Source organism: Streptomyces sp. NPDC056160, from assembly GCF_042268205.1.
Classification (GTDB): Bacteria; Actinomycetota; Actinomycetes; order Streptomycetales; family Streptomycetaceae; genus Streptomyces.
Map to the genome: position 1 here is coordinate 1 of NZ_JBHJUW010000044.1, position 54,070 is coordinate 54,070.

Genomic DNA, 54,070 nt, shown 5'->3' on the forward strand with positions numbered 1-54,070 from the left:
CTCTCGCCGCACCGGCCGAAAGCCCGAGTACGTCCAGTACGAGGACTTCCGGCCGGCACACCGAGAGCACGCACCGGACGCCGCTCCTTGACGGGCGAACGTTGCCTGCCGCGGCACTAGATCCTTCCCGGGTCCCCTTTCCCAGGCCCCTCCCGGGGGCTTGTCCCAGGCCCTTTCGGGGCCCCCTGTCCCGGGCCCTCCCCGGGGGCGGCCGACCGCTCGGGGCCGGTACGCACTACGCTGGAACGGGAGTGACACACCTGATCACTGTGAGTGTGCGCGTTGGAGTGACGAGGATGAGCCCGGTCTATCCGTTCGACGAGGCCGCCACGGCGCGGGCCGTCGTCGACGAGCACGGCGTCCTCGTCGAATGGAACGAGGGCGCGCGCCGGCTGCTCGGCTGGGCGCCGGAGGAGGTGCTGGCCAGGCCTGCCGCGCACCTGCTCGCGGACGGCACGCCGGTCTCCCTGCCCGAGGGACACCGCTGGAACGGCACTCTCACCCTGCGTCACCGTGACGGCCACGCCGTGTCCGTCTGGGTGCTCGCACACCACCGGCACGCGCGGGACGGCGGGGACTGGCTGGTGGTCACCCCGCTGGAGGGCCGCGACCGCGACGCCCCGGACGACGTGCTGTCCCGGGCCGGACTCGTCCAGTCCCCCTGTGCCGTCGCGATCTACGACGACCGGCTGCGACTGCGGGCCGTCAACGACGCCATGGCCGAGGTGCTCGGCGTCTCCGGGAAGCGGCTGCGCGGCCTGCGCCTGCCCGAGATCGGCGGCGGGCCGCAGAGCGCGGACATCGAGCGGCACATGCTCCGCGTCCTCGACACCGGCCGGGGACACGACGTGCGGACGTACGTGCCGATCGGCGGCGACGGGCGGATGAACGCCTGGATGGCCCGGATGTCCCCGATCACCGACCCCGCCGGCCGGGTGCGCGGGGTCTGTGTCGCCGCCCACGACTTCACCGAGCAACACCGGGCGCGCGAGCGGCTGCAACTGGTGAACGAGGCCAGCGTGCGCATCGGCACCACGCTGGACGTCAGCCGGACCGCACAGGAACTCGCCGACGTCTGCGTCCCCGCCCTCGCCGACTTCGTCAGCGTCGACCTGGTGGACCCGCCCGCGCACGGCGGTGAACTGCCCATCGGCCCGCTGAGCGTGCCGGCCGCGCTGCGACGCGTCGCCCACCGCTCCGTCACCCCGGGAGATCCCGAGGCGGTGACCGCCGTCGGGCACAGCGAGATCTACCCGGCGGTCTCGCCGCAGGGCGCCTCCCTGCTGTCGGGGCACGCGATCGTGGTGTCCGAGGGCTCGGGCGACCTGGAGAAGTGGCTGGCCTGGAACCCGGTGCGCAGCCGGCGCGTCGGCCCGCTCGGCGTCCACTCCACGATGTCGGTGCCGATCCGGGCCCGGGGCATGACGCTCGGCGTCGCCGTCTTCACGCGCTTCGCCCAGCCCGCCCGGTTCCTGCCCGACGACGTGCTGCTGGCCGAGGAGGTCACCGCCCGCGCCGCCGTCTGCATCGACAACGCCCGCCGCTACTCCCGCGAGCGCGAGACGGCCCTCGCCCTCCAGCGCAGCCTCCTGCCGCGCACCCTGGCACGCACGGCCGCCGTCGCGGCGGCCTCCCGCTACCTCCCGGCGGCACGGGCCGGGGTGGGCGGCGACTGGTTCGACGTGATCCCCCTGTCCGGGATGCGGGTCGCCCTGGTCGTCGGGGACGTCATCGGCCACGGGGTGGAGGCGTCGGCCACCATGGGCCGGCTGCGCACCGCCGTACGCACCCTCGCCGACATCGACCTCGCCCCCGACGAACTGCTCACCCACCTCGACGACGTGGTCGCCCGGATGTCCGCCGAGGCCGGCGACGAGGACGGGGGACGCCCCGGCGAGGTCGGCGCGACCTGCCTGTACGCGGTGTACGACCCGGTCTCGCGGCGCTGCACGCTGGCCCGTGCGGGACACCCCGCCCCGGTCCTGGTCCCGCCCGGCGGCCGGCCCCACCGGGTCGAGCTGCCGCCCGGCCCTCCGCTCGGCCTGGGCGGGCTGCCGTTCGAGTCGGCCGAGCTGGATCTGGACGAGGGCAGCGTCCTCGCGTTCTACACCGACGGGCTGGTCGACAGCCGTGAGCGGGACGTCGAAGCCGCGCAGCGGCTGCTGCGAGAGACGCTGGCCGAGCCCGGCGACTGCCTGGAGGAGGCGTGCGACCGGGTGCTGCACGCGCTGCTGCCCGCGGGCAGCCCGGCCGACGACGTCGCCCTGCTGCTCGCCCGCACCCGGGGCCTGCCCCCGTCCCAGGTGGCCACCTGGGACGTCCCGGCCGACCCGTCGCTGGTGGCGCCGGTGCGCAAGCAGGTCGTCGACCAGCTGGAGACCTGGGGGCTGAGTCTGGTCTCGTTCACGGCGGAGCTGGTGGTGAGCGAGCTGGTCACCAACGCCATCCGGTACGGCACCCCGCCGATCAGGCTGCGCCTCATCCACGACGACACCCACCTGATCTGCGAGGTCTCCGACACCAGCAGCACCGCGCCGCACCTGCGCCGGGCCAAGACCTGGGACGAGGGCGGGCGCGGACTGCTGCTGGTCGCACAGCTCACCCAGCGGTGGGGCAGCAGGCACACCACCGAGGGCAAGACCATCTGGGCGGAGCTGGGCCTGGCCGACGACGAGTGAACCGGAAGGGCGCAGCGCCGGGCGAGCCCGGCGGCCCTCCGGTTCGCGTTCAGGACGCGTCCGGCAGGCCGAGGTTCGGGCGTGTCCGCCGGTTTCAGGTTCGGGGCGCGTCCGGTTCGGGCGCGTCCGCCGGTTTCAGAATTCAGGGCGCGTCCGTCGGGTCCGGTGTCAGGACGCGTCCGTCAGCCAGGGCCTGACGTGGCGGCGCGCCGCGTGCAGCCGCGACTTCAGCGTGCCGAGCGGGATCCCGGCCCGCTCGGCGGCCTCGGCGTACTCCAGCCGGCAGATGTCCCGGTACACCAGGGGCGCCACCAGGTGCGGGTGCTCGCGCTCCAGCCGCTCCAGCGCCTCCAGCAGGTCCACGCGGGAGCCCGCGATGACGCTGGTGGTGCGCGGGTCGACGTGCTGGGCCGGTTCGATGGCGGCGGGCTGCTCGGCGGCACGGCGCTTGAGTTCGCGGTACTTCTGCCGGCAGCAGTTGGCGACCACCGTGCAGAGCCACGTGCTGAACCGGCTGCGGCCCTCGAAGGTGGTGATCCGCCGGGCGAGCTGGAGCAGCACGTCCTGCGCGGCCTCCTCCGCGTCCTCGCGGCAGGGCAGGAACCGCCCGCAGCGCCGCACCACCTCGGGACGGATCTCCCTCAGCAGCGCCTCCAGCGCGCCGCCGTCGCCGGCCGCGGCCCGCCGGGCCAGCTCTTCGGTCGGCTCCGCGTCGTCGGTCACGACGGGCCTCCTTGGAGTCGATCTCGCAGCAGGCATGATAGTGCCATGCACTCCGTCGGACGGATCGGCCGCTACCGGCTCGAACGGCGCCTGGGGACCGGCGCCTTCGGCACGGTGTGGCTGGCCCACGACGACGAACTGGACGCTCCGGTGGCCGTCAAGGTCCTCGCCGAGAACTGGTCGCACCGCCTGGACGTGCGGGAACGGTTCCTGTCCGAGGCGCGGCTGCTGCGCAAGGCCGCCTCGCCCCGCGTGGTGCAGGTCCACGACATCGGTGAACTGCCCGACGGCAGACCGTACTTCGTCATGGAGTACGCCGACGCCGGCACCCTGGCCGACCTGCTGGACGACGGTCCGCTCCCGGTGGCCGAGGCGCTGCGGCTGACCGCGCTGGCCGCCCGGAGCGCGCAGGCGCTGCACGAGGCGGGCATCGTGCACCGGGACATCAAACCGAGCAACGTCCTGCTGCGCACCGCGCCGGACGGCACCCGGCGGGTGCTCCTGGCCGACCTGGGGCTCGCCAAGAGCCTGGCCGAGGCCTCGGGGCTGACCCTGGCCGCCGGGTCGGCCGGGTACCGGCCGCCCGAGCAGGCCGAGCCGGGCGCGGGCATCGACGCGCGGGCCGACGTCTACAGCCTGGGCGCGGTCGGCTACCAGCTGGCCACGGGCACGGTCCCGGGCGCGCCGGGCCGGATCGTGCCGCCGCGTCGGCTGCGTCCGGGCCTGGACCCCGGCGTGGCGCGCACGCTCCTGCGGGCCCTGGAACCGGACCGCGAGCGGCGCTGGCCCACCGCCGAGGCGTTCGCCCGGGAACTGGAGCGGGCGGCCACTACGGACACGGACGGGTCGGACGGGTCGGACGGGTCTGACGCGGCAGGCGCAGCAGGCGGGGCGGGCCCGCCGGACGCCCGGCCGCGCGTGCGGCGTGGGCGGCTCGGGCGGCGCGGGACCGTGGCGCTGACGGCCGCCGTCGCGGCCGTCGCGGGCGCGGGCGTCGCCCTGGCGCTGACGCTGCGGCCGTCGGCGCCGCCCGGCGTGCGGGTGGCGGACGCCACCGGCCGGATCGAGCTGCGGGTGCCCGACGGCTGGGGGCGGCAGCTGCGGGACTCCGGCTGGGACCCGCGGACGCTGGGGCTGCCCGCCGGGCACGAGCCGGGGCTGGCGGTCGCCGACGACCTGGGGCGGTGGCAGGACCTGGGAGCCGGGGTGCGCGGTGTGTTCGCCGGACTCAGCGAGCACGGTGACGTCACCGCCCGGGTGAACGCCGTCGACCATCCCGGCTGCCACTACGACGGGAGCCGCGCCTACACGGGCGACCGGTGGCGGGGCCGGGTGCGCGCCTGGACCCGGTGCCCCGGCGAAGGCCGCCTCACGGAGGCCGCGCTGGTCCCCGCGGGTGCCGCCCCGGGGCCCCAGGTGTACGTGCAGATCCGCCAGCGCGACGGCGCCGACGCGACCGACGGCATACTCCGCTCGCTGCGGGTCACCTGACCCCGTACGGGTGAACGTCCCGCGGGCCGGGACCGGGAAGAACACTTCGGGAGGATTTCCCGAGAACCGCGAACTTTCCGGCCGGTCCGCGCATCGGACCTCTTGTCGGCGCACGAGGCGCCGGACGCACGCCCAAGGCGCGTGCGACGAACCACCAGGAGCGTGGAACATGGCGCACACGTCCTCTTCCCCCCGCCGCAGGGCGCTGCTCGCGAGTTCGGTGGCCGTACTGGGTCTGCTGACCGCCTGCGGCAGCGCCGACGGCACGTCGGCCGGCCCGCAGAAGGTGCCGGGCACCGCGGCGCCCGCGACCGGCGGCAGCACGAGCGGTGCCGCGCCCGCCACGAGCGACGCGCCCGGCTCCGCCACCACCGCCCCGGGCGGCACCGCCACCCGGCCGGGCTCCTCCCCCGCCGCCCCGGGCACGAGCAAGGGCACCAGCACAAGCGCAGGCAACGGGAACGGGAACGGGAACGGGAACGGGACCAGCATGGCGGCGCGGAGCACCCGCTGCCACACCTCGGAGCTGAGGGCGACGGTGGGCCGCAACGACCCCGGAGCCGGACAGGAGAACTTCCCCCTCGTCCTCACCAACACCTCCGGCCGCACCTGCACGGTCCGCGGCTATCCGGGCGCCGCCTTCGTGGACGCCTCCGGCAGGCAGCTGGGCCCGGACCCGAAGCGCGAGTCGGGTACACCCGCCACCGTGACGCTGCGCCCCGGCCACAGCGCCTGGGCGGGCCTGACCTTCTCCAACCCCGAGGTGAGCGAGGCGAGGACCGCGAGGCCGGCGACGCTGCTCGTCACCCCGCCCGACGAGCGTGATCACCTCACGGTGAGGTGGACGGCCGGCCAGGTCCCCGTCGGCGGGAACTCCTCCTCGGTCTTCCTCACGGTCCTCAGCCCCGGCACCGCCCCCTGAGGCGGCGCCGGGACCGGCGCATCCGTGTCCCCGCACGTGCGGGCGGAACCCCGACGGGCGTTTGCTTTGATGTGCGGGCACCGTCGACCGCGCCCGGAGGACCGAGCCCTGAACACCCCGTTCGCAGAGACACTCTCCGTCGTCCTGCTCGTCGCCGTCCTCGCCTGGGCCGTCGTCCGGCCCTTCGGCTGGCCCGAGGCGGCCCTGGCCGTTCCCGCCGCCTGCGTCGCCGTCGCCACCGGGGCGATCTCGCTCGGCCACGCGCGCGCCGAGGCGCAGCAACTGGGACCGGTGGTCGGATTCCTGGCCGCGGTGCTGGTCCTCGCCCACTTCTGCGACGTGGAGGGGCTGTTCCAGGCGTGCGGGGCGTGGATGGCCCGCCGGGCGGGGGGCCGGCCGGTGCGGCTGCTGACGGCGGTGTTCGCGCTGGCGTCGGCGATCACGGCCGTGCTCAGCCTGGACGCCACGATCGTGCTGCTCACCCCGGTCGTGTTCGCCACCGCGGCCCGGACGGGCGTACGGCCCAAACCGCACGTGTACGCCTGCACCCACCTGTCCAACACGGCGTCGCTGCTCCTGCCGGTCTCCAACCTCACCAACCTGCTGGCTTTCGCGGCGAGCGGCCTGAGCTTCACCCGGTTCGCCGCGCTGATGGCGCTGCCGTGGCTGGTGGCCATCACCGCCGAGTACGTGGTCTTCCGCCGCTTCTTCGCACGCGACCTGGCGGCGTCGGCGCCCGCGCCGGACACCGGCGAGGCTCCCGATTTCCCCGTGTTCGCGCTGGTCACCGTGGGCTGCACGCTGGCGGGGTTCGTCGTGACGTCCACGTTCGGCGTCGAACCGGCGTGGGCGGCGCTCGCGGGGGCGCTGGTGCTGGCCGGGCGTGCGCTGGTGCGGCGCCGGGCCACCCCGCTGACCGTGGTGCGGGCGGCGGCGCCGGCCTTCCTGGCGTTCGTCCTGGCGCTCGGGATCGTGGTCCGGGCGGTGGTCGACAACGGGCTCGCCGACGCGCTCGGGCACCTGCTGCCCGGCGGCACCGCACTGCCCGCGCTGCTCGGTGTCGCCGCGCTCGCCGCCGTCCTGGCGAACCTGATCAACAACCTCCCGGCGGTCCTGGTCCTGCTGCCGCTGACCGCCCCCGCCGGGCCGGGCGCGGTCCTCGCGGTGCTCCTCGGGGTCAACATCGGCCCCAACCTGACGTACGCAGGATCGCTGGCGACCCTGCTGTGGCGGCGGATCGTGCACCAGCACGAACACGGCGTGGACCTCAAGGAGTTCACCCGCCTGGGTCTGCTGGCCGTGCCGGCCGCGCTGGTGCCCGCGGTGGTGGCACTGTGGGGGTCGCTGCAGGTCCTGTGAGATGCCCGAACGACTGACGGAGGTCGTCGTATGCGTGTGATCGCCTGGCTCGTCGAGGGCACCTGGCCCGCCTGCGTGGACGCCGTGCGCGCCCACGCGCCGGACACCTCCGAGGTGGTGCTGCTGCACGTCAGCGGCGCCGAGGTGCCGGCCGTGGCGCACGGGGCGTTCGCCGGGCTGCTCGGCCGGGGACACCGCGAGCGGGATCCGGGCGCCCGGCTGACCGACCTCGGCGGCACCTCGGCCGCCGAGCTGCTGGAGGCGGCGGCGGCCCGGCTCGGGCGGCCGTGCGCCCGGCTGGAGCGGGCGGGGCGGGCCGAACGCGAGGTGGTGGCCGCCGCCGAGGACGCCGACCTGCTGGTGCTGGCCCGCGACGGCGACCGCGACCGGCTCGGGCCGCGCAGCCTGGGGCCCGCCGTGCGGTTCGCCGTGGACCACGCTCCGTGCCCGGTGCTGCTGGTGTGGCCGGAGGCGGCGCCGGACCTCACGACGCTGCCACCGCCACCGCCGCCGCACACCGGCCCGGGCCACGGCGGGCAGCCGCACCCCGGGCCCCCGCGCACGCCCTGACGGCGCCGGTGGTCAGTGGCCGCTGACCTCGTGCGGCGTGTAGGGGCGGGCCAGCTCCTCGATCTCCTTGTCGCTCAGTTCGAGTTCGACGGCGGCGACCGCGTCGTCGAGGTGCCCGGGCCGGGAGGCGCCGACGATCGGTGCCGTCACCGTGTCCTGGTGGAGCAGCCAGGCGAGGGCCACCTGGGCGCGCGGGACGCCGCGCTCGCCGGCGATGCGGGTGACGGCCTCGACGATGGCGCGGTCGCCCTCCGGGTAGAGGGTGCTGCCGAAGTTGTCGGTGGCACTGCGCCCGGTCTCGGTACCCCAGTCGCGGGTGAGACGGCCGCGGGCGAGCGGGCTCCAGGGCAGGACGCCCACGCCCTGGTCCGCGCAGAGCGGCAGCATCTCGCGCTCCTCCTCGCGGTAGAGGAGGTTGTAGTGGTTCTGCATGGAGACGAAGCGGGTCCACCCGTGCGCCCGGGCGGTGTACTGCGCCTTGGAGAACTGCCAGGCGTACATCGAACTCGCCCCGATGTAACGTGCCTTGCCGGCCTTGACGACGTCGTGCAGCGCCTCCATCGTCTCCTCGATCGGCGTGTACGGGTCCCAGCGGTGGATCTGGTAGAGGTCGACGTAGTCGGTGCCCAGGCGGCGCAGGCTGTGGTCGATCTCGGTCATGATGGCCTTGCGGGACAGTCCGGCGCCGTTGGGACCCGGCCGCATCCGGCCGTGCACCTTCGTGGCGAGCACGATGTCGTCGCGGCGGGCGAAGTCCCGCAGGGCGCGGCCGACGATCTCCTCGCTGGTGCCGTCGGAGTAGACGTTGGCCGTGTCGAAGAAGGTGATCCCGGCCTCCAGCGCCTGCCGGACGAGCGGCCGGGACGCCTCTTCGTCGAGGGTCCACTCGTGCGCGCCGCGCTCGGGTTCGCCGTAGGTCATGCAGCCCAGACAGATCCGCGACACGTCCAGGCCCGTCGAACCGAGCTTCACATACTGCATCGTTGCTGCTCCTGTCTTCGGGGTGGTTGCCGGGCAGAGCGTAGGCCGCTTCGGATCACGACGGCCGGCCGTACCGGATGCCGGACGCGTGGCTGCCTCAGGCGCGGGACGGGAGGTCGGGCCGGTGGCGGGCCGGGCCGAGGAGGCCGAGCGCCGCTCCCCGACGGACTCCGAGCGCGTGCCGTCCTGAGGGTGTGCGCCGGCGCGCGCCCGGATGTCCTCGATGTCGAAGAAGCCGCCCGTCGCGACCGGCGTGGCGATCACGCCCACCTCTCAGCCGCGGTCCCCCGGCGGCGGCGACCAGGGTGCCGCCTCCGGAAGCCCTGCCGACGCCGCGGACGACGACGTGGAAGAACGGTCTCCCGCGGCCTGCCCGGTCGGTTCGGTCGCCCGCGGCAACTTCACCGCCGCTGCGCCGACCGGGCCGGCCCGTGGTCGCCCTCAGTCCCTCGTCGCCGCCGCCGGCGCCGCTCCCGGCGTTCCCTTCACCCCGCCGTCCCGGCCGCGGCGTCCTTCTCCGTCACCGTGATCGCCCCGACGGGGCAGGCCCGCGCGGCCTCGCGGACCATGGGGTCGCCGCCGCCGTCCTCCCGGCCGGGGATCAGGCTGCTGAAGCCGTCGTCGTCCTGGGTGAAGACACCCGGGGCGGCCAGGGCGCACTGGCCGGCGCCGATACAGCGGTCCTTGTCGATGTCGATGCGCATGGGAGCAGCCTCTTACCAGGTCACGGGGAGTTCCAGCATTCCTTGGAGCGTGTCGCCGGGTTTGAAGGGGATCTCCTGCGGCGGTGCGGCCAACCGGAGGCCGGGCAGCCGGGCGAAGAGGGAGCCCAGGGCGATCTCCATCTCGGTGCGGGCGAGGTTCTGGCCGAGGCACTGGTGGATGCCGAAGCCGAAGGCGACGTGGTGGCGGGTGGGCCGGTGGAAGTCGAGCACGTCCGGGGTGTCGTAGAGGCTCTGGTCGCGGTTGATGACGGAGGTGGAGAAGACCACGCCGTCCCCGGCCCGGATGGTGGTGCCCGCCACCTCGATGTCCTGGTCGGCCTGGCGCAGCAGTCCGTCCGCGATGGACAGCATCCGCATCAGTTCCTCGACCGCGACGGGCAGCAGCGCGGGGTCGGCGCGCAGTTCGGCCAGCCGCTCGGGGTGCTGCAGGAGGGTGTACGTGCCCAGCGAGATCATGTTGGCGGTGGTCTCGTGGCCGGCGACGAGCAGGATGATCGCGAGGGCGACGACCTCCGCACGGTCCAGTTCGCCCTCGCGCAGCCGTTCCTGGACCAGGTCGTCCAGGACTCCGTCGCCCGGTTCCTTCTGCTTGCGGTCGACCAGGTCGCCCAGGTACGTCTCCAGCCGGCCGCGCGCGTCCAGCACGTCGGCGACGTCCGGGCCGCGCAGCAGCCGGCGGGACTGCTCCTCGAAGAACTCGTGGTCGGCGTAGGGAACGCCGAGCAGTTCGCAGATCACCATGGAGGGCACGGGGAGGGCGAAGTCCCGGACCAGTTCGGCGGGCGGCCCCAGGGCGGTCATCCGGTCGATCAGGCCGTCGACGATCCCCTGGATACGGGGCCGCAGGGCGGTGGCGCGTTTGAGGGTGAAGCTGGGGATCAGCATGCGCCGCTGCGTGCGGTGATCGGGGTCGTCGACCCCGAGGAGCGCGGTCTTGCGGTCGCGCACCGCCGCGAGACGGGCGGTGGTCACCGGGAACCCGAGACGGGTGCGGTCACTGGACAGGCGCGGGTCGGCGAGCAGTTCGCGGGCGAGGGCGTGCCCGGTGACGACCCAGGCCGGGCGGCCGTCGTAGAGGGTGATGCGGGCGAGCGGCCGGGACTCGCGCAGGGGATCGTAGCCGGTAGGCGGGTGGTACGGGCAGGAGCGGTCCTGCGGGAAGGCCACGGGGTGGGGGGTTTCGACGGTCGGGTCCGGCATGGAAGACCTCGCAGACGAGCGGACGAGCAGACGAAGTGTGCGTCGTGCCGATCTTCATTAGATGCCTGAGGCATCTATGGTGCGACGCGAAGTTCGGCCACTTCGACGATCCACCGGATCTGGCCGGGAAGCACCTCTTCCGTTCCGTGGTTCGTTCCGTGGTTCGTTTCGTGATCCGGCTTCGCAATTCGATTGTCCTCGCCGGGCCGGGCATGCACGATCCGGCCGTGTCCTCGGCCGTCGTACCGCCGCTGCCGCCGTCCGCCGCCTCCGGGACGGGGCGCCGGCAGCGGCCCGGCCGTCCGCGAAGGCCCGGTACGCCCCGGTCCTGACGGCCGTGTCCGTGGCCGGACTCGTCGCGGGCCTCGGCATCGCGGTACCCGTCGGCGCCGTGGGGACGTGCATGGTCCCGCTCGCCGCCCGTACCTCCTTGCGGGCCGGTGCCTGCGCCGCGCAAGCCGCCGGGGCCCCGCACCGGGGCACGTTCGTCCTCGCCGCCTTCCCCGCCGCCGCGAGCCGGCAGCCGCTGCCCGTCTGCGACGGCGCGCTGCTCGGCAGGGATCCGGCCAGCCCGGGGGGCCGCCTGCGGTGCGGACGTCGCTGCCGTCCGGAAGCACCCCCCTGGGTACGGCGCTCGGCGGACACGGTGGACGGACCCGTCCGGACACGGACGTGGCGCGATACGGGCGCCGGTGGCCGCACTCTGCTGCCGGATCTCGCCATGAGTGGCGGCGCCCGCGGAAGATGACCGTCCCAGGCGTGACCGGAGGGGAACGCGGTAGGGATGAAACGTCCGGGCAACGGTGTTGTACCGCAGCGCGTGACCGGAGACCGACCGAGCGAGGAGAGGACCGACCACATGCCTCTTGAAGGCGAGTACGAGCCCAGCCCCACCCAGTGGGTACGCGAACAGGTGGAGCTGTACGAGAGCTCCGGGGGCACCGAGGGGACCACGCTGAGGGAGACGGGGCTGCCCGTCATCCTGCTGACCACGCGCGGCGCACGCAGCGGCCGGCTCCGCAAGACCCCGCTGATGCGGGTGGAGCACTCGGGGCGTTATGCCGTGGTGGCCTCGCAGGGCGGCGCGCCCAAGCACCCGTTCTGGTACTTCAACCTGCTGGCCGACCCCCGGGTCGAACTCCAGGACGGGCCCGTCAAGCGGGACATGACGGCCCGTGAGGTCACCGGAGCGGAGAAGGCCGAGTGGTGGGAGCGGGCCGTCGCCGCGTTCCCGCCGTACGCCGAGTACCAGGAGAAGACCTCGCGGGAGATCCCGGTCTTCGTCCTGGAGGCGGCGCCCGACGGGCACTGAGCCCCGGCGGCGGCAGGGCCCGGGCTCCGGGTGCGTCCGTTGCGGGCGGATCCCGGCCGTGAGGCATGGACCGGCCGTGGAGCGGGCACCCGTCTGTCAGGCCCCGCCGCGCTCCCCCGTCGCGGCGGGGCTCTGCCGTGCCTCCTCCCCGGCGGGGCGGTCGGTCACATCGAGGAAGATCTGGTCCGCGGCGGGGACGGTGCGGGCGATCGACCGCTTGATGCGCACGGCGACCTCCTCCACCCGTTCGCTGTCCATGCCGGGTGCCAGGTCGACCCTGGCCGCCACCAGCACGGAGTCGAGGCCCAGCTTCATGGTGAGCAGCGCCTCCACACTGTCGATCTCGGGCTGCGCCCGCAGCAGACTGCGGATCCGGCCGCTGAGTTCCGGGTCCGCGGCCTCCCCGATCAGCTGGTCGCGTGCGTCGCGGCCCAGGCGGTAGGCGACGTAGACGAGCAGCGCGCCGATCGCCAGCGAGGCCGAGGCCTCCCACACGACCTGCCCGGTGGCCATGTGCAGTGCCATGCCGGCGATGGCGAGCGTGACACCTAGCACCGCGGTGCCGTCCTCGGCGACCACCGTGCGCAGCGCGGGGTCGCGCAGCCCGGCCGCGCCGCCCTGGGCGCGCACCTGGTGCACCGCCCGCAGCAGCGAGGTGCCCTCGGCCAGCAGGGCGACCCCGAGCACGATCAGGCCGATGACGTACCCGGACAGGTCCTCGTGGGCGCCCTCGCGCAGGGCCTGGACGCCCTGGAAGAAGGAGAAGCAGCCGCCCATGACGAAGATGCCGACGGCCGCGAGGAGCGACCAGAAGAACCGCTCCTTGCCGTAACCGAAGGGGTGCCGTCGGTCGGCGGGGCGGCGGCTGCGGCGCAGCGCGGCCAGCAGGAAGACCTCGTTGAGGCTGTCGGCGACGGAGTGGGCCGCCTCGGACAGCAGGGCCGGCGAGTGCGCGACGAGGCCGCCCACGGCCTTGGCGACCGCGATGACCAGGTTCGCCGCGAGCGCCACCAGCACGGTGACCCGCGTCTTCCGGTCGGCGGTGGGCCCCGGCCCCGTCTCGGCTCTCTCGGCTCTCTCGGCTCCGTCTGCTGAATCGGCCGTGGGGGCGCTACCGGTCGCCCCGGCGGTTGCGGTGTGCCCGGTCGTTCCTGTTCTCCCGGCTGTTCGCGTCGTCTCTTCGGCTGTCTCGTCGGATGTCCCGTCCACGTTCGCCGACTGCCCCCCGTCCGCGCGGATCACACCGTGCCGTCGGCGGATTTCGGGGAACGTGTTCACCAGTGCACCTCGATCGGTGCACCTCGATCGGTGCGCGGCGACCGCAGGGAGGACCGGCATGAGCGACGGGGACGACGGGAACGGCGGCAACCGCTCCTACGGCCACAAGGCCTTCAAACGCTCGAAGAGCCACTTCGCCGACCGGATCACCGCGGACGGGCGGGACGGCTGGCCGGTGGCCGCCGGGCGTTACCGGCTGGTGGTGAGCCGGGCGTGTCCCTGGGCGAGCCGGGCGCTCGTGTCGCGGCGGCTGCTCGGCCTGGAGGACGCCTTGTCGCTGGCCGTGGTCGATCCGATCCAGGACGACCGGAGCTGGCGTTTCACGCTGGACCCCGGCGACCGGGACCCGGTGCTCGGCATCCGTCACCTCAGCGAGGCCTACGACCGGAGGGAGAGCGGCTACCCCGGCGGGGTGAGTGTGCCCGCGGTCGTGGACGTGCCCAGCGGTGAGCTGGTCACCAACGACTACCAGCGGATCACCCTCGACCTCGCCACCGAGTGGAAGGACCTGCACCGGCCCGGGGCGCCCGACCTGTACCCGCGGGCGCTGCGCGACGAGATCGACACGGTGACGGCCGAGGTGTACGAGGACGTCAACAACGGCGTCTACCGGGCGGGTTTCGCGACCGGCCAGCAGGAGTACGAGGCCGCGTGCGAGGGCGTGTTCCGCCGGCTGGACCTGCTCACGGAGCGGCTGGCCCGGCAGCGCTACCTCGTCGGCGACACGATCACCGAGGCGGACATCCGGCTGTTCACGACGCTGGTGCGGTTCGACGCCGTCTACCACGGACACTTCAAGTGCAACCGCTGGAAGCTGGCGGAGAACCCGGTGCTGTGGGCGTACGCCCGTGACCTCTACCAGACGCCGGGCTTCGGCGACACGGTCGACTTCGACCACATCAAGCGGCACTACTACCAGGTGCACACCGGCATCAACCCGACCGGCATCGTGCCCCTCGGGCCCGACCTGTCCGGCTGGCTTACGCCGCACGGGCGCGAGGAGCTGGGCGGCCGGCCCTTCGGCGAGGGGACACCGCCGGGCCCCGTGCGCGAGGCCGAACGGATCCCGCCCCGGGGCCGGCCCTGACCCGGCGCCGTACGCGCCCTACCCGTGAAGGAACGAAGGAGACACAGGTGGCCAAGAAGAAGAACAAGCTCCCGCTCGCCTACCAGCCCGTCGGTTTCGTGCTGGGGTGGGTCGGCGGGGCCCTCGCCGGGAAGGCGTTCCGCACCACGTGGAAGGCGTTCCGCAAGGAGGACGACGCCCCCGACGCCCTCGACGAGGACCGCCGCTGGGGCGAGATCCTGCTCGCGGCGGCCGTGCAGGGCGCGCTGTTCGCCGTGGTGCGCAGCGCGGTGGACCGCGCGGGCGCCACGGCCATCGCCCGCTCGACGGGGGTGTGGCCGGCGAAGAGCGCCGAGGGCCGCGACTGAAGCCGCACCGCCGGGGCCGCGGGAGGCCCGCGGCCGCGCGGCGGTCGACGACCTCGGCGCAGCCGGGGCGCTCGCGGACCTGGTGGTGCTGGACCGTGACCCGTTCGCCGGTCCGCCGGAGGCGATCGCTCGGACGAAGGTGCGGGAGACGTACGTGGGGGGGAGGGTGTTGGGTGTTCGCCGCCGAGTGAGGCGGCGTCCCTCCGCCAGGCCAACGGCAATTCACAGACATATGTCAATCGAACATGCTGGAATTCACTCCATCGAGGGTAACTTGCAGAGCGGGGGCCCACGGTGCGCTCCCTGAGCGCACCCCCGTCGCAACGGAAGAACCGGTTGGAGGCGAAGTCGTCGTGGCGAACGCACCCGCGCCACTCACCCGGAACCTGCGCGTCCGCCGGCACCGCGGGCACACCGTCCTGGAGTTCCACGGAGAGATCGACATCGCCGCCGCGGTACGGGTCCTGCCGCGCCTGGACCGGGTCACGGCCCGGCCCGAGTCCCGGGTGGTGATCGACCTGAGCGGGGTGGAGTTCTTCGACTGCTCCGGGCTGCGCCTGCTCCACCGGGTCCGCAACCGCGTCCTCGGCCAGGGCGGCGACGTGCTGCTGGTGTGCACGCACCCGCTGACCCTGCGCGTCCTCGCCGTCACCGGGCTGTCCCGGCTGGTGCCCCCGCGGCCGACCCTGGACGCCGCCCTGGCGTGGTCCGGGGCCGGGTCCGCCCGGTCTATTCGTCCCGCGGCGCGTCGAAGAGCGCGCTGACGGACTCCCCGTTGTGGATGCGGCGCACCGCCTCGGCGAGCGCGGGCGCGATGGACAGCACCCGCACCTTGTCCTGGTGGGCCCGGTACTCCTCGTGGTCGGGCACCGGGACCGTGTTGGTGCACACGATCTCCAGTACGTCGCTCTGCTCCGTGAGCCGTTTGAGGGCGCCCGCCGCGAACAGGCCGTGCGTGCAGGCGATCCGGATGGAGCGCGGCCCCGACTCGCGCAGCCGCTGAAGGAGTTCCAGCACGGTGCTGCCCTTGGCGATCTCGTCGTCCAGGACGATCACGTCCCGCCCGGCCACGTCACCGATGACCGAGCTGATCGTGACCCGGTCGTCGGCGTAGCGCTGCTTGGCGCCCGCGGCCACCTGGGCGCCGATCATCCGGGCGAAGGCGACGGCCTCCTTGGCGTTGCCGAGGTCGGGCGAGACGACCGTGGTGCGCGTCAGGTCGTACTGCCTGAAGTGCGCGGCCAGTTCGCGCAGTGCGTGCAGGTGGTCGACGGGCACCGAGAAGAACCCGTGCACCTGCGGGGCGTGCAGCGTCATCGCCAGGACCCGGCTCGCGCCCGCCGCCACCAGCAGATCGGCCACGAGCCGCCCGCCGAGGGAGATGCGCGGGGCGTCCTTCTTGTCGGAACGGGCGTAGGAGTAGTGCGGCATGACGACGGTGATGCGCCCGGCGGAGGCGCCACGCGCCGCGTCGCACATCAGCAGCAGTTCCACCAGGTGCTCCTGCACCGGCTTGACCAGCGGCTGGATGAGGAACACGTCGCGTTCGCGGCAGTTGGCCTGCAACTGCACCTCCAGGCAGTCGTTGGCGAACCGGCTGACCCGGGTGGGGCTGAGCGGCACGCCCAGGTGCGCGCAGACCTCGGCCGCCAGGTCGGGATGGGCACTGCCGCTGAACACCGCGATGTCTCGCACGATCCGCTCCTCGCATGATCATTCCGGACTGCCGCGCTCATGCTACTGATCCGCCCAGACCGCCCCTCACCCCAGAATGCCGGGCAGGGCCAGCGCACCGAGCAGCGCGGCGCCCACCAGCAGCCAGGCCACGTAGTCGCCGACGTGCCCGGACTGCAGGCGTCTGAGCGGCAGGGCCCAGCCCGGCGCGGCCAGCAGCCCGGGGCGGCCCACGGCCGCACCCGCGAGTCCCACCGCCAGCAGGGCCGACAGCAGGTCGAGCAGGACGCCGGCGGTGGTCCAGCGCACGGAGGAGAACACCCCCCACGTCCCCGCCTCGTCGACGGCGTGCCCCACCACGTCGGCGAAGCCGGGGACCGCGCCGACGGCGAGCGCCGCGACGAGCAGCACGGCCGGGACCGTCCGCATGGTGTTGGGAACCCTGCCCAGCCGCTGCCTGGTCTCGGGTTCCTCGCCGGTTCCGGACGTCTCGTCCTCGTCGCGCTCCTTGCCGTCGCGCTCCCCGGGCCGGGGGCCGAGTCCGAGGAAGACCCGGGCGGCGACCCGCAGGACCGCTCCCCCGGTGAGCGCGGAGGCGGCGACGTACAGGACGGTCAGCGGTCCGCCGACGGCCTCCTCGCTGACCGCCTTGCCGAGGCCCGTGCCGAAGGGCGGCAGCCCGGCCAGGGCCAGCGCGCCCACGGCGAACATGATCCCGACGCCGCGCAGGCTCCGGGCGCGGCCGTGCAGGTAGAACTCGTCGACGCTGCCGTAGCGGTCGAGCAGGATGCCGGCGCAGGCGAACAGGGCGGCCTTCACACCCGCGTGGGCGAGGATGTACAGCGCGGTCCCGTCGTCCGCCTCGGCCTTCAGTACGCCGATGCCGACCAGGAAGAGGCCGGTGTGGGCGATGGTGGAGAACGCGAGCAGCCGCTTGATGTGCCGCTGGTACCAGCACATGACCGAGCCGACGGCCGCGGTCAGCACGCCGAGCGCCACCAGTGCCCGCGTCGCGTCGGCCGCCGGGACGCCGCCCGGCCCGGAGAAGACGGTGCCGTACACGCGCCAGACGCCGTAGACGCCGAGTTCCACCATCACGCCCGACAGCAGCATGCACACGGGGGTGGGGGCGACGGCGTGCGCGTCCGGCAGCCAGAACTGGAAGGGCACGGCGGCTGCCTTCACCAGCAGCCCGGTCAGGAACAGCACGAATCCGGCCAGGGCGAGCGCGTCGGGACCGTGGTGGCCGGCGGCGGCGTCCAGGCCCCGGCCGATCTTCGCCATGGCCAGTTCGCCGGTGCGGGCGTAGAGCAGGGCGATGCCCATGAGCATGAAGTAGGCGCCCAGCGAGTTGACGAGGGCGAAGCCCAGCGCGCCCTGCACGGCCTTCGCCTCGTCGATGCGGTACCCGGTGAGCGCGTAGGCGACGACGCTCATCAGCTCGAAGAACACGAACGCGTTGAACAGGTCGCCGGCGATCGCGAACCCGCACATGCCGCCCTGGAAGAGCAGCATCAGCGCGGGGAAGGAGCCGGCATGGCCGCGGGGCGGCTCGTCGAAGTAGTACCAGGAGTACGCCAGGGCGGCGAGGGTGAGCAGCGAGACGAGCGCCGCCATGCCGAGGCTCGCGCCGTCCCCGGTCACGACGATGCCGACGCTCTCGCCGCCCACCGGGAACCAGCCGCCGACCCACTCCGTCAACGGCGGCGAGGAGCCGACGAGCAGCCAGATCGCCAGCGCGGCCGTGGTGGCACAGGCCAGGGAGGCGAAGGCCTCGGCGGCCGGGCGGGGCAGGCGGCGCCCGCCGGCCACGAGGAGGGCCGCACCCAGCAGCGGAACGGCGGGCAGCAGCGGCAGCAGATGGTGCATCAGCCGCGCAGCTCCCTCAGCTCGTCGGGGTCGACCGTGCCGTGCCGCTTGGAGATCTGCACGGTCAGCGCGAGCAGCAGCGCGGTCACCGTGGCACCGACGACGACGTCGGTCAGGGTGAGCGCCTGCACGACGGGGTCGACGACGGGCCGCGAGCCGGGCGCGATGTCGGAGAAGACGGGCGCGGTGCCGTGGTCGCGGTAGCCGACGGCCAGCAGCAGGATGTACGTCGCCGACTGGCACACGGCGAGGCAGCCCACGGCGTGGATCAGGTTCCGGCTGGTGGCCAGGCCGTAGCAGCCGGCCAGGAACACATAGGCGGCGACCAGGTACGGCAGCACGTGCATGACGTCGCTCACGGCGCACTCACTCCGTGTCCTCCTCCTCGATCTCGACGGCCTGGTCCAGGAAGCGGGCGAGCAGCACGACGACGGCGCAGGCGACCTCCATGCCGATGGCCGCGTTCAGCAGCGGGACGGTGCCGCCGGAGGACAGCGTGTTGAACGTGCCGTACGGCAGCAGGGTGTTGGCGAGGAAGGCGGTGCCCGCCAGGACGCCGGCGAAGCCGAGGACGAGATAGGCGCAGGCCGACAGCGCGTCGCCGACCTCGTACGCGTCGACGGGGCGGATGCGTTCCAGCGCGGCGTAGTCGGCACCCAGGTACATCAGGTGCAGGGCGGTCGCGGCGACGACTCCGCCCTGGAAGCCGCCGCCGGGGCTGAGCTGGCCGTGGGCGACGACGTACAGGCCGGTGACCAGGGCGACGGGCAGCACGACGAGGGCGTAGCGGCGCACGGGGGCCGCGACCTCGGAGGGCCGGGGCGGATCACGGTGTTCGTCGCGGGCCTGCCGCAGCAGGACGACGCAGCCGAGGACGGCCGCGAAGAGGATCGTCATCTCGCCCATCGTGTCGAAGGCGCGCTGGTCGAAGTTGACGGAGGCGATGGTGTTGGCGGTGTGCCGGGCGAGGGCGGCGCGCACGGCGCGGTCGCCGTAGGGGTGCCAGGGGCCGCCGAAGGCGGGCAGCCGCACGCAGGCGGCGACCAGCAGCGCGGCGAGCGAGCCGCCGCCCAGCACCACCAGCCACAGCCGGGCGCGCGGGGTCACTGCCTGCCGTCCTTGCCGTGGGCGGAGCGCCGCCGGACCTTGCGGACCGAGAGCATGATGAGCAGCGGGGTGAGGGCGGAGCCCACGGCGAGCTGGGACAGGCCGACGTCGGGTGCCTGCAGCACGGTGAAGAGCACGGCGAGGGCGGTGCCGAGGACGGACAGGACGAGGGCCTGGCGGGCGGGGTCGCGGTTGGCGACGGCGGCGGTCGCGCAGCCGGCCACGCCCAGCAGCGCCAGGACGACGAGCGCGTCAGCCACGGCTCGCCCCCGGGAAACCGCCGGACAGGGCCCGGGAGGCGAGGAGGTTCCCGCCGACCAGCAGCGCCCCGACGATCAGGAGTTTCACCATGGCCCGGCCGGGTCCGGTGACCACGCACAGCGCCAGGACGACGACGGCTCCCAGCGCGGCGCAGGTCCAGGTCGCCGCCCAGGCCTGCGGCGGGTCCTCGGCGAGTTCGTCGGCGAGAAGCCGGGCGAAGACCAGGGTGCCGACCGGGCCGAGCAGGGCCAGGAGCAGGGCGAGGTCGACGTAGGAGGTGCGGCTGTAGCCCTGGGACAGCAGGAGCAGGCCGGGGCAGACCAGGGCGGTGCAGAGGTTCTGCGCCACGACGCGGCGGCCGAGCGGGCCGGTGGCGACGCCCCACAGGGTCGTACCGAGGCCGACTGCCAGGACGGCCGTCGCCGCGACGAGCCAGCCGTTCACCGTCGGCTCACCGCCCGCCGTCCGGCCCGCGCGACCAGCGCGCCCACGCCCGCGGCGCAGGCGCCGACCACCCATTCCAGGGTGTAGACGGTGCTGATGAGCATGAGCCACAGCACGACGAGCGCGGCCCACCAGGCCGCTACCTCGCCCACGGCGCGCAGTGTCGTACGCGGGTCCACCCGACACCTCCCGGGCTCGGTTGTCTGCTCTGGTCCGGCCCCGGCATCCAAGCACCGCCCCGACCACGGGGTGCGCGGCGGCGCGCGGGTCCGGTGCCCGGATGCCCCGACAGCAGCAACGGAAACCGGCGACGTGGGCGGCCCGCCCCCGCGCCCGGCCCGGCATCCCGGGGCTGATCCGGGGTAACCGGGCCCCTGAGAAACGGAGTTGGCGTCGGGAGGATCGCATGTCCAGGGTGGCGTTCCGTCCGCTCACCGTGTTCCGGTCCCGCACGGCCGGGTCCCGGCCGGCCGCGGAGCCCGTCGAGGAGCCCGTCGAGGAGCCCGTGGAGGACCCGCCGCGCCGCCGGCCGCTGCCCTGGCTGCTGCGCCTGCCGGCGATGGCTGCCGCGTTCGTCTTCATGGTGGCGTTCGCCGTCGTCCTGGCCCGGTTGACGCTCGAGCCGTCACCCTCGTCGGTGTCGTTCGTGCACACGAACCTGCACCCGGGCCGGTCGCTGCGGGCCTATCTGGGCGCGCCGGGACTGCGGGACGCGGTCCAGCAGATCGGCGGGAACCTGCTGCTCGGGGTGCCGTTCGGAGTGCTGGTGCCGGTGCTCGCGCCCCGGGCGCGCGGTCTGCTGAGCGTCCTGCTGCTCACCGCGCTGGTGATGCTGCTGGTGGAGTTCGCCCAGGGCGCGCTGATCACCGGGCGGGCGTTCGACATCGACGACGTCATCCTCAACACGACGGGCGCCCTCGTCGGCCACCTGCTGCTCGGGCGGCGCATGGGCCGGGCCGTGCACGCGCGCCGGCGGCGCGGCTGAGGGAGCGGCTCCGGTACGGACCACGGTATGGACGGCCACTTGATCTACGGCTGCAACGGCACCGCCGCCCAGCAGTGGACGGCCGGTTCCGACGGCACCCTGCGCGCGCTCGGCAAGTGCCTCGACGCCCCGGTCGGCGGCACCGCGGACGGCGCCACCGTCCAGTTGTGGGACTGCACCGGCGGACCGAACCGGAAGTGGACGCTCTCCGCGGCCCACGACATCGTCAACCCCCAGGCGGACAAGTGCCTGGACGTCACGGGCAGCACCTCGGCCGACGGCACCCGCCGGCAGATCTGGACCTGCACGGGCGGCGCCGACCAGAAGTGGACGGTGGGCTGATCCCGGCGGGGCCGCTCGCGCGGGCGGTCCTGGCCGGGGCGCTCGTGCGGGCGGTCCTGGCCGGGGCGCTCGTGCGGGCGGTCCTGGCCGGGGCGCTCGTGCGGGCGGCCGGAGGCGCCCGCCCCCGCGCCGCGCGGTCGCGTCAGTGCCAGGTGAACTTGTCGCCGCCCACCCAGCGGACCACGTCCGGGTCGTCCAGGTCGTGGACGGTGATGCCGAACGCGGCGGCGGCCTGGAGGACGTCGGTGACGCTCTTCGCCTCGCCCACCACCTCGCCGTCGATCTCCACGATGCGGAACGGCGGGTCGGTCCGCTGGACCCCGAGCACCATGATCCGCGGCTGGGAGATGTAGGGACTCGCGCTCTCGGTCATGTCATCAAGCCTAGATCGTGTCCGGTGCGGGCGGTGGGCACGGGGGCCCTCTCAGGGGCGGCGCCAGTCGTCCCCCGCCAGGTGGGAGCCCGCCATCGGCCCCATCCGCAGCATCCCGCCGTCCACGCTCCAGGACGCCCCGGTGACGTACGAGGCGTCGGGGCCGGCCAGGAACGCGATCACCGCGGCGACCTCACGGGCGTCGCCCGGGCGGCCCAGCGGGACGCCGGGACGGTGCTCGGCGCGCACGTCCGTGTCCTCCTGGCCGGTCATGGGGGTGGCGATCTCGCCGGGCGCCACCGCGTTCACGGTGATGCCGTGCTCGGCCAGTTCCAGGGCCATCACCTGGGTGAGCAGGCCGAGGCCGCCCTTGGCCGCGCAGTACGGGGCGGCGCCCACCCGGGGCTGGTGCTCGTGCACCGAGGTCACGTTGACGATCCGGCCGCCGCGCCCCTGGCCGATCATCCGCCGGGCCGCCTTCTGCCCGCACAGGAACGGCCCCACGAGGTCCACGTCCAGCACCTCGCGCACGTCCTCCAGCCGCAGGTCGAGGAAGGGCGTGGCCGTGCCCGTACCGGCGTTGTTGACCAGGACGTCGATCCGGTCGCCGAGCGCACCGGCCAGCTCGTCCACGGCGTCCGCGGCGGCGGGCAGCCGCGTGAGGTCCATCCGGGCGACGGCGGCGCGGCGCCCGTGGGCGCGGACCTCCTCGGCGGTCTCCTCGGCCCCCTTCTCGTCGCTGTGCCAGGTGATGCCGATGTCCAGCCCCGCCTCGGCCAGGCGGACGGCGGTGGCCCGGCCGATGCCGGAGTCGGCACCGGTGACGACGGCCACCCCGGCGGCGGACGGCGACGGAGCGGACATGGGGCCTCCTGCGGTACAAGGCGTCGTGAGTCGGGCTACGCAGTACCCGGGGGCGGCCGGGGCAAACGGGCGGGCCGGGGCGGTGGGCCGGGGCCCGCGCGGTGGCCGGTGCGGTCCGGGGGGAAGGTGTCCGGTGGAGGTGCGGTCCCGGCCGGGGCGGGAAACCCTGGGGACGGAGGTGGCGATGGACCCCGTCGAGGCGCTGGACCGGATCGCCTTCCTGCTGGAACGGTCCCGGGAGCCGACGTACCGCGTGCGTGCCTTCCGCACGGCGTCACGGGTGCTGTCCGCGCTGCCCGCCGGGGAGGTGACGCGGCGGGTCTCGGACGGAACGCTGGAGTCCCTCAAGGGGGTCGGGCCGAAGACCGCCCAGGTCGTGCGTGAGGCGCTGGCCGGGGAGGTCCCCGGCTACCTGCGAAAACTGCAGGGCGAGGCCGCCCGGCCGCTCGCCGAGGGCGGCGAAGGGCTGCGCGCGCTGCTGCGGGGCGACTGCCACCTCCACTCCGACTGGTCCGACGGCGGCAGCCCGATCGAGGAGATGGGCCGGGCCGCCGCGGCCCTCGGCCATCAGTGGGCGGTGCTGACCGACCACTCGCCGCGGCTGACGGTGGCACGCGGGCTGTCCCCCGAGCGGCTGCGCGAGCAACTGGACGTCGTGGCCCGGCTGAACGAGACCTGGGCACCGTTCCGGCTGCTCACCGGCATCGAGTGCGACATCCTCGACGACGGCTCCCTCGACCAGGAGCCGGAACTGCTGGAGCGGCTGGACGTGGTGGTCGTCTCGGTCCACTCCAAGCTGCGGATGGACGCCCGTTCGATGACCCGCCGCATGGTGGCCGCCGTACGCGATCCGCACTCCGACATCCTGGGGCACTGCACCGGACGGCTGGTGACCGGGCGGGGGCGGCCCGAGTCGGAGTTCGACGCGGAGGAGGTGTTCGCGGCGTGCGCGCAGACCGGCACGGCCGTGGAGATCAACAGCCGCCCGGAGCGGCTGGACCCGCCGCGCCGGCTGCTGCGCCGCGCGGTCGCGGCGGGCGTGCTGTTCTCCGTCGACACCGACGCGCACGCGCCCGGCCAGCTGGACTGGCAGATCCACGGCTGCGCACGGGCCGAGGAGTGCGGGGTGCCGCCCGCGCGCGTGGTGACCACCTGGTCCCTGGAGGAACTGCTGGCCTGGACGCGGCAGCGGCGCACACCGTCCGGAGTGAGCGACGCCTGACGTGGTACCCGGTCGGACGTCGCGTCGCGCACCCGCCGACGCCGCTGACCTCATGACTTCGCAGCAGAAGGGAACCTCGATGGACCGTGCCGCCGTCTTCGATGTCGACGGGACACTCGTCGACACCAACCACCTCCACGTCACCACGTGGTGGGAGGCGTTCCGGCAGGCGGGCCACCGGGTCCCCATGCACGCCATCCACCACTCGGTCGGGCTCGGCTCCGGCGACCTCGTCGCGCACCTGCTCGGCGACGACCGCGACGAGGAACAGGACTCCGCCCTCAGCGCCGCCCACAGCGCGCTGTACGCGCAGTACTTCGACCGGCTGCCCGCCCTCGCCGACGCGGGGCGGCTGCTGCGGCGGCTGCACGGGGACGGCTGGACGGTGGTCCTCGCCACCTCGGCGAGCGGCCCGGAGCTGGACGCGCTGCGCCGGGCGATCGACGCGGACGACGCCATCGCCGCCACCGCGAGCGCCGACGACGTCGAGGCGGGCAAACCGGCACCCGAGCCGGTCGAGCACGCCCTGGAACTGGTCGGGGTGCCCGCCGAACGCGCGGTGTTCGTGGGCGACACCGTCTGGGACATGCGGGCCGGCAGCCGAGCCGGGGTGCGCTGCGTGGGCGTCCTGAGCGGCGGCATCCCGCGCGCCGACCTGGAGCGGGCCGGAGCGCAGTGGGTCTACGACGATCCCGCGCACCTGCTGGCGTCCCTGGCGAACAGCCCGCTGGCCTGAGATGCGGGTACGGACTGCCGGCACACGGCCGGTACGGACTCACGGAGCACGGCCCGGGAACGTGACGTGTTCCCCGCTCGAGACACCGCGCCGCGCGGACACCCGGGCACGATGACGGGCGCACCGCACACCCCGGCACACACTCCCCCACCGGACCCCTCCGCCCCGCGCCACAGCGGGGGGCGCACCGCGCGTGCGCTCGGCGAGCTGCTCGGCCCCCGGTTCTGCCGCGCCGTGGGCGAGGAGGCGCGCCGCGCCGGGCGGGCCCTGCGGGCCGTGGCGCGCGGGCCGGGCCGGGAACGCGACCTGGTCGTGCAGTCGCTCAAGGCCGCCGGGGCCGCGCTCGTCGCCTGGGTCGTGGCCAAGGTCTGGCTGGGCGATCCGATGGCGCTGATGGCTCCGTGGGTGGCGCTCGTCATGGTGCAGGCCACGGTGTACAGCTCGCTGCTCCGGGCGGGGCAGCAGTGCGCGGCGATCTGCGCGGGGACCCTGCTCGCCTCGGCCGCGCAGGCGGTAACCGGCGGCACCCTGACCGCGCTCGCGCTGTCGCTGCCCGTGCTGATGCTGCTGGCGAACTGGTCGCGCTTCGGCGACCAGGGGATCTACGGTGCCACCACGGCCGTGTTCACCCTGGCGACGGGCAGCGTCTCGGCCGCCTCGGTCGGACACCGGCTGTGGCAGACGGCGCTGGGTGCGGTGATCGGGCTGGCCGTCAACGCGTTCGTCCTTCCGCCGATCCACCTGCGGGACGTGCGGGAGAACCTCGCGGCGGTCGCCCGGGAGGCGGGCGACGTGCTGTGCGGGGTCGCCGCGGGGTTGCGCGGCGGCGAGTGGGACAGCGGGAGCGCCGCCGAGTGGTCCCGCGGTTCGTCCCGGCTCGAACACCGCCTGGAGACGCTGCATTCGGCCCGCCGCTGGGGCCGTGAGAGCCTGCGCCTGACGGCCGGCCCGCTGCGCGCGCTGCGCCGGCCGCCGTCGGCGGTGCCGCCCGAGACGGAGGACGAGCGCTGGAGCAGGGTCACCGGGCACGTGCGGGCGCTCACCCGGACGCTCGCGGTGGCGGCCGACGAGGACCGCGCACCCGCGCCGCCGGACCCGGAGGTGCTGCGGACGTACGCCGGTCTGCTGGAGCTGATCGCCGGGGCGTGCCACTCGGAGAGCGCCCGGCTGCTCGGCCGGCGCCCGGCCGGCGGCTGCGACGACCGCGGCGGAGACGGCGACGGCGGAGACCGCGGAGACGGCGACGGCGAGCAGGCCGAGGCGGCGCGACGGGCGCTGCACCGGCAGTTGCAGGAGGGGCTGCGGGACCAGGCGGGCCGGGCGGCGGCCCCCGTCACGGTGCTGGGGTCGCTGCTGCTGCAGGCGGAGAGCCTGTGGGCGGAGACCGTCCCCGGGGCCGCGTCCGGGGCCGCGCGCCGCACCGCTGCGGACATCGCACCGCGTACCGCCGCGGAGTGACCCGGATCACCACGGAAGGCGGCAGAAGCAGGAACACCGGACGTCCTCGCGCCGTTGAAGAGACCGTGGGTGCGGATGGGACAGTGTCCCCGGGCCTCACCTATTGCCCACAGGGACGATCGTTCGGCTGAAGCCCTGTGGAGCGTCTCGCCGAGAGGCGACCGCCATGCGTACCCACATCCGGACCGCCCCGGCCGTGATTCCCCCGTCCGGCCGGGGCTCCCCTCTCTCCACGCCCCTGCCGGATGCCGTGCCCGGGTTTCGTGAGCGTGTTTCGTTTCCGGATCTCGTGGCGTGTTCCGTGGCGGGTTTCGTGGCCGGATCTCGTGGCGGGTTTCGTGGCCGTGTCGGCGGGCGCTTGACTTCGAGAGCGCTCCAATCCGTAGCGTTCCTGGCATGAGCACTACGCCACAGCACAAGATCGGTTCGGGTTTCGGGGCGACGAGCACCGCCGACGACGTCCTGCGGGGTATCGACCTCACCGGCAGTCTGGCGATCGTCACCGGCGGCTACTCGGGCCTCGGCCTGGAGACCACGCGGGCGCTGACCGGGGCCGGCGCCCACGTGATCGTGCCCGCCCGCCGCCCCGACACCGCCCGCGAGGCGCTGCACGGCATCGAGGGCGCCGAGACGGACGCGCTCGACCTGGGCGACCTCGACAGCGTCCGCGCCTTCGCCGAACGGTTCCTGGCCTCCGGCCGCACGGTCGACCTCGTCATCGACAACGCCGGGATCATGGCCTGCCCCGAGTCCCGGGTCGGCCCCGGCTGGGAGGCCCAGTTCGCCACCAACCACCTCGGTCACTTCGCCCTGGTCAACCGGCTGTGGCCGGCGATCGAGGCGGGCGGCGCCCGCGTCGTCTCGGTCTCCTCCCGCGGCCACCAGTTCTCCGGGATCCGCTGGGACGACGTCCACTGGCGCGGCGGCTACGACAAGTGGGAGGCCTACGGCCAGGCCAAGACCGCGAACGTCCTGTTCGCCGTGCACCTCGACCGGCTGGCCCGCGACGCCGGCGTGCAGGCCTTCGCCCTCCACCCCGGCGCCATCATCACCCCGCTCCAGCGCCATCTGTCCCAGCAGGAGATGTTCGAGCGCGGCTGGGTCGACGAGAACGGCGTGCCGCTGAACCCGGAGGGTTTCAAGACCCCTCAGCAGGGCGCGGCCACCCAGGTCTGGGCGGCGACCTCGCCCCTGCTGGACGGCTTGGGCGGCGTCTACCTGGAGGACTGCGACATCGCCGAGCCGGTCCCCGAGGAAGGAGCGCACCCGAGCGGCGTCAAGCCGTGGGCCACCGACCCCGGCCAGGCGGCCCGTCTGTGGGCCCTGTCGGCGGAGCTGACGGGGGTGGACGCGTTCGCCGGCCGGTCCTGACCGCCACCGTGCCGTGACGGCGGCCCGCCACGTGCAGTGTGAGGGGGACCCTCCGTGATGCCGGCCCGCGGGGCCGTGCCCGGGTCGATGGCCGGGGAGCGGGTACTCGTGCCCCGCACTCGACAGTCCCCGAGAGGAGCCGAACGTGAGCAGCGTGTCGGGCAGCAGGGTCGTCGTCACGGGCGCCACCGGCAACGTCGGAACGAGCGTCGTCCGTCTGCTCTCCGAGGATCCGGAGGTGTCCTCGGTCCGGGGCCTGGCCCGGCGGACCCCGGGGTGGTCGCCGCCGAAGACGGAGTGGGCACGGGTCGACATCGCCTCCGAACAGGCGCCCCTGGCCGCGCAGTTCGAGGGCGCGGACGCGGTGGTCCACCTGGCCTGGGCGTTCCAGCCGACGCACGATCCGGCGACGACCTGGCGCACCAACGTCCTCGGCGGCATCCGCGTGCAGGAGGCCGTGGCCGCCGCCCGGGTGCCGGTGCTGGTGCACGCCTCCTCGGTCGGCGCGTACTCGCCGGGGCCGAAGGACCACGCCGTGGACGAGTCCTGGCCGACCCACGGCTGGCCGGATGCCGCCTACACCCGGGAGAAGGCGTACCTGGAGCGGGCCCTGGACGCGTTCGAACGGGACCACCCCGAGGTCCGGGTGGTGCGGATGCGCCCTGGGTTCCTGTTCAAGGCGGAGTCCGCGAGCGAGCAACGGCGGATCTTCGGCGGCCGGTTCCTGCCGGGGCCGATCGCCCGGCCCGAGCTGCTGCCGTTCCTGCCGGACATCCCCGGCCTGCGGGTCCAGGTTCTGCACACGGACGACGCCGCACGGGCCTACGTGCTGGCGCTGCGCCACGAGGTGCGCGGCGCCTTCAACCTGGCCGCCGACCCGCCGCTCGATGCCCGGGTGCTCGGCGAGATGCTCGGGGCCCGGCCCGTACGGCTGCCGCGCGGCGCGGCCCGTTCCGCGATCGCGGCGGCCTGGGGCCTGCATCTGCTGCCGGCCTCCCCGCACCTGTTCGACGCGGTCCTGCGCCTGCCGCTGATGGACTGCGCCCGGGCCCGTACCGAACTCGGCTGGCGCCCGGAGCGTACGGCCACCGAGGTCATCCAGGAGTTCCTGCGGGGGCTCCGGCGCGGCGAGGGCGCGGACACCGAGCCCCTGCGCGGGCGCAAGGTCGGCTGAAGCGGCCGAGCGAGCGGGCCGGGCCGCCCGGTCTCCCGCCGGAGGCCGGACCGCTCGGTTCTCCGATCGGAGGGCGGACCGCCCGCGCCCGGTCGAAGGGCCGGGAACGCGCCCGGTCGGAGGGCCGGGAACGCGCCCGGTCGGAGGGCCGGGAACAGAGGCGGGAAAGGAGGGGTGCCGAGGGGGCGGGCAGAGGGTGCGGGGCGAGGCCGCGGCCGGTCAGCCGGTCGGTTCGTCCGGGGCGGGGTTCTCCTCCACGGGGCGTCCCTCGCCCGCGGTCTGCGGCTCGGGCGGGTGCCCGGTTCCCGGTCGCGGGGCACCCGCCCGGCCGGTGCCCCTCTCGTCGGCCGTCTCGTCGGTGGTGGGGGCCTCGTCGGGGGCGGGCTCCCCGTGGGTCCGCCCGGACCCGGCGGACCGCGCGGTCTCCCAGGGGTCCTCGTCCACGTCCGCCTGCTGATCGGGCATGTCCCGGGGGACGGGCGTACGGTTTCCGGTCACGGTGTACTCCTTCGCGGGTGCGCGCGTGGCACGGCGGCCGACCGCACGGCGTGCGGCCAAGGCGCGGGTACCTCCCCTGTGACCTGCGAAACCTTCCCCGCCGGTGGCTCAGCCGTGCAGCCGCAGCGCCTTCATCTGCTCCTCCATCGGCCCGAGACCGACGTCTTGGCGGCGCTCGTCGAGGCTCTCCGGCAGGCGGACCGGGTACGGGCACAACGTCACCGGGTTGATGCGCGTGCCGTAGAACTGCTGTTCGCCCAGGTCGACGGCGCAGTGGTCGGCGATGTAGGCGAAGTGGACGGCGGGGCAGCGGCCGTCCGCCGTGGCCTGCGCGATCAGGTCCCGGCAGCGCAGCCGCAGCGCCAGCTCGGGGGCGTGCAGCAGGATCATCAGCGCCGCTGTCGACGCCCGGGCGCCCACGGTGTCGGCGGTCGGCCAGCCCTGGCGGCCCACGATGGCCGCGAGGGCGTCGGCGTTGTCACGGTGGCACCGGACGACCCGGCGCCGGCGTTCCGGCGTGGGCGCGGCGCCCGCCTCCCGCGTCAGCCGGCGGTCCTCCTCGGCCCGGCGGAGCAGTTCGCCCGCCGTGCGGGCCACGCTCGCGCCGGCCGGGGCGGGCACCGCCGGACCCGCCGGCGTGTAGATCGCCGACAGAGCCCGCCGCAGTGGCCCGTCCGGCACCTCACCCGTGGCCGGGGCGTCCGGCTGTCCGGGCGCGTCCCCCGGCTCGGGGCACCCGGTCGTCCCGGGAGCGAGGGTGGAAGCGGAGGCGGCGTCCGCCGCGTACATCGCCGTCAGCGCCTGCCACAGCGGGCCGCCCGGCGCACACCCCGGCGTACCGTCCGCCGGGCCGCGCGCCCGTCCGCCGGTCGCCGGCTCGCCGCGGGTGACGGTGTCCACGCCCCCGCCCTCACGTGCTCGTCCTGCCCCGGACACTCCCCCGCCCGCTGCCCGGTGCGCCCTCTGCGTCATGACGCGGCTCCTCGCAGGCTCAGGGTGAACCAGACCCCCTTGCCGGGAGTGCCGGGTTCGGGTGGCGCGAGTCCCCAGTCGTCCGCGAGCGCGGCGACGATGGCCAGTCCCCGTCCCGACTCGGCGGCGGCGTCCGCCGTGCGGCGGCGCGGCGGCAGCGGCGACCGGTCGGCCACCGTCACCCGCAGGGTGCGGGCGGTGCGCTCGATCGTGAGGGTGACGGTGTCGCGCGGGCCGGTGCTCGCGTGCCTGACCGCGTTGGCGAACAGCTCGTCCGTGGCCAGGACCGCACTGTCGCACTGGTCGGCCGAGAGCCGCAGCCGGGCGAGGTGCCGGCTCACCAGGCGGCGTACGGCCGCGGCCCAGGAGGGGTCGGCGGGCACCGTGGAACGCAGGCGGGCCGGCTCGCCGCCCGGGTCCGGTGCGCGGTCGGCCCGGCACGCACCGCCCACCCCGACCGAGGTGCCGTCGCGGCTCTCCGACTGTCCGTCGGTCACGGTGGTCATCCAGCTCTCGCCTCGCAGTCCCGTGCGGTCCGTGGGGGGGCCGCACCGCACCTGTCGGAACATCAGTTCCCATACCACCGCCCCGAGTTGATGGCCAAGAGCACCGGCCGGGCGGCGGCTTCCCGGATCACTATGATGTGGCACACACTCGGCTCGCAACCTGCGTTCTGATAATTTCAGACAGCTCCGCATCACCCTGTTCGTGTCGTCGGGGGCGTGGCACACTGCACGCTGTGACAGCCGCTCCGGGAGGTCAGAGGTGAGTGAGAACCGCTCCGGCGGCAGCGCACCCACCGTCCTGCGGATGGTTCTCGGCAAGCGTCTGCGGCAGCTGCGGGGGCGGGCCGGGGTGTCCTTCGAGGACGCCGCACGGGCCATCGAGGTGACCCCGCTGACGATCCGCCGCATGGAGAAGGCGGAGGTCGGGCTCCGCATCCCGTACGTCAAGGAGCTGCTGCGCACCTACGGGGTCCCGGCCGCCGAGATCGACGACTTCGTCGCCATGGCCAGGGAGGCCAACAAACCCGGGTGGTGGTACACGTACCGCGATGTGCTGCCCGAGTGGTTCAAGGCCTACGTGAGCCTGGAGAGCGAGGCCAGCGTCATCCGCCTGTACGAACCGCACTACGTGCCGGGCCTGTTGCAGACGTTCGACTACTCTGTCGCGCTCATGCGCGTCGGCTTCCCCAACGAGTCGGAGGAGGAACTCGCACGCCGTGTGGACCTGCGCCTCAAACGGCAGGACCTGCTCGCCAAGCCGGACGGCCCGGCCGTGTGGGCCATCCTGGACGAGACGGTGCTGCGCCGCCCCGTCGGCGGCGCCGAGGTGATGCGCGCCCAGGTGGACCGGCTGCTGGAGGCCCTGCGCACGCCCAAGGTGCGGATCCAGATCATGCGTTACTCCGTGGGGGCCCACCCGGGCGCCTACGGCCCCTTCCACCACTTCCGCTTCGGCTTCTCCGAACTGCCCGACGTCGTCTACACCGAGAACCTGGCCGGTTCGGTCTATTACGACCGGCCGCGGGACGTCGTCACCTATCTCGAAGTACTGGACCGGATGGCCGTCCAGGCGGAACCGGTGGCACGGACCGAGGACATCCTGGCCGAACTGCGTAAGGAGTTGTGATCCCATGGCATCCACCGCACCCCGGAATCCCGAGGGCCGTGTCCGCAACGGCATGCCCGCGGGCGAACTGGGCACCGAAGGCTGGCACAAGCCCTGGAGCGGCACCAACGGCGGCTCCTGCGTCGAGGCCAAGCGCCTGCCCGACGGCAGGGTCGCCGTACGTCAGTCCACCGACCCCGAAGGCCCCGCGCTGGTCTACACCCGGGACGAGATGATCACCTTCCTCCAGGGCGCCAAGGCGGGCCTGGCGGACTTCCTGGTCGACTGAGCCTGCGCCCCTGGTCCCGGGCCCACCGGTCCTGGCCCGCCGCACACCGCCGGGCCAGGGCCGCGGCGGTCGCGCGCCCCGGCCGAACCGGGCGCGGACCACGTGCCGGCCCGGCCGGGCGGGACCGCCCGCACGCCGCCTCCCGCCGTGCGGGCGGTCCCGCTCCCCCGCGGCCGGACCCAGGTTCCGCTCCCGCGTGCGCACCGGCGCCCGGGTGCCGCCGATGCGCCCCGCGCGCGCCGCGAACTACGGGCGTGCGCGGTCAGGTTGACGGTACTTTGGTCGCCCGCGCGACGCAGGGCAGGAGACCCCCATGACTGACGGCCGGACCACCCCCGACCAGGACCCGTTGTCGAAGATCGACACCTCGGTGCCCCACTCGGCCCGCATCTGGAACTACTGGATGGGCGGGAAGGACAACTACGAGGTGGACCGGGCCGCGGGCGACGCCTACCGCGAACACGCGCCCACCATCGAGACGATGGCCCGCGCCTCACGCCAGTACCTGATCCGCGCCGTGACGCACGTGACGGGCGAACTCGGCATCCGCCAGTTCCTCGACATCGGCACCGGACTGCCCACCTACGACAACACCCACCAGGTCGCCCAGCGCATCGCCCCCGAGGCCCGCGTCGTCTACGTCGACAACGACCCGCTGGTGCTCCGGCACGCCCAGGCCCTGCTCACCAGCTCCCCCGAGGGCGTCACCGAGTACCTCGACGCAGACCTGCACGAGCCCGGGGTGATCATCGAACGGGCCGCGAAGATACTCGACTTCGACCGGCCGGTCGCCCTGATGCTCATGGGCATCCTCGGTCACGTCCAGGACTACGAGGAGGCGAAGTCCATCGTCCGCCGCCTCCAGGCCGCCCTGCCCTCCGGCAGCTGCTTCGTGCACTACGACAGCACCGACACCGACCGCGCGCTCAAGGAGGCCCAGCAGGGCTACGACGACACGGGCGCCGTCCCGTACGTCCTGCGCAGCCCGGAGCAGGTGGCCGCGTACTACGAGGGCCTGGAGGTGCTGGAGCCCGGCATCGTCTCCTGCCCGCTGTGGCGCCCGGAGCCGGGCACCGAGCCGGAGCCGACGGACATCTACGGCGGCGTGGCCCGCAAGCCGTGACCCGCCGAACGGCCGCGCACGGGGGGCTGCCACCGGGCCCTACTAGGTCCTGCGCTCCTCCAGGGCCGTCTGCCAGGCCGGGGGCCGGGCCTCGGGCACCGGCTGGGCGCGGCGCCCGCCGCGGGCGAAGAAGTCGGCGAGCGGCAGGATCGCGGCGCCGACCGTGACCGCGTCGGGGCCGAGGCGGCCCAGTTCGACGGTCACCTTGTCGGCGGGGTGGCGCAGTGCGTAGGCAGTGGCGTGGCGGCGTACGGCGGGCAGGAAGCGGGCGCCGAGCTGGAGGCCCGCCCAGCCGCCGATGAGGATGCGCTCTGGCTGGAAGAGGTTGATCAGGTCCGACAGGCCCGCGCCGAGGTACTCGGCGGTCTCCTCCAGGACGGCGAGCGCGACCGGGTCGGCTGCGGTGCCGTCGGGCGGGTAGGCGGCGGCCAGCATGGCGGTCAGCGCCGTCTCCTCGTCGGTGTCGCGCGGCGGCCGTCCGCCCTCCTCGCGCCAGCGGGCCAGCAGCGACTCCGCGCCCGCGTAGGCCTCCAGGCAGCCGAGCGCGCCGCACCGGCAGCGGCGCCCCCGCACCCGTACCGTCAGGTGCCCCCACTCGACGGCCCGGCCCCGCTCCACCTCCGGGGTGACCAGGCAGGCGCCGACGCCGGACCCGAAGAGCACCACGACCGCGTTGCCCGCGCCGCGCCCGGCGCCGAACCACATCTCGGCCTGGCCCAGGGTCTTGGCGCCGTTGTCGATGAGGCAGGGCACGCTGTCGGGCAGCCGGCAGGCGGTGCGCAGCAGCGTCTCCAGGGGCACCGCGTCCCAGCCGATGGTCTGTCCGTGCACGACGGCGCCGCGGTCCGGGGTGTGCTCGACGATGCCGGGGACGCCGATGCCGACGCCGAGGAGCCGTTCAGGGGCGAGGCCTGCCGTCTCCAGGACCTCGGCGACGCCGTCCCGGATGTGGCCGGTGATCACCTCGACGTCGTAGCGCTGCGCGGCGAGCGGCCGCTCGGTGCGCGCCAGTTCGGTGAGGGTCAGGTCGAACAGTTCGATACGGACCCGGGTCTCGCCGACGTCCACGCCGATCATGTGGCCGCTGCCCGGCACCACGCGCAGCAGGGTGCGCGGGCGCCCGCCGTCGGAGTCGACGCTGCCGGCCTCCTCCACCAGGCCGTCGGCGACCAGGTCCGCGACGACGTTGCTGACCGAACCCGAGCTGAGACCGGTCGCCGGGCCGAGTTCGAAGCGGCTGAGGGGGCCGTCGAAGTACAGCCGCTGGAGCACGGCCGCCCGGTTGGCCCGCCTGAGATCGCGCACCGTGCGCCCGTTCTGCCCCGCCATGTGGCTCCCTCGTCCGCCCCGGGCGCTTCGCCCTGCGCTGTCCCGACCTGCAACATACCGCTGCGGGCCGCCTCGGCGCGACTTCCATGCACCCTTAGGTCAGACTATAAATTAAGGCGTGGCGAGATCGGGCGTCGCGGGGTGGGGCAACGCGGGCCCGGGGACTGCGGTCCTGCCCGCGGCGTCTGCGGGGCCCGCACCGTCCGCACTGCCCGCACTGTCAGCGCTGCCCACGCGGGGTGCGCACGCCGTCCCCGCCCCCTCGGGCGCCCCGTGCCGGGCGAGGAGGTGCCACACCTTCTTCAGGTCCTGCGTGGCGTAGCGGCCGGTGCGCACCGCCTCGCCGATGACCCACGGGTCCAGGTGCCCGTCCCGGGCGATCCGCGCCCCGAGCGCCGTGCACTCCTCGCCGCGGTAGTCCCCGTGCCGGCGCAGTTCGGTGACGGCGAGACGGTAGCCGGGGTGCCACTCGATCCGGCACGGCAGGTCCCGGGCGTCCGCCTCGACGGGCGTGCCGCGGTAGCTCGCGTCCAGGACGAGCGCCTCCACGTCCCGCGCGAGGTCGACGCCGCCGTGCACCTGCGCCTCGATGTAGTCGTCGAGCGCGTCCCGTTCGTCGGCCTGGGCCAGGGCGATCAGACCCATGGCGGCGGCGGTGCCGAAGTCGCCGGGCTCGGCCGCGCTGTCGGGGTAGCAGAAGGTGGCGCGGGCGAGCGCCGCCGCCGTGAGCCGGAAGTGCGAGGAACCGAACCTGGGGGCGGCGCCCACCACCTGGCGGCGGAAGTCCAGCGCCCCGTAGACGGGCCGGTCGCCGGCGGGGGCGTCGTCGTACGCGCCGCCGAAGATACGGCTCTCCCAGCGTCGGCGGTCACCGCCGGGGTGCGCGGTGAGCCCGCCGTTGCTCGTGCCGGTGACGAACTGCGAGTGGTACGCGCCGTCGCGGGCCATCGCCCGCAGCAGGGGCAGCCCGCCGGCCGGCCGGTCCGGGTGGAAGTTGAGGGTGATGCGCAGGCCCGCCTCCGCGGCCGGTCCCGTGGACCGTGCCGTGACATGGGCGAGCGCCGCCACGGCCCTCGGTGCCCGCAGCTCGCCGTAATCCATTGGATCCCCTCCCGGAACCTGCTTACCCTAGCTGTGAAACTAAAGCCATTAGGCAACAGAGCCCCCGGGGCTCCCGTCGCCGTGATCCACCCGGAGCCTTTCATGAGACCACTGTCCGAGCAGGAGATCCGCGCCTCCTTCGTGAACTGCTCGAAGGGCGAGGCCAAGCGGCTGGCCGTCCCCCGCGACCTCGCGGACCGGCCGTGGGACGATCTCGACTTCCTGGGCTGGCGGGACCCGGGGGCGCCCGACCGCAGCTACCTGGTCACCGAACGGGAGGGCCGGACGGTGGGCATCGCGCTGCGCTTCCCGTCCTCGCAGCGCGGCTTCCTGCACCGCAGCATGTGCTCCCTGTGCCTGACCACGCACCCGGGCGGCGGGGTCTCGCTGATGACCGCCCGCAAGACGGGCGCCGCGGGACGCGAGGGCAACTCCGTCGGCCTGTACATGTGCACCGACCTGGCCTGCTCCCTGTACCTGCGCGGCAAGAAGGTCCCGCAGTCCGGGACCCGCTTCGAGGAGAGCCTGACCCTGGGGGAGCAGATCGCCCGGACCACGGGCAATCTGGCCGCCTTCCTGGACAAGCTGTACGACTGACCGCGGGGCGGAACCACGTTCGATGCGTGTGCGAACGGGGAAGAGCGCAAGGGATGCACGATGTGAGTGAGTCGATGTCGTCCCTTGTCCGGCTGGTGAAGCGGCACCGGGACCCGGTGGTCGTCCAGGCGCTGCGCTCCACGGTCGCGGCGACGATCGCGTATGTGATCGCGAAGTGGCTGAGCCCCGAGCCGGCGCCGCTGACCGCTCCGCTGACGGCCCTGCTGGTCGTCCAGGTGACCTTGTTCGCGACGCTGAAGACCAGCGTGCGACGGGTGAACGCGGTGGTCGCGGGCGTGGTCGTCGCCATCCTCTTCTCCCTGCTGGTGGGGCTGACCTGGTGGAGCCTCGCCCTGGTGATCCTGGCCGGTCTCGGGGTGGGTCACCTGGTGCGGGTCGACGAGTTCGTGGCCGAGGTGGCGATCAGCGCCATGCTGGTCCTCGGGGTCACCACCGTCAGCAGCACCGCCTGGGCGCGGATCGTGGAGACGCTGATCGGCGCGGTGGTCGGCATGGGCTGCAACCTGCTCCTCGCGCCCCCGGTGTGGACCGAACACGCGGGCGAGTCCATCGAGGGGCTGGCACGCCGGATGCGGCAGCTGATGCTGCACATGGGCGAGGAGGTGGCCGACGGCACGCCGGTGGAGCGCGCCGCCGCCCGGCTGCACGAGGCGCGTCGGCTGGACCACGACATCACCGACGTGGACGCCGCCCTGCGGCAGGCCGAGGACAGCCTGCGCCTGAACCCGCGCGTCCGGGAGGGCCTGCTGCACCGGGTGGTCCTGCGCACCGGGCTCGACACGCTGGAGATCTGCACGGTGGTCCTGCGGGTGCTGGCGCGCACCTTCACCGACCTGACCAAGGCGCGCGAGCCGGAGCCGCTGTTCTCCCCGCAGACGGGCGAGCTGGTGCAGCAGTTGCTGTCCGAGATCTCCGACGCGGTGGTCAGTTACGCGGTGCTGGTGACCACCGACGTGAGCGTGAGCGCCGAGTCGGCCGAGTCCCGGCTGGCGGCCGAGCTGCGGCAGGCCGCGGCCACCCGCGACAAGCTGGCGCAGCAGTTGCTGGCGGAGGTGCAGCAGGACGCGAGCCAGTGGCAGTTGCAGGGCGCGGTGCTGACCGAGGTCGACCGCATCATCGACGAGATGGACACCGAGCACCGCTCCAAGCGGCTCCTGGAGGAGCTGGACCGGCACACGCGCGAGCAGCGCGAACGCCGGTCGCGGCTGACCCGGATCGCGGACCGGCTGGGGGCGCCGGCCCGGATCCGCAGGAACCGGGCCGGCGCCGTACGGCGCTCCGTGTGACAGGACGCCCCGGTCAGCCGGTGAGGGGGACGCGCGTGCGGCCGGGACGGCGGTGCGGACCGCGGGCGACGCGCTGGGGTCGCCGCGAGGTGCGGGGGGGGCGTGGGCACGCGGCGGCTGCCGGAGGCGGGCGCCCACGCGCCGCCGCCGGGCCTCGGCCACCTCCCCGTGCGGCGGATCGAAGCCCCCGGACGCGCCGACCGGACGACGCCCGGTCGGCGATTGGGCGGCGATTGGGCGGCGATTGGGCGGCGATACAACGGCGACCGGTGGCAGCGGCCGCCCGTCGTGTCCCGAGCCGCAGGCAGGCCGTCCCGCGCCACGGGCCGTCGCCCCTCTTGCCCGCCGCGGGTGGTCCGGGCGAAGGTGATCGTGACGACCGACTCGGACGACGACCTGGGATGGCGGCATGGGCAGCGGTGGACGAGCGTCGGACGGCAGGTGGAGCAGGCGCCGGTTCGTCGGAGCGGTGACGGGAGCCGCCGCGGTGGTGGCGGTCCCGGCGCCGGCCACGGGTCCGAGGTCCACGCCGAGGGCGGCTACGGGACGGGCGGCACCGGCGGCGTCCGCGACCGGCCCGGAAGGCGCCGGCCGGCCGCCCGGGCCCCGGCCGCTGTACCTCGGCACGTACACCTCCGTCGAGGGCGGCGGCCCGGGCATCGGCCTGGCGGCGTACGACCCGGTCTCCGGCGCCGTGACGGGCCGGGGCGCGCTGACCGGCGTGGCGGACCCCTCGTACCTGGCCCTGCACCCCGACGGCCGCACCCTGTACGCCGTCGACGAGCGGCAGGACGGGGCGGTGACCGCCGTACGGCTCGACGGCCACCGGGTGCTCGGCAGCCGTGCGACCGGCGGGGCGGGCCCCTGCCACCTTTCCGTGCACCCGGGCGGTCGCTGGCTGCTGAGCGCGAACTACGGGTCCGGCAGCGTGGCCGTGCACCCGATCGACGGCTCGGGCGCGCTGGGCGGGCGCGCCGATCTGGTGACCCACTCCAGCCCGCCGCCGGGCCCCGGTCAGCAGGGACCGCACGCGCACCAGGTCGTCACCAGCCCGGACGGCGGCCATGTCCTCGCCGTCGACCTCGGTACGGACACGGTGTACACCTACCGGCTGGACCCGCGCACGGGACGGCTCACCGAGGTCAGCCGGGCCCGCACCCGGCCCGGTGCCGGACCGCGCCACCTGGCCTTCCACCCGGGCGGCCGGTACGCCTACCTCGCCAACGAGGTCGACGACAGCGTCGCGGTCTGCGCCTACGACCCGCCGACGGGGCGGCTGGCCGTCGGCGAGGAGCAGCCGACGGGCTCGGGAACGGGCAGGAACTATCCGGCGCAGTTCCTGGTCACGGCCGACGGCCGGTACGCGTACCTCGCCAACCGGGGGCACAACAGCATCGCCCGGTACGCCGTGGGAGCGGGCGGGGCCCGGCTGCGGCTCCTGGACACGGTGGCGGTGGCGGGTGACTTCCCGCGTCAGATCGCCTTCTCCCCCGACGGCCGGCTGCTGTTCGCGGCCAACCAGAAGTCGGGCACGGTCAGTGTCTTCCACGTCGACCGGGTGAGCGGCGCGCTGAGCCTGGCGGGCGAGCCGTTCGCGTCACCCGTCGCCGTCTGCGCGCTGCCGCTGTAGGGCGCGCGGGCAGGACGCGGCGCTCGCCTGTGCGAGCAGGGCGTGCATCCGTTCGGTGAGCCGGGCGACGTCGTCGGCGGGTGCGTGGAAGGGCAGCCGTACGTCGCCGTGGGTGCGCGCCCGCTCGACGCGCAGGGTGAGGCCGTGCCGGTCCACGGCGAGCGGGCGGACCCGCACCGCGCCGTGCAGGCTGTCGGCCGCGACGAGCCGGGTGAGCCGCCGCACCGCGTCGGGGTGGGCGTCGGCGAGATGGGTGAGCAGGCGGGCCTCGGCCGATGCCAGCGGGTCGGGGCCGGCGGCGGCGAACTCCTCGGGATCGACCACGACGGCGGCCGGGGCCTGGCGCAGCACCACGCGCCGGGGCTGGAACACCAGGTGCTCGTCCGCGTGTGCGAACCGCCCGGTGAGCCACAGCCGGGCGCGGATCCGGTCGCGTACGGGGACGGGTGCCACGTCGGCGAACTCCAGTACGGCGGGCAGTTCGCCGCGCGGCGCGCAGAGCGCGGCCGCGCCCAGGGCGCTGTCCCCGGGCAGCCGCAGGAGCACCCGGCCGTCCTCGGCCACGGTGTGCGCGCCGGCGAACTCCTCCCGGCCGCCCTGCGTGCTCACCGCGCAGGACCAGGCGGTGGCCAGCACCGACCGCGCCCGCCGCGCCGCACCGGGCGCCGCCGTCCATGTGGGGCTGTCACCCATCCGGAAACCTCCTCGTAAGCCCTGCCCGCCTTACCTTAGGTAAGGCTTGCCTAACTTACCGAAGACCGCGGCGCACGCCAACCATGCCCACCCGGACACGGGTGGCCGACGGGGGCGTACGAAGGCACGCGGGGAGGGCGCGGGCGCCCGCTCAGGGCGTCAGCACGCCCAGCAGCGCCCGCGCACACAGGTCCCGTACCTGGGCGCGCGTCAGGGCGGAGCCGCGCAGCCATTCCAGGCAGACGGCGGTGGTGAAGGCCAGCCAGCCCCGGACGGCCAGCCGCAGGTCGGCGCGGCCGGCGGCGAGCGGGCCGAACTCCGGGTCGGCGTCGAGCGCGGCCAGGATCTGCCGCTCCTGGGCCGCCAGGGCCCGCCGGTAGACCCGGCGCACGGCCTGGTCGCCCGCCGCGTCGGCGCGGTGGAAGGCCCGGTAGCCGTGCGCGTGGGCGCTGACGTACTCCAGGTAGGCGTCCAGTCCGGCCGCGAGCTGGTCGCGCAGCGGCAGCCCGGGGACAGCGGCGGTCAGCCGCAGCATGCGCGCGCTCTCGCGCTCCACGACCGCCGCGAAGAAGTCCCGCTTGGTCGGGAAGTAGTGGTAGAGCAGCCCGCGCGAGACGCCCGCGATCTCCGCGACCTGCTCGATCCACACGTCGTCGTAGGGGCTCTCCGAGAACAGCCGCGCCCCGACGCACAGCAGCTGCTCCCTGCGCTCCTCGGTGCTGAGCCGGCGGCGCGTGCGCTGCTCCCCCTGGTTCGCGGCCATTCCCGCACTCTACTTGACGCCGGTTCAACAACGGGACCAGACTGGGAACGGCTATTGAACCCATATACAACACGTGCCGCCGGACCGGCGCAGCGCCCGCTCGGCGGTCCGGCGGACCCAGGGAGACCGGGGAGCGCACGGCATGACGGAGACCACGACCGGAACCGGACTGCCGAAAGGATTCCGCAGCGCGGAGCTGGGCTGGCCCGAGCTGCACCGGCTGCCGCACCCGCCGCGCCGGGTCCCCTTCCTCGGCGATGTGCTGGGCGTCGACCGGCGCTCCCCCGTGCAGGACTCGATGCGCTACGCACGAGCGCTCGGCCCGATCTTCCGCCGCAAGGTGTTCGGCAAGGAGTTCGTCTTCGTCTGGGGCGCGCGCCTGGCCGCCGACCTCGCCGACGAGACGCGCTTCGCCAAGCACGTGGGTCTGGGCGTGGCCAATCTGCGCCCGGTGGCCGGGGACGGGCTCTTCACCGCGTACAACCACGAGCCCAACTGGCAGCTGGCCCACGACGTCCTGGCCCCCGGCTTCAGCCGCGAGGCGATGGCGGGCTACCACCGGATGATGCTGGAGGTGGCCGGGCGGCTGACCGACCACTGGGACCGCGCCGAGGCCGCGGGCCGCACCGTGGACGTGCCCGGCGACATGACCAAGCTGACCCTGGAGACGATAGCCAGGACCGGCTTCGGCCACGACTTCGGTTCCTTCGAACGCTCCCGCCCGCACCCGTTCGTCACCGCGATGGTCGGCACGCTCTCCTACGCGCAGCGGCTCAACTCCGTCCCGGCGCCGCTCGCCCCCTACCTGCTGCGCGACGCGGCCCGGCGCAACACGGCCGACATCACCTACCTCAACCGCACCGTCGACGACCTCGTGCGCGCCCGCCGCTCGGGCGGTGCCGCCGCCGGCGGGGACCTGCTGGACCGGATGCTGGAGACGGCCCACCCCGAGACCGGCGAGCGGCTGTCGGATGAGAACGTACGCCGCCAGGTGATCACGTTCCTGGTCGCCGGGCACGAGACCACCTCCGGCGCGCTGTCCTTCGCGCTGCACTACCTTGCCCGGCACCCCGAGATCGCCGCCCGCGCCCGGGCGGAGGTGGACCGGGTGTGGGGCCGGGCGGCGGCGCCCGGCTACGAGCAGGTCGCCAAGCTGCGCTACGTGCGCCGGGTGCTCGACGAGTCGCTGCGGCTGTGGCCGACCGCGCCCGCCTTCGCCCGTGAGGCGCTGCGGGACACGGTGCTGGCCGGCGAGCACCCCATGCGGCAGGGCGCGTGGGCGCTGGTGCTGACTCCGATGCTGCACCGCGACCCCGAGGTGTGGGGCGCGGACGCCGGGCGGTTCGATCCGGACCGGTTCGACGCGCGGGCCGTGCGGAGCCGTCCGCCGCACGTCTTCAAGCCGTTCGGCACCGGGGCGCGCGCGTGCATCGGCCGCCAGTTCGCCCTGCACGAGGCCACCCTGGTCCTCGGGCTGCTGCTGCGCCGCTACGAGCTGCGGGCGCAGCCCGGCTACCGGCTGAAGGTGACCGAACGGCTCACTCTCATGCCGGAGGGTCTGCGGCTGGGCCTGGAGCGCCGGACGGCACCCGCACCGGCCGCCGCCGACGCCGTACCGGAGACGGAGACGGAGGCGGACGGCGGCGGGTCAGGCGCGCGCTGTCCAGTGCACCGGGCGGGCGACTGACCCCGGCAGCCGGGTGCCCGCGCTCCCCCGGGCCGCCTCGAGCTGCGGCTGGGTGAGGAAGAACGCCCCCCTCAGGTCGGCGTCCGTGAGGTCGGCGTCGCGCAGGTCCGCCCCGATCAGGTCGGCGCCGCGCAGGTCCGCCCCGGTGAGGTCGGCGGCGATCAGGTAGGCGCCGCGCAGGCTCGCCCCGCGCAGGTCGGCGCCCTTGAGCCGGGCGCCCATCAGGTCCGCGCCCCGCCGGTCCTTCTTCCGGCCCGGCACGGCGGCCCGGGCCAGCTCGCTGGTGCGCAGCAGCAGCACGTTGACCTCCTGCCGGTGGGCGCCGACGTCCAGCGCGGCCAGGTCGTCGGGCGGCAGCAGCGTGAGCTGTTCGGTGCGTTCCAGAAGCCGGCGCAGATCGGCGTGGACGGGCCGGGCGGCGGGCAGGGTGAGCGCCTCGGTCAGGTACCACAGCAGTTCGTGCAGCTGCCGTACGACCGGGAAGACGTCGAACATCTGCCGGGCCTCGCCGGCGGGTCGGGTGCGCCAGTCCCGGCCGCCGAAGGTGACCTGGGAGACCTTCTGTCCGGCGCCGAAGCAGTCGTAGACCGTGCAGCCGGTGTAGCCCTCGTCCCGCAGCCGCGCGTGGATGCCGCAGCGGTGGTCGTCCCGGAGGTTCGGGCAGGGCTTTCCCGCGGGCTTGTCACGCGCGAAGTCCCGGGACGCGGCGAACGGCAGGGCGACGCAGCACAGCCCGAAGCAGCTCGCGCAGTCGCCGCGCAGTCCGGGCCGCTCGCTCGCGTCGCGCCGCTCGGCTGTCTGGTCTGGCATGCCCCCACCCTACCGACCCGCCCTGCGGGCCGCGGACCGCCCGGTCATCCGAGGAACGCGGCGGTGGCCGCCGTGAAACGGGCCGGGTCGTCGAGCCACGGGAAGTGCCCCGCGCCGGGCTGGACGGCGAGTTCGGCGTGCGGGAACAGTCCGGCGTACCGGGCCGTCGCGGGCGGCGGGGAGTTCAGGTCGACCTCGCCGGCCAGCACCAGCACGGGGGCGGGCAGCGCGCCGAGCGCGGCCCGGACGGCCGCCGGGTCGTACGCGCCCTCGGACCCGTACACCGCGGCGGCCTCGCCGTTCTTCTCCTCGGCGTCCGCTGCGTCCAGCGCCCGTGCGGCGTCGTCCCAGCGGCCGTGCAGGAAGGGGGCGATCGCCTCCCAGCGCACGTCGGCGACGCGGCCCGCCACGATGTCCTTCAGGGCGGCGTACGCCTGCGGGTACCAGGACTCCTGCGCGCGCAGGCGTGCGGTCGCGAGCCGGACGTCCGCCGTGACGGTGATGCCGACCGCGACGACGCTCGGCGTGATCAGCGCGAGCCGTCCCACCCGCTCGGGACACCGGCTCGCGTAGAGCGCCGCCAGGTTGGCACCCGCGCAGTGGGCGAGCAGGTCCACGCGTTCGAGGCCGAGGTGTTCGCGCAGCGCCTCGATGTCGTCGACGAGCCGGTCGCACCGGTACGTCGAGGGGTCCGCGGGCGGCTGCGAGGCGCCGGTGCCGCGCAGGTCGAGGCGGACCAGCGTGCGGTGGGCGTCCAGCCCGCCGAGGTCACCGAGGTAGGCCGAGGCGCGCATCGGCCCGCCGGGCAGGCAGACCAGGGGTGGACCGGTACCACTGACGTGACAGGCGAGGCGGGTTCCGTCGTGGGCCGGGAAGGCGGGCATGTGATGACCATCGCAGCGCCCGCCCGGCCAGGCAATCGGTTTGCGGGTTCGGCCCTCCATGAGGCTCGCGGTTCAGCCCGACATGGCGGCGGGCAGGCCGAGGTGGCCCAGCCTTTCGGGGTCGGACAGGATGTAGAGGTGGGTGATCCGGCCGTCGGCGACGGTGACGCCCATGACCGAATGCGGGCCCTGCTCGGGAGTGTTGGCCAGTCCGAGCGCGCCGTTGACCAGGACCAGGCGCGCGGTCGGCGCGTAGCGGGAGAAGGTGAGCGCCTGCGCCGCGACGGTGCCGGCCCCGTGGAGCACCTTGGACCCGGCGGCGCCGCGTACCAGGGCTCCGGCGTCGACCCGCAGCACCACGTCGGGGTGCAGGACCGCGACCAGGGCGTCGAAGTCGCCGCCGCGCGAGGCGGCCATGAACGCCTCCAGCACCTCCCGCTGCCGTCCGAGGTCGGTCTCCGCGGGCAAAGTGGCGCCCTGGACCCGGCGGCGGGCCCGGCTCGCCAGTTGCCTCGTCGCGGCCGGGGTGCGCTCCACGACCGGGGCGATGTCGTCGAACGGGACGGCGAACATGTCGTGCAGCACGAACGCGAGCCGTTCGTCCGGCTCCAGGGTCTCCAGCACGACGAGCAGGGCGAGCCCCACCGAGTCGCCCCGCAGCGCCTCCTGTTCGGGGTCGGCCGGCGTCAGGGGCCGTACGACGGGGTCGGGGACGAAGGTCTCGTCCATGGGCTCCTCGCGGCGCGCGGTACGGCTGCGCAGCAGGTCGAGGCAGACGCGGCCGGTCACGGTGGTCAGCCAGCCGGCGAGGTTCCCGATGGCGGCGGTGTCGGTGCGGGTGAGTTTGAACCAGGTCTCCTGGACGGCGTCCTCGGCCTCGGTCAGCGAGCCGAGCATGCGGTAGGCGACCGCCCGCAGTTGCCCGCGGTGCGCCTCGAACCGCCGCGCCAGGGCTTCCTCGTCGGCCGTGCCGGTCATGCCGTCCACCGTGTCCCGTCCCCGTCCCCGTCCCCGCCCGCGTGACACCCCGTCACGTACTTGCCGGTCATCCTAGGCTCGACACCCCGTCAGCGGCCGAACAATTCGAAGGTGACCGCGGGTTCGCCACCGAACCGTGCGGCCGCCGCCCCGGCGTTCGCGGTGAGGAAGGCGCGCGCGTACTGTTCCGGGTCCTCGTCGGTCAGCGCCTCGATGTAGGCGCGGTGTTGCAGCAGTGAGCGCACGGCCCGCTCAAGGCCCGGGGCCGCCGGTACGGCGTGGGTCGGGGTGCTGGAACCGGCGACGGCGACCCAGCGGACGCCGTCCCAGGGTTCGAGGCCCTGTCCGGTGAGTTCCGGGAAGATCCAGCGGTTGCCGGCGTCGCCCGCCGCGTCCAGGGTGGCTCGGCCGACGGCCACGTGGTCGGGGGTGTTCCAGGCGACGCCGCCCCAGGTGTCGCGGTGGTTGAGGGTGATGACCAGCTCGGGGCGGTGGCGGCGGATCGCGGCGGCGATGTCGCGGCGCAGGGCGGGACCGTACTCGACGACGCCGTCCCGGTGGCCGAGGAACTCCACCGTCGTGACGCCCACGACGGCGGCGCTCGCCCGCTGCTCGCGCTCCCTGAGCCGGCCGCACCTGTCCGGTTCCAGTGTTCCGATGCCGGCCTCGCCCCGGGTCGCGAGGACGTAGGCGACCTCCCGGCCGCCGTCGGTCCAGGCGGCGATCGCCGCGGCGCACCCGTACTCGAGGTCGTCCGGGTGCGCCACCACGGCGAGGCCGCGCTGCCAGTCGCCGGGCATGGGCTCCAGGGGGCTGCTCGTCGGCTCGGTCATGCGGGCAGGGTAACCGCGCCCGGCCCCGGATCGCCTCACACCCCGTCACCTGCCCCGTCGTCCGGCGGGCGGCCGCGCCCCGGCTGTCAGGCGTCGTCGCGGGCGAGGGCGAGCAGCCGGTCCAGGACGCGCGGCCCGCCCGCGCGCACGCCGTCGTGCTCGAACTCGTCGGTGACCCAGGTGCGCAGGCCGCGGATCGAGCGGGCGGTGGCCAGGGCGTGGGCGGTGTCGACGTACATGTCGTCGTGGTAGACGGCCGCGGCGACCGGGACGTCGTTGGCGGCGAGCCGGGCCGGGTCGTACAGGGGCTGCCAGTCGGTGCGCGCGGCGAGCAGGTCGGCGCACTCGCGCAGCGGGCGCAGCGCGGGGTCGCAGTCGAAGGTCCAGGGGTGTACGGACTCGCCGGTGAACAGCAGCGGTCCGTCGCCGGCGAGCGTCTTGGCCGCGTCGAAGCGGGGGAACTCGGCGCGCACCCGTTCGGCCGACCAGGCGGTGGGGCGGGCGTCCTGGGCGTAGATGGCCTCGTGGACGAGGGCGTACAGCGGGTGGGCCGCGTACGACAGCGCGCCGCGGACCTCCTCCTGGAAGGCGTCGGAGAGCGCGGGGCCCTGCGGCGTGGGGACGAACGCGTGCTCCAGGAGGAAGTGGAGGCGGTGGCTGCCGTCCGCGCCGCCGAGCAGGATGCCCAGGGACTGGAAGGCCTCCGCGGTCAGCCGGTAGCCGCCGGGCAGGACCACGTCGTGGGTGAGGAGGTGCTCGGCGATCTCGCGGGCGCGGGCGACGTCCTCGGGGTAGCGGTCGTAGTGGGCGGCGACCTTGCGCTCGATGCGCGGGTAGGCGGCGCGGTAGACGTCGTCGGCGTGGGCGTCCAGGGCGGGCAGGCCGCCGGTGATCAGGGCGGTGGACAGGCCCTCGGGGTGGGTGGAGAGGTAGTGGACGGCGCAGAAGCCGCCGAAGCTCTGGCCGAGCACCGTCCAGGGGGCGCCGCCGGTGACCTCGGGACGGATCGCCTCGCAGTCGCGGACGATCGAGTCGGCGCGGAAGCGGGTGAGGTAGTCGGCCTGGGCGGCCGGGCCGCCGCGCAGCGGGAGCGTCTGGCGGTTGGCGGGGGTGGAGTGGCCGGTGCCGCGCTGGTCGAGGAGGAGCACCTGGTACTCCTGCAGGGCCCGGCCGAGCCAGGCCTGCTTGCCGATGAACCGGTTCGCTCCGAAGCCGGGGCCGCCCTGGAGGTAGAGCAGCCACGGCAGGTCCTGGCCGGCCTTGTCGCGGGCGACCACCGCGCGCGCGTAGAGCTCGATCGTCTCCCCCGCCGGGTCGTCGTGGTCGAGCGGCACGGTGAAGGAGCGGTCGGTGAGGACGACGCCGGGCTGGCGGTAGCTGACGGTCAACGGTTCTCCCGGGACGGAGGTGCACGGCCGCGTCCCAGTTGAGCACATGCGCGGGCGCGCTCGGGCCACCGGGATCGGGCAAGGTGCTGAACGGCCGGTCAGCACGCGGGGCCGGACGTGAGTGCGCCGCCGGGTGCCCGCGCGGCGGTCGGTCTCGGACGCCGGGGGCGCGGCGTTCCCGGCGCCCGGCCGTCGGGCAGGCGCGGCACGTGGCCGGCCGTGCCGCCGGTGTCCTGCGCCTCGTCGCCGGCGGCGAACGCGTCGCCCTGCTTCTCGGTCGAACGCCGGCGCCCGCGGGCCGCCGGGGGTGGCCGGTCCGCCGAGGCCGCCGCACACGGCAGCGTTCCGGTGCGGGCACGTCCTGGTGCCTGCCCCGGCGCAGGGACTCGCCGGCGACCGCGCCGGGACGCGGCGCACGCGCGGATCAGCGAAGGCGCCGTACCGTCGGCCCGCCGACCACCGCCGTGCCGGGGTCCGTTCGGGGGCGGGGCCACCGCCACGCCGGGCTCGGGCCCGGGTCTCCCGCGTTCCTGGCCGCCTGACTAGGCTTCACCCGTCCGATGACCGACGACAAGGAGCCACGATGCGTGTCGCCCTGTTCCTGACCTGCGTCAATGACACGCTCTATCCGGACACCGGCCGCGCCGTGGTGAAACTGCTGACCAGGCTGGGTGTCGAGGTGGACTTCCCGACGGGCCAGACCTGCTGCGGGCAGGCGCACTACAACACCGGGTACCGGCATGAGGCGGAGCCCCTGGCCCGGAAGTTCTCCGATGTCTTCCGGGGCTACGAGGCGATCGTCACGCCGTCGGGGTCGTGCGGGGCGATGGTGCGGGAGCTGTACCCGCGCATGGGCGAGCGGGCGCGGGCCGAGGGGCGGGGCGACACCCTGGCCCGGACGGTGGCGCCCGTGGTGCCGAAGACGTACGAACTGACCGAGTTCCTGGTGGACGTGCTGGGTGTGACGGACGTGGGGGCGTACTACCCGCACTCGGTCACCTACCACCCCACCTGCCACGGGCTGCGCTCCCTGGGCCTCGGGGACCGCCCCCGGCGGCTGCTGGGGGCGGTGAGGGGACTGGAACTGGTGGAACTGCCCGGCGCCGAGGAGTGCTGCGGTTTCGGCGGCACCTTCGCGGTGAAGAACTCCGACGTCTCGGCGGCGATGGGCGCCGACAAGGTACGCAACGCCGAGTCGACCGGCGCCGAGGTGCTGTGCGCGGCCGACAACTCCTGCCTCATGCACATCGGCGGGACGATGACCCGGCTGCGCACCCGGATGCGGCCGGTGCACATCGCGGAGATCCTGGCGAGCACGGAAGAGGAGCCCCTGGGATGAGCGGTACGTTCGTCGGGATGCCGGCGTTCCCCACGGCCGCGCGCGAGGCCGTGCGCGACGCGACGTTGCGCGGCAACCTGCGCCACGCCACGCACACCATCCGCGCCAAGCGGGCCAAGGCGGTGGCCGAGGTGTCCGACTGGGCCGAACTGCGTGAGGCGGGGCGGCGGATCAAGGACCACACGCTGCGCCACCTGGACCGCTACCTGCTCCAGGTGGAGGAGGCGGTCACGGCGGCCGGCGGCACCGTCCACTGGGCCGTCGACGCCGCCGAGGCCAACCGCATCGTCGCCGGCCTGGTCAAGGCGACCGGGGAGTCGGAGGTCGTGAAGGTCAAGTCGATGGCCACGCAGGAGATCGGGCTCAACGAGGCGCTGGAGGCGGAGGGCATCCGCGCCTACGAGACCGACCTCGCCGAACTGATCGTGCAGTTGGGCAAGGACCGGCCCTCCCACATCCTGGTGCCCGCGATCCACCGCAACCGCGGCGAGATCCGCGACATCTTCCGCTCCGAGATGACGCAGTGGGGGCGCCCGGCCCCCGAGGGCCTGACCGACTCGCCCGCCGAACTCGCCGAGGCGGCCCGGCTCCACCTGCGGGAGAAGTTCCTGCACGCCAAGGTCGGCATCTCCGGCGCCAACTTCGTGGTGGCGCAGACCGGCACGCTGGTGGTCGTGGAGTCCGAGGGCAACGGGCGGATGTGCCTGACCCTGCCCGAGACGCTGATCTCGGTCGTCGGCATCGAGAAGATCGTGCCGACCTGGCGGGACCTGGAGGTCTTCCTGCAGACCCTGCCCCGCTCCTCCACCGCCGAGCGGATGAACCCGTACACGTCGACCTGGACCGGCACGGCCGACGGGGACGGGCCGAGCACCTTCCACCTCGTCCTGCTCGACAACGGGCGCACCGACACCCTCGCCGACGAGGTGGGCCGGCAGGCCCTGCGCTGCATCCGCTGCTCGGCGTGCCTGAACGTGTGCCCGGTCTACGAGCGGGCCGGCGGGCACGCCTACGGCTCGGTCTACCCGGGGCCCATCGGCGCCATCCTCAGCCCCCAGCTGCGCGGCACCGGCAGCGCGATCGACGCCTCGCTGCCGTACGCGTCCTCGCTGTGCGGCGCCTGCTACGAGGTGTGCCCGGTCGCCATCGACATCCCCGAGGTCCTGGTGCACCTGCGTGAACGGGTCGTCCAGGGCGGCGAGGCGACGCGCGAGGGCAACAAGGTGCTGCTGAAGCCCGCGAAGGGACACGGAGCGGAGCGGGCCGCGATGCGCGCGGCCCGCCTCGCCTTCACCCGCCCCCGGCTGCTGCGTGGCGGGCAGCGGCTGGCCTCGCGCACCCGCCGCTTCCATCCGCGCACGCTGCCCGGACCGGGCCGGGCGTGGACGGGCACGCGGGACCTGCCCGCCCTGCCGGCGGAGCCGTTCCGGGACTGGTGGCAGCGTACGCACGGCGGCGAGGAGGGCACGAAGTGAGCAGCAGGGAACGGATCCTGGGCCGGGTGCGGCGCGCGCTGGCCGACGTGCCGGCCGACGACCCGCCCTACGAGGACGCGGTCCCCCGGGACTACCTGCGCCGCCACGGTGACCTGGACGTGCCCGGCACGGTCGAGCTGCTGGCCGGGAACCTGGCGGACTACCGAGCGCTCGTGCACCGCACCGACGCGGCCGGGCTGCCCGCGCTGATCGCCCGGCTGCTCGACGGACGGGGCTCGCAGACCGTCCTGGTCCCGCCGGGCCTGGACGCGGGATGGCTCGCGGAGAGCAGGGTGAGGCGGGTCGCGGACCGGCCGGAGGATTCGCCGTACGAGCTGGACCGCGTCGACAGCGTGGTCACCGGCTGCGCGGTCGCCGTCGCCGAGACCGGCACGATCGTGCTGGACGGCTCCGGCGACCAGGGCCGCCGCCGGATCACGCTCGTCCCCGACCACCACGTCTGCGTCGTGCGCGTCCCGGACCAGGTGGTCGCCTCGGTGCCCGAGGCCTTCGGCCGCCTCGATCCGCGACGCCCGCTGACCTGGATCTCCGGGCCCTCCGCGACCAGCGACATCGAGCTGGACCGGGTGGAGGGGGTGCACGGGCCGCGCACCCTGGAGGTGGTGCTGGTGAGCGGGGAGTGAGGGGCGCGGCTAGCGTGAGGACATGATCCGGTTCGAGCAGGTCACCAAGCGGTACCCGGACGGGACCACAGCCGTGGACGGCCTCGACTTCGAGGTGGCCGAGGGGGAACTCGTCACGCTCGTGGGGCCGTCCGGATGTGGCAAGACCACCACGATGATGATGGTCAACCGGCTGATCGAACCGACCTCGGGCCGCATCCTCGTGGACGGCGAGGACGTCGCCGGGGTGGACCCGGTACGGTTGCGCCGCCGGATCGGCTACGTCATCCAGCAGGTCGGTCTCTTCCCGCACCGCACGGTCCTCGACAACACCGCGACCGTGCCCGCGCTGCTCGGCTGGAAGCGGGCGCGCGCGAGGGCGCGCGCCGCGGAACTGCTGGAGCTGGTGGGCCTGGACCCGACGACGTACGGGCCGCGCTACCCCGAGCAGCTCTCGGGCGGGCAGCGGCAGCGGGTCGGGGTGGCGCGGGCGCTGGCCGCGGATCCGCCGGTGCTGCTGATGGACGAGCCGTTCGGGGCGGTGGACCCGGTGGTGCGCGAGCAGTTGCAGGACGAGTTCCTGCGCATGCAGGCCGCCGTGCGCAAGACGGTGCTGCTGGTCACGCACGACATCGAGGAGGCCGTCCGGCTCGGCGACCGCATCGCCGTGTACGGGCAGGGGCGCATCGAGCAGTTCGACACGCCCGGGGCGGTCCTGGGCACCCCCGCGACCGGGTACGTCGCCTCGTTCGTGGGCGCCGACCGCGGCCTGAAGCGGCTGTCGGTGACGGCCGTCGAACAAGGCGACCTGGAGCAGCCGCCCGTCGCCCGGCTCGACGAGGCGGCCGAGCACGCGGCCGGGCGGCTGCGGGCCGAGGGCGCCCGCTGGGCGGTCGTCCTCGACACCTCCGGCGACCTGCACGGCTGGGTGGGGCTCGACGCCCTGGCGGCGGGCGGCTCGGTCGGTGACCTCGCGCACCGGATGAACGCGCGGGTGCCGGTGGGCGCCCCGCTGAAGCAGGCCTTCGGGGTGATGCTCCAGCACGACGCGGGCTGGGTCGCCGTGCTGGACGGCGCGCGTTTCCTCGGTGTGCTGACCCCGGCCAAACTGCACGAGGCGCTGCGCCGCTCGGTGGACGCGGACGCGCTCGGGGTGGCGCGGCAGCAGGTCGGCTTCGACTCGGTGGCGGACGCCTGAGCGCGGCGCCGGGCCCTCTTCGGCGGCGCCGCACCTCACTTCAGCAGGCCCTTGTCCTTCAGGTAGGCGCGGGCCACGTCCGCGGGCAGGCGGCGCCGGCTGTCGACCCGCTGGTTCAGCTCGGCGAGGTCGGCGGTGGTCAGGACGGCGTTGAGCCGGCCGAGCACGCCGGTCACGGCCCCGCCCCCGGCGCGGGCGCGGTTGACGACGGGGACGACGTGGTCGGCGTTCTGCAGGTGCTTGTCGTCGGCGAGGAGGACGAGGCCGAAGGCGTCCAGGGTGGCGTCCGTGGTCGTGGTGAGCACCATCTGGTCCCGGCCGCTGCGCACGGCCTGCTTCGCGGGCGTGGTGCCGACGCCCTTGGGGTCGACGCCCGTGATGTCGATGCCGTACGTCTTCTCCAGACCCGGTGCGCAGTACGGGCGCCGCACGCACTCGTCGCCGGCCGCGAGCCGTACCCTCAGGCCCGAGGCGCCGAGGTCGCTGAGGGTCTTCAGGCCGTGCGCGCGGGCGTAGGCGCGGCTCACCGCGAAGGCGTTCTGGTCGACGGCCCGGCCGGGGGCGAGGACGGTCAGGCCGCGGGGTGCGGCCAGGGCGCGCAGGGCCTTCATGGTGGCGGCGAGGTCGGGCGAGCCGGCCGGGGGCGCGTCGGCGCCGTGGGTCCTGGCGTTCAGCCAGTCGGCGAAGGTGGCCGCGTACTCGGGGACGACGTCGATCTGGCCGGACTCCAGGGCGGGTTCGTACAGTTCCCGGTTGGCGACGGTGATCAGGGACGTCCGGTACCCGGCCTGGTCCAGCAGCAGCGCGTACATCTGCGCGAGCAGGTCGCTCTCGGTGAAGCCGGCGGATCCGACGGTCAGGTGCCTGCTGTCGCCGGGCGGTGCGGTGACCTGGCCGCGGTTCTCCAGGGACGGCCCGGTGGCGCAGGCCGCGAGCAGGAACAGCGGGAGCAGCAGGGGCAGCAGGTAGGGCAGCGGGCGTGCGGCGGGCGTACTCACCGGGGGCCGCCCCGGCCGCGCCCGGGGGCCAGCCGCTCGGCGGTCTCGAAGACGGCCTCGACGACCAGTGCGAACGCGGCGACGAGGGCGGCGCCCGCCACCACCTGGGGTGTGCTGGCCAGGTTGAAGCCCGCCGTGATGATCCGGCCGAGCCCTCCGCCGCCGGCCAGCGCGGCGATGGTGGCGGTGGCGACGAGCTGGACGGCGGCGATCCGCACCCCGGTCAGGACCATGGGGAGCGCCAGGGGCAGTTCGACGCGGCGCAGCATCTGCCCTCCGGACATCCCCATGCCGCGCGCGGCCCGCACGACGTCGCGGTCTACCTCCCGCATGCCGAGGTAGGCGTTGGTGAGCAGCGGCGGCACGGCGAACAGGACGAGGGCGACGACCGCGGGCCCCTCGCCCCACCGCCCGACCGGGGTGAGGAGCAGCAGGACGAGGACGGCGAAGGTGGGCACGGCACGGCCGGCGTTGGAGATGTTGACGGCGAGGGCGCCGCCCCTGCCGAGGTGGCCGAGGACGAGCGCCACGGGCAGGGCGACCAGGCAGCTGACGGCCAGGCAGACGACGGTGAGCAGGAGGTGCTGGAGCAGGCGGTGGGTGATGCCGTTCTCGCCTCCCCAGTGCGCGGGATCGGCGAGCCAGCCCCAGGCGCCGGTGAGCGTGGTCATGCGCGCACCGCCGGGCGGATCACGTGCGGGCCGCCCGTGTCCAGGGGGTGATCAGCCGCTGCACGCCCAGCAGGAGCAGGTCGGCGGCGACCGCGATCACCACGCACAGCGCGGAGGCGGTGAGGACCTGGGCCTTGAAGTAGGTGTTCATCCCGGCGTAGATGAGGTTGCCGAGCCCGCCGAAGCCGACGATCGCGCCCACCGTGACCAGGGAGACCGCCGAGACGGTGGCGATGCGCAGCCCGGCCGTCGCGGCGGGCAGGGCGAGCGGCAGTTCGACGGCCAGAAGCAGCCGGACGGGGCCGTAGCCCATGCCGCGGGCCGCCTGCCGGGTCTCCTCGGGGACGGCACGCAGGCCCGCGAGGATGTTGCGGACCAGCAGGGTCAGCGAGTACAGCACGAGGCCCGCGACGACGAGGGTCGCCGACAGGCCGTACACGGGCAGGAGCAGGGAGAACATGGCCAGTGAGGGGATGGTGTAGAGGACGGTCGTCACGGCCAGGACCGGGGCCGCGGCCCAGCGCAGGCGGCGGGCGAGCACGGCCAGCGGGACGGCGACGACGAGTGCGATGAGCACGGCCAGAGCGGTCAGGCGCAGGTGCTGGAGCACGGCGTCGAGCAGGACGTGGCGGCGGGTGCTCAGATAGGCACCGCAGATCCACTCGTTGCGCGCGAGGCAGTCGTCCGGGGGCGGGGTCACCTGTCCATTGCAGCGGGTGG

55 protein-coding genes and 2 pseudogenes are annotated in these 54,070 nt (G+C 74.5%); 28 read left to right on the forward strand and 29 right to left on the reverse strand.

The features are described from left to right. Nucleotides 1–296: 296 nt before the first annotated feature. Entirely contained in the window at nucleotides 297–2,678 is a 2,382-nt protein-coding gene (locus tag ACFC02_RS18205) for a SpoIIE family protein phosphatase (protein WP_376357711.1), read from the forward strand. A gap of 168 nt (nucleotides 2,679–2,846) precedes the next feature. Here the strand turns inward: ACFC02_RS18205 and ACFC02_RS18210 are convergent, their stop codons facing one another. Beyond that, nucleotides 2,847–3,401: an RNA polymerase sigma factor gene (locus ACFC02_RS18210; protein ID WP_376357714.1), complete on the reverse strand. Its 555-nt coding sequence runs from the start codon at nucleotides 3,399–3,401 to the stop codon at nucleotides 2,847–2,849. 45 nt (nucleotides 3,402–3,446) lie between these two features. Between ACFC02_RS18210 and ACFC02_RS18215 the strand changes: the two genes are divergently transcribed. The 4 genes from ACFC02_RS18215 to ACFC02_RS18230 all read left to right on the forward strand — a co-directional run bounded on the left by ACFC02_RS18215 (nucleotide 3,447) and on the right by ACFC02_RS18230 (nucleotide 7,743). Further along, nucleotides 3,447–4,892, forward strand: a complete 1,446-nt coding sequence (locus tag ACFC02_RS18215) for a serine/threonine-protein kinase (RefSeq protein ID WP_376357718.1) — start codon at nucleotides 3,447–3,449, stop codon at nucleotides 4,890–4,892. Between the two features lie 169 nt (nucleotides 4,893–5,061). Next, entirely contained in the window at nucleotides 5,062–5,814 is a 753-nt protein-coding gene (locus tag ACFC02_RS18220; protein WP_376357721.1) for a DUF4232 domain-containing protein, read from the forward strand. 69 nt (nucleotides 5,815–5,883) lie between these two features. After that, on the forward strand, nucleotides 5,884–7,173 hold the full coding sequence (locus ACFC02_RS18225; protein WP_376357724.1) for an SLC13 family permease: 1,290 nt from the start codon (nucleotides 5,884–5,886) through the stop codon (nucleotides 7,171–7,173). A gap of 30 nt (nucleotides 7,174–7,203) precedes the next feature. Next, nucleotides 7,204–7,743, forward strand: a complete 540-nt coding sequence (locus tag ACFC02_RS18230) for a universal stress protein (RefSeq protein WP_376357727.1) — start codon at nucleotides 7,204–7,206, stop codon at nucleotides 7,741–7,743. Nucleotides 7,744–7,755: 12 nt separating this feature from the next. Here ACFC02_RS18230 and ACFC02_RS18235 read toward each other — a convergent pair whose 3' ends face one another. From ACFC02_RS18235 to ACFC02_RS18245, 3 genes are all read right to left on the reverse strand, one after another. Continuing rightward, nucleotides 7,756–8,724, reverse strand: a complete 969-nt coding sequence (locus ACFC02_RS18235) for an aldo/keto reductase (RefSeq protein ID WP_376357730.1) — start codon at nucleotides 8,722–8,724, stop codon at nucleotides 7,756–7,758. A gap of 485 nt (nucleotides 8,725–9,209) precedes the next feature. Beyond that, nucleotides 9,210–9,428 carry a ferredoxin gene (locus ACFC02_RS18240; protein WP_360961825.1) on the reverse strand — a complete coding sequence of 73 codons (219 nt, stop codon included), beginning with the start codon at nucleotides 9,426–9,428 and terminating at the stop codon, nucleotides 9,210–9,212. Between the two features lie 12 nt (nucleotides 9,429–9,440). Then, nucleotides 9,441–10,649: a cytochrome P450 gene (locus ACFC02_RS18245; RefSeq protein WP_376357735.1), complete on the reverse strand. Its 1,209-nt coding sequence runs from the start codon at nucleotides 10,647–10,649 to the stop codon at nucleotides 9,441–9,443. An 859-nt stretch (nucleotides 10,650–11,508) separates the two neighbouring features. On the opposite strand from ACFC02_RS18245, the gene ACFC02_RS18250 reads away from it, so the two are divergent. Further along, nucleotides 11,509–11,961, forward strand: coding sequence for a nitroreductase family deazaflavin-dependent oxidoreductase (locus tag ACFC02_RS18250; RefSeq protein WP_360961831.1), 453 nt, complete (start codon nucleotides 11,509–11,511; stop codon nucleotides 11,959–11,961). Nucleotides 11,962–12,057: 96 nt separating this feature from the next. On the opposite strand, the gene ACFC02_RS18255 is transcribed toward ACFC02_RS18250, so the two are convergent. Beyond that, nucleotides 12,058–12,978, reverse strand: a complete 921-nt coding sequence (locus ACFC02_RS18255) for a cation diffusion facilitator family transporter (protein ID WP_376357739.1) — start codon at nucleotides 12,976–12,978, stop codon at nucleotides 12,058–12,060. 319 nt (nucleotides 12,979–13,297) lie between these two features. Between ACFC02_RS18255 and ACFC02_RS18260 the strand changes: the two genes are divergently transcribed. The 4 genes and pseudogenes from ACFC02_RS18260 (at nucleotide 13,298) to ACFC02_RS18275 (ending at nucleotide 15,437) form a co-directional block, all read left to right on the forward strand. Beyond that, nucleotides 13,298–14,326, forward strand: a complete 1,029-nt coding sequence (locus ACFC02_RS18260) for a glutathione S-transferase family protein (RefSeq protein WP_376357742.1) — start codon at nucleotides 13,298–13,300, stop codon at nucleotides 14,324–14,326. A 47-nt stretch (nucleotides 14,327–14,373) separates the two neighbouring features. Beyond that, complete coding sequence (locus ACFC02_RS18265) at nucleotides 14,374–14,673, forward strand: DUF4235 domain-containing protein (protein WP_376357745.1); 300 nt, start codon at nucleotides 14,374–14,376, stop codon at nucleotides 14,671–14,673. A 73-nt stretch (nucleotides 14,674–14,746) separates the two neighbouring features. After that, nucleotides 14,747–14,980 (forward strand): annotated as a pseudogene (locus ACFC02_RS18270) (hypothetical protein); the annotation flags it as partial. Nucleotides 14,981–15,026: 46 nt separating this feature from the next. Then, nucleotides 15,027–15,437 carry an anti-sigma factor antagonist gene (locus tag ACFC02_RS18275; protein WP_376357748.1) on the forward strand — a complete coding sequence of 137 codons (411 nt, stop codon included), beginning with the start codon at nucleotides 15,027–15,029 and terminating at the stop codon, nucleotides 15,435–15,437. Here ACFC02_RS18275 and ACFC02_RS18280 read toward each other — a convergent pair. The 7 genes from ACFC02_RS18280 to ACFC02_RS18310 form a co-directional block, all read right to left on the reverse strand. After that, nucleotides 15,403–16,368 (reverse strand): ribose-phosphate diphosphokinase, encoded by a 966-nt coding sequence (locus ACFC02_RS18280; protein ID WP_376357751.1) that lies wholly within the window; start codon nucleotides 16,366–16,368, stop codon nucleotides 15,403–15,405. The two genes, ACFC02_RS18275 and ACFC02_RS18280, sit on opposite strands and share 35 nt — an antisense overlap. 66 nt (nucleotides 16,369–16,434) lie before the next feature. Continuing rightward, on the reverse strand, nucleotides 16,435–18,216 hold the full coding sequence (locus ACFC02_RS18285; RefSeq protein ID WP_376357754.1) for a complex I subunit 5 family protein: 1,782 nt from the start codon (nucleotides 18,214–18,216) through the stop codon (nucleotides 16,435–16,437). Then, on the reverse strand, nucleotides 18,216–18,563 hold the full coding sequence (locus ACFC02_RS18290; protein WP_376357866.1) for a sodium:proton antiporter: 348 nt from the start codon (nucleotides 18,561–18,563) through the stop codon (nucleotides 18,216–18,218). Before ACFC02_RS18290 ends, ACFC02_RS18285 begins: the two co-directional genes overlap by 1 nt. Nucleotides 18,564–18,582: 19 nt before the next feature. Continuing rightward, a complete protein-coding gene (locus ACFC02_RS18295) occupies nucleotides 18,583–19,323 on the reverse strand; it encodes an MnhB domain-containing protein (protein WP_376357757.1) in 741 nt (246 codons plus the stop codon). Further along, complete coding sequence (locus ACFC02_RS18300) at nucleotides 19,320–19,583, reverse strand: Na(+)/H(+) antiporter subunit B (RefSeq protein WP_376357760.1); 264 nt, start codon at nucleotides 19,581–19,583, stop codon at nucleotides 19,320–19,322. Before ACFC02_RS18300 ends, ACFC02_RS18295 begins: the two co-directional genes overlap by 4 nt. Beyond that, the gene (locus ACFC02_RS18305; RefSeq protein ID WP_376357762.1) at nucleotides 19,576–20,028 is read right to left on the reverse strand and encodes a monovalent cation/H+ antiporter complex subunit F; all 453 of its coding nucleotides are present in this window, start codon (nucleotides 20,026–20,028) and stop codon (nucleotides 19,576–19,578) included. Before ACFC02_RS18305 ends, ACFC02_RS18300 begins: the two co-directional genes overlap by 8 nt. Continuing rightward, nucleotides 20,025–20,180 (reverse strand): hypothetical protein, encoded by a 156-nt coding sequence (locus ACFC02_RS18310; RefSeq protein WP_376357765.1) that lies wholly within the window; start codon nucleotides 20,178–20,180, stop codon nucleotides 20,025–20,027. Before ACFC02_RS18310 ends, ACFC02_RS18305 begins: the two co-directional genes overlap by 4 nt. Nucleotides 20,181–20,434: 254 nt before the next feature. Here ACFC02_RS18310 and ACFC02_RS18315 point away from each other — a divergent pair, with 254 nt between their 5' ends. Next, a complete protein-coding gene (locus ACFC02_RS18315; RefSeq protein ID WP_376357767.1) occupies nucleotides 20,435–21,013 on the forward strand; it encodes a VanZ family protein in 579 nt (192 codons plus the stop codon). A gap of 42 nt (nucleotides 21,014–21,055) precedes the next feature. Then, nucleotides 21,056–21,355: pseudogene (locus ACFC02_RS18320) on the forward strand (ricin-type beta-trefoil lectin domain protein); the annotation flags it as partial. A 142-nt stretch (nucleotides 21,356–21,497) separates the two neighbouring features. Here ACFC02_RS18320 and ACFC02_RS18325 read toward each other — a convergent pair. Both ACFC02_RS18325 and ACFC02_RS18330 read right to left on the reverse strand, forming a co-directional pair. After that, the gene (locus tag ACFC02_RS18325; protein WP_360961870.1) at nucleotides 21,498–21,728 is read right to left on the reverse strand and encodes a hypothetical protein; all 231 of its coding nucleotides are present in this window, start codon (nucleotides 21,726–21,728) and stop codon (nucleotides 21,498–21,500) included. A gap of 51 nt (nucleotides 21,729–21,779) precedes the next feature. After that, nucleotides 21,780–22,592: an SDR family oxidoreductase gene (locus ACFC02_RS18330; protein WP_376357770.1), complete on the reverse strand. Its 813-nt coding sequence runs from the start codon at nucleotides 22,590–22,592 to the stop codon at nucleotides 21,780–21,782. A gap of 184 nt (nucleotides 22,593–22,776) precedes the next feature. Here ACFC02_RS18330 and ACFC02_RS18335 point away from each other — a divergent pair, with 184 nt between their 5' ends. The 5 genes from ACFC02_RS18335 (at nucleotide 22,777) to ACFC02_RS18355 (ending at nucleotide 28,553) form a co-directional block, all read left to right on the forward strand. Further along, nucleotides 22,777–23,814: a PHP domain-containing protein gene (locus ACFC02_RS18335; RefSeq protein WP_376357773.1), complete on the forward strand. Its 1,038-nt coding sequence runs from the start codon at nucleotides 22,777–22,779 to the stop codon at nucleotides 23,812–23,814. A 79-nt stretch (nucleotides 23,815–23,893) separates the two neighbouring features. Beyond that, nucleotides 23,894–24,550, forward strand: a complete 657-nt coding sequence (locus tag ACFC02_RS18340; RefSeq protein ID WP_360962239.1) for an HAD family hydrolase — start codon at nucleotides 23,894–23,896, stop codon at nucleotides 24,548–24,550. Between the two features lie 111 nt (nucleotides 24,551–24,661). Continuing rightward, nucleotides 24,662–26,008, forward strand: coding sequence for an aromatic acid exporter family protein (locus ACFC02_RS18345; RefSeq protein ID WP_376357869.1), 1,347 nt, complete (start codon nucleotides 24,662–24,664; stop codon nucleotides 26,006–26,008). 396 nt (nucleotides 26,009–26,404) lie between these two features. Continuing rightward, on the forward strand, nucleotides 26,405–27,379 hold the full coding sequence (locus ACFC02_RS18350) for an SDR family NAD(P)-dependent oxidoreductase (RefSeq protein WP_376357776.1): 975 nt from the start codon (nucleotides 26,405–26,407) through the stop codon (nucleotides 27,377–27,379). 145 nt (nucleotides 27,380–27,524) lie between these two features. Beyond that, a complete protein-coding gene (locus ACFC02_RS18355; protein ID WP_376357779.1) occupies nucleotides 27,525–28,553 on the forward strand; it encodes an SDR family oxidoreductase in 1,029 nt (342 codons plus the stop codon). Nucleotides 28,554–28,772: 219 nt separating this feature from the next. Here ACFC02_RS18355 and ACFC02_RS18360 read toward each other — a convergent pair whose 3' ends face one another. From ACFC02_RS18360 to ACFC02_RS18370, 3 genes are all read right to left on the reverse strand, one after another. After that, a complete protein-coding gene (locus ACFC02_RS18360; protein ID WP_376357782.1) occupies nucleotides 28,773–29,051 on the reverse strand; it encodes a hypothetical protein in 279 nt (92 codons plus the stop codon). 108 nt (nucleotides 29,052–29,159) lie between these two features. Beyond that, entirely contained in the window at nucleotides 29,160–29,951 is a 792-nt protein-coding gene (locus tag ACFC02_RS18365) for a DUF6624 domain-containing protein (RefSeq protein ID WP_376357785.1), read from the reverse strand. A 68-nt stretch (nucleotides 29,952–30,019) separates the two neighbouring features. After that, nucleotides 30,020–30,529 carry an ATP-binding protein gene (locus tag ACFC02_RS18370; RefSeq protein WP_376357788.1) on the reverse strand — a complete coding sequence of 170 codons (510 nt, stop codon included), beginning with the start codon at nucleotides 30,527–30,529 and terminating at the stop codon, nucleotides 30,020–30,022. Between the two features lie 259 nt (nucleotides 30,530–30,788). On the opposite strand from ACFC02_RS18370, the gene ACFC02_RS18375 reads away from it, so the two are divergent. From ACFC02_RS18375 to ACFC02_RS18385, 3 genes are all read left to right on the forward strand, one after another. Beyond that, nucleotides 30,789–31,655 (forward strand): helix-turn-helix domain-containing protein, encoded by an 867-nt coding sequence (locus tag ACFC02_RS18375; protein ID WP_376357791.1) that lies wholly within the window; start codon nucleotides 30,789–30,791, stop codon nucleotides 31,653–31,655. Nucleotides 31,656–31,659: 4 nt separating this feature from the next. Further along, nucleotides 31,660–31,923 (forward strand): DUF397 domain-containing protein, encoded by a 264-nt coding sequence (locus tag ACFC02_RS18380; RefSeq protein WP_360961900.1) that lies wholly within the window; start codon nucleotides 31,660–31,662, stop codon nucleotides 31,921–31,923. Nucleotides 31,924–32,236: 313 nt separating this feature from the next. Further along, nucleotides 32,237–33,046 carry an SAM-dependent methyltransferase gene (locus tag ACFC02_RS18385; RefSeq protein WP_376357795.1) on the forward strand — a complete coding sequence of 270 codons (810 nt, stop codon included), beginning with the start codon at nucleotides 32,237–32,239 and terminating at the stop codon, nucleotides 33,044–33,046. A 42-nt stretch (nucleotides 33,047–33,088) separates the two neighbouring features. On the opposite strand, the gene ACFC02_RS18390 is transcribed toward ACFC02_RS18385, so the two are convergent. Together ACFC02_RS18390 and ACFC02_RS18395 are read right to left on the reverse strand one after the other, a co-directional pair. Then, complete coding sequence (locus ACFC02_RS18390) at nucleotides 33,089–34,375, reverse strand: ROK family protein (RefSeq protein ID WP_376357797.1); 1,287 nt, start codon at nucleotides 34,373–34,375, stop codon at nucleotides 33,089–33,091. A 111-nt stretch (nucleotides 34,376–34,486) separates the two neighbouring features. Beyond that, the gene (locus tag ACFC02_RS18395; protein ID WP_376357800.1) at nucleotides 34,487–35,476 is read right to left on the reverse strand and encodes a DUF3626 domain-containing protein; all 990 of its coding nucleotides are present in this window, start codon (nucleotides 35,474–35,476) and stop codon (nucleotides 34,487–34,489) included. 102 nt (nucleotides 35,477–35,578) lie between these two features. Between ACFC02_RS18395 and ACFC02_RS18400 the strand changes: the two genes are divergently transcribed. From ACFC02_RS18400 to ACFC02_RS18410, 3 genes are all read left to right on the forward strand, one after another. After that, nucleotides 35,579–36,073, forward strand: a complete 495-nt coding sequence (locus tag ACFC02_RS18400; protein ID WP_376357803.1) for an FBP domain-containing protein — start codon at nucleotides 35,579–35,581, stop codon at nucleotides 36,071–36,073. Between the two features lie 53 nt (nucleotides 36,074–36,126). Further along, a complete protein-coding gene (locus tag ACFC02_RS18405; RefSeq protein ID WP_376357806.1) occupies nucleotides 36,127–37,380 on the forward strand; it encodes an aromatic acid exporter family protein in 1,254 nt (417 codons plus the stop codon). A 409-nt stretch (nucleotides 37,381–37,789) separates the two neighbouring features. After that, nucleotides 37,790–39,010: a lactonase family protein gene (locus ACFC02_RS18410; protein ID WP_376357809.1), complete on the forward strand. Its 1,221-nt coding sequence runs from the start codon at nucleotides 37,790–37,792 to the stop codon at nucleotides 39,008–39,010. Here ACFC02_RS18410 and ACFC02_RS18415 read toward each other — a convergent pair. Both ACFC02_RS18415 and ACFC02_RS18420 read right to left on the reverse strand, forming a co-directional pair. Beyond that, nucleotides 38,978–39,703, reverse strand: a complete 726-nt coding sequence (locus ACFC02_RS18415; protein ID WP_376357812.1) for a DUF2470 domain-containing protein — start codon at nucleotides 39,701–39,703, stop codon at nucleotides 38,978–38,980. The two genes, ACFC02_RS18410 and ACFC02_RS18415, sit on opposite strands and share 33 nt — an antisense overlap. Nucleotides 39,704–39,854: 151 nt before the next feature. Further along, complete coding sequence (locus ACFC02_RS18420; RefSeq protein WP_376357815.1) at nucleotides 39,855–40,466, reverse strand: TetR/AcrR family transcriptional regulator; 612 nt, start codon at nucleotides 40,464–40,466, stop codon at nucleotides 39,855–39,857. A gap of 142 nt (nucleotides 40,467–40,608) precedes the next feature. Between ACFC02_RS18420 and ACFC02_RS18425 the strand changes: the two genes are divergently transcribed. Then, nucleotides 40,609–42,153: a cytochrome P450 gene (locus ACFC02_RS18425; protein WP_376357818.1), complete on the forward strand. Its 1,545-nt coding sequence runs from the start codon at nucleotides 40,609–40,611 to the stop codon at nucleotides 42,151–42,153. Here ACFC02_RS18425 and ACFC02_RS18430 read toward each other — a convergent pair. From ACFC02_RS18430 to ACFC02_RS18450, 5 genes are all read right to left on the reverse strand, one after another. Beyond that, on the reverse strand, nucleotides 42,115–42,963 hold the full coding sequence (locus ACFC02_RS18430) for a pentapeptide repeat-containing protein (RefSeq protein ID WP_376357821.1): 849 nt from the start codon (nucleotides 42,961–42,963) through the stop codon (nucleotides 42,115–42,117). The genes ACFC02_RS18425 and ACFC02_RS18430 overlap by 39 nt on opposite strands. 44 nt (nucleotides 42,964–43,007) lie before the next feature. Further along, the gene (locus tag ACFC02_RS18435) at nucleotides 43,008–43,847 is read right to left on the reverse strand and encodes an alpha/beta fold hydrolase (protein WP_376357824.1); all 840 of its coding nucleotides are present in this window, start codon (nucleotides 43,845–43,847) and stop codon (nucleotides 43,008–43,010) included. 72 nt (nucleotides 43,848–43,919) lie between these two features. Then, entirely contained in the window at nucleotides 43,920–44,825 is a 906-nt protein-coding gene (locus ACFC02_RS18440; RefSeq protein WP_376357826.1) for a sigma-70 family RNA polymerase sigma factor, read from the reverse strand. 89 nt (nucleotides 44,826–44,914) lie between these two features. Next, complete coding sequence (locus ACFC02_RS18445) at nucleotides 44,915–45,658, reverse strand: PIG-L deacetylase family protein (RefSeq protein ID WP_376357829.1); 744 nt, start codon at nucleotides 45,656–45,658, stop codon at nucleotides 44,915–44,917. 86 nt (nucleotides 45,659–45,744) lie between these two features. Next, nucleotides 45,745–47,046: an alpha/beta fold hydrolase gene (locus tag ACFC02_RS18450; protein ID WP_376357832.1), complete on the reverse strand. Its 1,302-nt coding sequence runs from the start codon at nucleotides 47,044–47,046 to the stop codon at nucleotides 45,745–45,747. A gap of 583 nt (nucleotides 47,047–47,629) precedes the next feature. Here ACFC02_RS18450 and ACFC02_RS18455 point away from each other — a divergent pair. From ACFC02_RS18455 to ACFC02_RS18470, 4 genes are read left to right on the forward strand one after another with little or no spacing between them, the layout of a single operon-like run. Next, nucleotides 47,630–48,385: a (Fe-S)-binding protein gene (locus tag ACFC02_RS18455; RefSeq protein ID WP_376357835.1), complete on the forward strand. Its 756-nt coding sequence runs from the start codon at nucleotides 47,630–47,632 to the stop codon at nucleotides 48,383–48,385. Next, complete coding sequence (locus ACFC02_RS18460; RefSeq protein ID WP_376357838.1) at nucleotides 48,382–49,860, forward strand: lactate utilization protein B; 1,479 nt, start codon at nucleotides 48,382–48,384, stop codon at nucleotides 49,858–49,860. Before ACFC02_RS18455 ends, ACFC02_RS18460 begins: the two co-directional genes overlap by 4 nt. Continuing rightward, nucleotides 49,857–50,504 (forward strand): lactate utilization protein C, encoded by a 648-nt coding sequence (locus ACFC02_RS18465; protein WP_376357841.1) that lies wholly within the window; start codon nucleotides 49,857–49,859, stop codon nucleotides 50,502–50,504. The genes ACFC02_RS18460 and ACFC02_RS18465 overlap by 4 nt, the downstream gene beginning before the upstream one ends. Before the next feature lie 22 nt (nucleotides 50,505–50,526). Continuing rightward, on the forward strand, nucleotides 50,527–51,681 hold the full coding sequence (locus ACFC02_RS18470) for a betaine/proline/choline family ABC transporter ATP-binding protein (protein ID WP_376357844.1): 1,155 nt from the start codon (nucleotides 50,527–50,529) through the stop codon (nucleotides 51,679–51,681). Nucleotides 51,682–51,716: 35 nt separating this feature from the next. Here ACFC02_RS18470 and ACFC02_RS18475 read toward each other — a convergent pair whose 3' ends face one another. From ACFC02_RS18475 to ACFC02_RS18485, 3 genes are read right to left on the reverse strand one after another with little or no spacing between them, the layout of a single operon-like run. Continuing rightward, nucleotides 51,717–52,679, reverse strand: a complete 963-nt coding sequence (locus ACFC02_RS18475) for an ABC transporter substrate-binding protein (RefSeq protein ID WP_376357847.1) — start codon at nucleotides 52,677–52,679, stop codon at nucleotides 51,717–51,719. Beyond that, nucleotides 52,676–53,350, reverse strand: a complete 675-nt coding sequence (locus ACFC02_RS18480) for an ABC transporter permease (RefSeq protein ID WP_376357850.1) — start codon at nucleotides 53,348–53,350, stop codon at nucleotides 52,676–52,678. Before ACFC02_RS18480 ends, ACFC02_RS18475 begins: the two co-directional genes overlap by 4 nt. Before the next feature lie 19 nt (nucleotides 53,351–53,369). Then, on the reverse strand, nucleotides 53,370–54,050 hold the full coding sequence (locus ACFC02_RS18485) for an ABC transporter permease (RefSeq protein WP_376357853.1): 681 nt from the start codon (nucleotides 54,048–54,050) through the stop codon (nucleotides 53,370–53,372). Nucleotides 54,051–54,070 lie beyond the last annotated feature (20 nt).

Coding starts and splice junctions, on each gene's coding strand:
- ACFC02_RS18215 (WP_376357718.1), top strand. CDS start 3,447: ATGCACTCCGTCGGACGGATCGGCCGCTACCGGCTCGAACGGCGCCTG.
- ACFC02_RS18240 (WP_360961825.1), bottom strand. CDS start 9,428: ATGCGCATCGACATCGACAAGGACCGCTGTATCGGCGCCGGCCAGTGC.
- ACFC02_RS18455 (WP_376357835.1), top strand. CDS start 47,630: ATGCGTGTCGCCCTGTTCCTGACCTGCGTCAATGACACGCTCTATCCG.
- ACFC02_RS18235 (WP_376357730.1), bottom strand. CDS start 8,724: ATGCAGTATGTGAAGCTCGGTTCGACGGGCCTGGACGTGTCGCGGATC.
- ACFC02_RS18290 (WP_376357866.1), bottom strand. CDS start 18,563: ATGCACGTGCTGCCGTACCTGGTCGCCGCCTATGTGTTCCTGGCCGGC.
- ACFC02_RS18285 (WP_376357754.1), bottom strand. CDS start 18,216: ATGCACCATCTGCTGCCGCTGCTGCCCGCCGTTCCGCTGCTGGGTGCG.
- ACFC02_RS18405 (WP_376357806.1), top strand. CDS start 36,127: ATGCACGATGTGAGTGAGTCGATGTCGTCCCTTGTCCGGCTGGTGAAG.
- ACFC02_RS18250 (WP_360961831.1), top strand. CDS start 11,509: ATGCCTCTTGAAGGCGAGTACGAGCCCAGCCCCACCCAGTGGGTACGC.
- ACFC02_RS18385 (WP_376357795.1), top strand. CDS start 32,237: ATGACTGACGGCCGGACCACCCCCGACCAGGACCCGTTGTCGAAGATC.
- ACFC02_RS18345 (WP_376357869.1), top strand. CDS start 24,662: ATGACGGGCGCACCGCACACCCCGGCACACACTCCCCCACCGGACCCC.
- ACFC02_RS18315 (WP_376357767.1), top strand. CDS start 20,435: ATGTCCAGGGTGGCGTTCCGTCCGCTCACCGTGTTCCGGTCCCGCACG.
- ACFC02_RS18330 (WP_376357770.1), bottom strand. CDS start 22,592: ATGTCCGCTCCGTCGCCGTCCGCCGCCGGGGTGGCCGTCGTCACCGGT.
- ACFC02_RS18245 (WP_376357735.1), bottom strand. CDS start 10,649: ATGCCGGACCCGACCGTCGAAACCCCCCACCCCGTGGCCTTCCCGCAG.
- ACFC02_RS18225 (WP_376357724.1), top strand. CDS start 5,884: ATGTGCGGGCACCGTCGACCGCGCCCGGAGGACCGAGCCCTGAACACC.
- ACFC02_RS18260 (WP_376357742.1), top strand. CDS start 13,298: ATGAGCGACGGGGACGACGGGAACGGCGGCAACCGCTCCTACGGCCAC.
- ACFC02_RS18350 (WP_376357776.1), top strand. CDS start 26,405: ATGAGCACTACGCCACAGCACAAGATCGGTTCGGGTTTCGGGGCGACG.
- ACFC02_RS18420 (WP_376357815.1), bottom strand. CDS start 40,466: ATGGCCGCGAACCAGGGGGAGCAGCGCACGCGCCGCCGGCTCAGCACC.
- ACFC02_RS18395 (WP_376357800.1), bottom strand. CDS start 35,476: ATGGATTACGGCGAGCTGCGGGCACCGAGGGCCGTGGCGGCGCTCGCC.
- ACFC02_RS18480 (WP_376357850.1), bottom strand. CDS start 53,350: ATGACCACGCTCACCGGCGCCTGGGGCTGGCTCGCCGATCCCGCGCAC.
- ACFC02_RS18470 (WP_376357844.1), top strand. CDS start 50,527: ATGATCCGGTTCGAGCAGGTCACCAAGCGGTACCCGGACGGGACCACA.
- ACFC02_RS18415 (WP_376357812.1), bottom strand. CDS start 39,703: ATGGGTGACAGCCCCACATGGACGGCGGCGCCCGGTGCGGCGCGGCGG.
- ACFC02_RS18440 (WP_376357826.1), bottom strand. CDS start 44,825: ATGACCGGCACGGCCGACGAGGAAGCCCTGGCGCGGCGGTTCGAGGCG.
- ACFC02_RS18380 (WP_360961900.1), top strand. CDS start 31,660: ATGGCATCCACCGCACCCCGGAATCCCGAGGGCCGTGTCCGCAACGGC.
- ACFC02_RS18335 (WP_376357773.1), top strand. CDS start 22,777: ATGGACCCCGTCGAGGCGCTGGACCGGATCGCCTTCCTGCTGGAACGG.
- ACFC02_RS18430 (WP_376357821.1), bottom strand. CDS start 42,963: ATGCCAGACCAGACAGCCGAGCGGCGCGACGCGAGCGAGCGGCCCGGA.
- ACFC02_RS18425 (WP_376357818.1), top strand. CDS start 40,609: ATGACGGAGACCACGACCGGAACCGGACTGCCGAAAGGATTCCGCAGC.
- ACFC02_RS18410 (WP_376357809.1), top strand. CDS start 37,790: ATGGGCAGCGGTGGACGAGCGTCGGACGGCAGGTGGAGCAGGCGCCGG.
- ACFC02_RS18220 (WP_376357721.1), top strand. CDS start 5,062: ATGGCGCACACGTCCTCTTCCCCCCGCCGCAGGGCGCTGCTCGCGAGT.
- ACFC02_RS18205 (WP_376357711.1), top strand. CDS start 297: ATGAGCCCGGTCTATCCGTTCGACGAGGCCGCCACGGCGCGGGCCGTC.
- ACFC02_RS18340 (WP_360962239.1), top strand. CDS start 23,894: ATGGACCGTGCCGCCGTCTTCGATGTCGACGGGACACTCGTCGACACC.
- ACFC02_RS18390 (WP_376357797.1), bottom strand. CDS start 34,375: ATGGCGGGGCAGAACGGGCGCACGGTGCGCGATCTCAGGCGGGCCAAC.
- ACFC02_RS18400 (WP_376357803.1), top strand. CDS start 35,579: ATGAGACCACTGTCCGAGCAGGAGATCCGCGCCTCCTTCGTGAACTGC.
- ACFC02_RS18370 (WP_376357788.1), bottom strand. CDS start 30,529: ATGACCACCGTGACCGACGGACAGTCGGAGAGCCGCGACGGCACCTCG.
- ACFC02_RS18435 (WP_376357824.1), bottom strand. CDS start 43,847: ATGCCCGCCTTCCCGGCCCACGACGGAACCCGCCTCGCCTGTCACGTC.
- ACFC02_RS18460 (WP_376357838.1), top strand. CDS start 48,382: ATGAGCGGTACGTTCGTCGGGATGCCGGCGTTCCCCACGGCCGCGCGC.
- ACFC02_RS18445 (WP_376357829.1), bottom strand. CDS start 45,658: ATGACCGAGCCGACGAGCAGCCCCCTGGAGCCCATGCCCGGCGACTGG.
- ACFC02_RS18230 (WP_376357727.1), top strand. CDS start 7,204: ATGCGTGTGATCGCCTGGCTCGTCGAGGGCACCTGGCCCGCCTGCGTG.
- ACFC02_RS18325 (WP_360961870.1), bottom strand. CDS start 21,728: ATGACCGAGAGCGCGAGTCCCTACATCTCCCAGCCGCGGATCATGGTG.